This is a genomic window from Bacteroides xylanisolvens, from assembly GCF_018289135.1.
In the GTDB taxonomy this organism is placed as follows: domain Bacteria; phylum Bacteroidota; class Bacteroidia; order Bacteroidales; family Bacteroidaceae; genus Bacteroides; species Bacteroides xylanisolvens.
Genome location: NZ_CP072216.1, coordinates 5,824,819 through 5,882,489, shown reverse-complemented (window position 1 = coordinate 5,882,489; position 57,671 = coordinate 5,824,819). Strand labels below are relative to the sequence as shown.

Sequence of the window (57,671 nt, the reverse complement as noted above, 5' to 3'; positions counted from 1 at the left end):
ATCGCCAACAGCAGGCATCAACAAGATGTCTCCCAAGTCAGAATGTCCCGTACCACTAAGATGAGTGTGACTGAAGCCAACAATGGTCTTGTCCCTATATTGGTAACCAGCACAATACTCGTAGGCATTTTTCTGATAAGCTCCATTTATATTATGCGGAATTGTGTCTGTGTCCGGACTCAACTGTACCCATCCGAAAGGAGTGCAAGCACCGGGAAAAGTGTGCCCCATCCCATTGGTCCCGATAATCGGATTCACATAGTCTACCGGCTGTTGAGCTATGGCGGACAAAGTTACTGCCGCCATAGTCATCATCAATACTTTCTTTCTCAAATTATTCATATCAGCTTACTTTGCGTCACGAGAGAATGAATACGGGAAGTCTGATTCGTTGATACCTCTTCCCTTATTCGGTTTGTTATCCATATCAAACACCAGACGACCGCCTTTCAACAGATCGAAATGGTTCAGATAATTCTTTGTATAATTCTTGCCATTATAATTCAATGAACGAATATAACGATTATCATCGTTATTCTTCGGGGCGGAGATTTCCAATTTCTTGCCGTTCTCCAGTGTAATCGTTGCTTTCTTAAAGTAAGGAGCTCCCATCACATATTCATTGCTGCCCGGACATACCGGATAAAATCCCAATGCAGTAAATACATACCAAGCCGAAGTCTGACCGTTATCTTCATCTCCACAATAACCGTCCGGAGTAGGAAGATAGAGGCGGTTCATCGTCTCACGCAACCAATATTGGGCTTTCCACGGTTCGCCGGCATAGTTATACAAGTAGATCATGTGCTGGATAGGTTGGTTGCCATGTGCATAGTTACCCATGTTAGCAATTTCCATTTCACGAATCTCGTGAATCACTCCTCCATAATAGCTATCATCAAATACAGGAGGAAGATTGAATACAGAATCAAGCATACTGACAAACATCTTCTTGCCGCCCATCAGGTCAACCAGTCCTTGTACATCGTGGAATACCGACCATGTATAATGCCAACTATTTCCTTCCGTAAAGGCATCTCCCCATTTAAAAGGATTGAAAGGAGTCTGGAAAGTTCCGTCGGAATTCTTTCCCCGCATCAACTTAGTTTCCGGATCGAACAGATTACGGTAGTTCTGACTCCTTTTCTTATAAACATCCAGTTCTTCTGCCGGACGGCCTAATTTTTCACCCATACGGTAAATGCACCAGTCATCGTATGCATATTCCAATGTGCGTGCCGCATTCTCATTAATTTTCACATCGTATGGCACATAGCCCAGTTTGTTATAATATTCATATCCACGGCGTCCGGTAGTAGAAACTTTCGGATGTACGCTATTGGCCCCTTTCAGTAGGCCTTCGTACATTTTTTCTGCATCCGCTTTGGTTACATTCTTCATGAAGGCATCCGCCACTACAGAAGCTGAATTGTTCCCAACCATACAACCACGATGGCCCGGGCTTGCCCATTCAGGAAAGAATCCACTTTCAAGATAGGTATTCAACAGGCCTTCCTGCATCTTCTCACCCATTGAAGGATATATCAAATTAACAAATGGAAACAAGCAACGGAAAGTATCCCAGAATCCAGTGTCGGTAAACATATATCCCGGACGGATTTCACCATTATAGGGGCTGTAATGCACAGTTTCTCCCTTACCGTTTACTTCGTAAAACATACGGGGAAACAACACCGAACGATACAAACAAGAGTAGAACGTACGCATACGGTTCTCATCGCTGTCTTCAACCTTGATACGCCCCAAGACATTGTTCCATGCCTTACGACCGGCCTCTTTTGTCTGTTCAAAGGTCTTATTACCAATTTCTTTCAAGTTCAGTTCAGCCTGTTCAGGACTGATGAATGAGGATGCCACCTTTGCATGTACCAGTTCTCCTTTCTTCGTTGAAAATCCGATAGCAGCACCCACGTGATTGGATTGTAGTTCGAGATGTGTTTCAACCAAATGATAGTCTGCCCATACTTTATTGAAAGTAAAAGGCTTGTCGAACTCTATCACAAAGTAATTTTTAAAGTTTTGAGGAACACCGCCACTATTGCGTGTCGTATAACCAACTATTTTATTTTCTTCGGGAATCACCTTCACATACGAACCGCGGTCGAAAGCATCTACCACCACATAGGCATCGGAGGTTTCAGGGAAAGTGAAACGGAAATATGCGCAACGTTCTGTCGGAGCTATTTCAGTTGTCATGTCATACTCTGACAAATAAACACTGTAATAATAAGGAGTGGCTTTCTCTGCCTTATGAGAGAACCAGGAAGCACGACTGTCCTGATCGATCTTCAACTGTTTAGTCATCGGCATGATTGAAAACTGACCGTAGTCATTGATCCACGGACTGGGCTGATGGGTTTGCTTGAAACCTCTGATTTTGTCGGATGCATAAGTGTAAGCCCAACCGTCACCCATCTTTCCGGTTTGTGGCATCCAAAAATTCATTCCCCAAGGCAACGCGATGGCAGGATATGTATTCCCATTAGATAGTGATATTTTCGAATCAGTTCCCATTAAAGGATTCACATAGTCTACCGGTTGCTTTTGTGCAAAGGTAGAGGAAACTCCCAATAGCAGGGCTATTGCGAAAGATAGTAGTTTCTTTTTGTTCATGGTCTACGAATTAAACTATTAATACTAGATTATCAAGTCTTTTTTATTTATGTTACAAATTAAAGCATCTTTCAGCAATTATCAGTCCTCTGATACGCCAAAATAAGAAAAAATAGCAGTATAGTCAACCAAAGGAAACGAGTGTCAACGAGAGTACAAGTTAAACAACTGAGAATCAAAACATAATATTTATGTGTATACAATGAGAGTACAACCGAAAGACTAACCGTTTAAGCAATAGAGAGAGGATAATTAGCCTTTACCCTCTCTCCAATTCTATCAGAAACAAATATTTATTATTACCTAATTAATTCCATCCCGGGTTCTGATGTCCTTCCAACGCAGGATTAGCCTGAATTTCATCTAACGGGATAGGCCATAACAAAGCATATTCAGGAATGGCACCGGCTCTTGTGCTTCCATCTGGCTTGTTTTGGATTTGAGCCGATGCAAGAGCAGTCCATTTCAATTTTCCTGATTCTGTAGATGCTTCCGGATACAAACGAGTACGGCGAATGTCGTCCCAAATCTTAAATTCCAACGGTAACTCATGTAAACGTTCAGTCAAAATCGATTGTATTAAATCATTTCCTGTAGCCGTCTCATCTGCCAATCCAGCACGTTTACGCACTTGATTGAGATAATATTTAGCTCCACCGACAGCATTATCTTCATGATTTGTACGTGCCAGACCTTCGGCCGCAATCAGCAAGACTTCCGCAAAACGGAATACCGGCATATTATAATCACCGTCGTGACCGCTAATCAAAGCATTTTCATCAAACCACGCCCAGTTGCCTGCATTGTTCAAAGTATAAGTCTTTCCTGCAGCATCGGTATATTTCTTAAAGAAGAACTGTTTCTCATGTCCTCGAATATCATTAGAGGCATAGCTGTTAAGCAACATATCACAGGGAAGGTATGCATTATACAGCACGTCTCCTCCCGGATGGAACACTCCCCATTGGAAAGCATCTGTACCAATAGAACGACAAGCATAAGAGTTACCTACACTATAATCACTATAATTATATTCTTTAGCATAAATGATTTCTGCAGAACTTTTCGTAGTCTTGATTACATTATATGCCGAGCTCAAATCATCAGTCGTTCCATTTGGATGAATAAGTTCGTGAGGACTATCATTGATCACTTTCAAAGCCATCTGCGCTGCTTTTCCATAATAGTCTGTTCCACCGTTTAACGGTGCACCAGCCCATTGCAAATAAACTTGTGCCAGCAAAGTCTGCGCCATTGCCCTAGTGACATAACAGCCATTATCATAAAACGTTTTATTCGGCAATGCATCCCCGTTGACAATATCCAGCAAGTCGGCTTCAATTTTCTTATAAACCTCTTCAGCAGAAAGACGTTCTTTGTACATACCTTCTGTAGATGTGTAAGGTTCTGAAATATAAGGAACACCACCAAATTCTTTGACCAGCCAGAAATATCCATATGCACGGAAGAATTTACCTTGAGCCACATAATTATTAATAGTAGCTTCATCCAGCACACCGGTCATTGTCGGAATATTGGCAATAACAAAGTTGGCACGTGAAATACCTTTATAAAACTCATGCCAGTATTTCATTGCAATATCATCAAAAGATTCAATATTGAAATTACACCCTTCGGATGCCGTAGTAAATGTTCTATCCTTACGCTTATCAACGTACAATCCGGACACAATACCACCCCACATTGTCGCTTTAGGAGTCCAGCCACCGCCTACATCAGTGTTGTGTAAATAAGGTACACCACCGAAATACAATGCGTTCACACCCGACTCCGCATCAGCTTTCGTCTTCCAGAATTGGTCAGATGACTTCATATCCAATGGTTCTTCTTTCAGGAAATCGTCGCATGAATTCAGCAACACAGAAAGTGAACACATACAAAATGCAGATATATATACTTTTAATAGTTTCATAATTCTTATAGTTTTTATAACGGTGAATTAAAATGCTACATTAAGACCGAACGTAAACGTTCTCGGACGCGGATAGGTGAAGAATTGGCGGTTAGCCCCCCATTTGTTGTCACCTAAACGAGATGAGTTATCCGGATCATATCCGTTATAGTCCTTAGAAGTAATCAGGAATGCGTTATTCACATTCGCATACAAACGCAATGAAGACAGACCGATCTTCTTAATCAGTGTCGGATTGAAGGTATATCCGAGCTGAATCATGTTACAACGCAAATAAGAACCATTGCAAACCCAGTCATCATCTGCCTGGTTATTAGCTCCCTGACCAAAGTTATTCAGACGAATTGCCTGTTCTTTACCCGACGGATTGAGAGTTGGATGCCATGCTTCCTTATAAAGACGGTCTATACCGTTAGTTAGGAAACGGGCTACAGTAGAGTGATAATATTCTTGCATCACGTCCACCCCCCATGTAAACTGGAAGTCTAAAGTCAAATCAAATCCTTTATAATTGAAGGTATTGATGAATGAGCCCATCCAGTCAGGTAATCCGTTACCGATAATTTCGCGTTTCTTATAAGTTACCTTTTCACCAATAGTGGAAGGTATGTTCATTGTCTCCGGATCCCAGTTAGACGGAATACCATCGTAAATACCGGCACGCTTATAACCATAGAAAGAGGAAAGCTCTTCACCTTCACGAATCAACATATCGTAACCCACAAAACCGTCGGTCGTAATCTGACGCTTACCGGTGACAGGATCAACAGATGCACTTTCATCCAACTTCTCTACACGGTTTTTGTTGAAACCTAAATTAAGAGTGGAAGTCCACTGGAAATCATGTGTCTGAATAGGATATGCTGTAACCAGAATATCTACACCACGATTGGAAACGGCTCCAATATTATCCATAATGGAAGAGTAACCTGTTGATTCAGGAACCGGACGGTCGAGCAACAAATCCGAAGTATACTTATAATAATAGGAAATATCGAAATTCAGTCTGTTATTGAATAAACCCAACTCGAATCCTAAGTCCCACTGTCCTGTCTTTTCCCATTTCAGGTCCGGATTAGGCATATTGTCCAGATAAGACACTACATGCAGAGCATCACCAATGATCGTATTCGACTGGCTCACCGTAGCCAATGATTTATATGTACCAATTTCCGAATTACCTGTCAGACCGTAAGAAGTATGTAATTTCAGCTTGCTGATCAATGAGTTATCTTTCAAAAAGTCTTCATTAGAAATCATCCAACCCAAGCCGACTGACGGGAAAAATGCATATTTATTGTTCTGTCCGAATTTGGAAGAGCCATCATAACGACCGGTTACGGTAGCCATATACTTGTTGTCATAAGAATATGCCAGACGCAAGAAATAAGAGTTCATCGCCCACTTGTCGTAATCATTGCCTACAGAAGGACGGTTCGTTCCGGAACCTAAATTATAATATCCGTAGAAGTCATCAATATACTTACTGTCGGAAGCTTCGAATTTGGTATAATTATACTCTTGCCAAGACATACCCGCCATTGCATTAATGTGATGTTTGTTTATATCTTTCACATAAGTCAAATAGGTTTCTTCCTGCCAATACAAAGAGTTGGAGTTATTTGCAGAAGCTGCTCCCTCGGAACTTTGATTAATCATCGGACGCGGAGTGAACGGCGTATAGTTAGCATCACGATTATTGTGATAGTCGATACCGAACTGGGTCTTCAGATCCAATCCTTTCATGAGATGGAAAGTCAAAGCAGCATTACCAAAAATCTGCGTACGATATTGCATAGCCTGCATCCGTTCGAGCAACTCAACGGGATTACCTACACCTTCCGGGCTGAATCCTTGTTTTCCGCTATTAGGATCAGTCTGATTATTGAGAATAGAGCTTGTATTAATAATGTTCGTCTGCGTATATTCACCATCCAGCTTAACCGGTAAGAAAGGCAACTGTTCGATCATTGTACGCAATGCGCCTTGTCCGTAAGGGTTATCAGAAGTTCTATTACCCCAAGTATGATTTACTAATAAATTAACGGAAGTAGACAGCCAATCAGTCGGTTTGTCATCATATGCCAATTTTGCATTGATACGTTTGAAGTAAGAATTCAACAAAATACCCTGTTGATCGGTATAATTGATGAATGCTCCGATAGAAGATCCTTCTCCTGTACGTTGGATACTGATCTGATGGTTATGAGAGATGGCAGTGCGGGATGCTTCATCCTGCCAGTTGGTATTATATTTCGGAGAACCGTCTGCATTGAACAAACGTTCGTCTGTGAATATCTGTGACAGATCAGTTGTGAAGTTCTTGCCTTGAAATTCGTTGGCATTTTCCAATCCCTGCTTGAAGGTAGACATCCATTCGTTAGCATCCATTACGTCTATTTTTCTAGCCATCTTACCGATAGACAATGAACCATCATAGGAAACATGGACTCCTTTTCCTGCATTACCGCGCTTGGTAGTCACCATGATAACACCATTCGCACCACGGGCACCATAGATGGCAGCAGAGGAAGCATCTTTCAATACTTCGATAGATTCGATATCATTCGGATTAAGCAATTCGAAGTTTGACATCACCACTCCATCTACTACGTACAGCGGTGATGCCGACGCGTTGATAGTAGAAATACCACGAATGATGACACGCGATTCTCCACCCGGCTGACCGGTATTAGAGAAGATATTCACACCGGCCACTTTACCCTTCAATCCGTCAAGCGCATTGAATGATTGTGCTTTCAGCATGTCTTTACCTTTGGCTGTGGAAATGGAACCCGTCAAGTCTGATTTGCGCATGGTACCATAACCTACAACGACTACTTCGTCCAGTGCTTTCGTATCCGATTGCAGAACTACGTTCAGAACATTACTCTTTAATTCCGAGACTTTAAATTCTTGTGTGATATAACCAATATACGAAAACACCAAGGTGGCATTGGAAGGAACAGAGAGAGTGTATTTACCGTTAATGTCAGTGATTGTTCCTGTACTACCGTTTTTAACTTTCACCGTACCACTGATAACCGCCTCTCCCTGATCATCGGTTACCGTACCGGAGATTGATTTTACAGATTGAGCATTCATGCCCAAACTCAACATCATACCTATTACAAATAAGGTAAGATACTTTAGTTTTTCATTCATAATTCCTTTAAATTTGATTAGTAATAAGGTTAATTCCCTTTAAAAAGATTGTTGCAAATAAAGGCTATTCGAATAAAAGTCCAATGCTCTACCTTGCCAAAAAAACGGCAAAATAAAGACACATATCTAAAGCACAGAATGGTAAATTAGAGCACAGATTAACACACTAATAATCAATACAATAAATCGACAAAAGGAATTTAGAGCACAAGGTTGTGACAAACAAATAAATAATAATGTTTCCCAACTAATCACCTATACGAAAGAATTTAACCTGACAATCAGCATACCTTTCGCTGTTCCCGATAATCTTTCGGTGTCATCCCGAACCGACGGGTAAACTCTTTATAAAAATAAGACCGGCTGGAAATACCGACCTCCATAATAACATCTTGAATAGAAAGTTCTTCATCAAGTAACAGGCGGGCTGCCTTTTCCATACGGTAACTCTTTATTAAATCACCGGGAGCAGTATTGGAAATTTCCTTGAATTTACGATAGAACTGACGGGAACTCATTGCCATACGATCAGCGATCAACGTTGAGCCCAGTTCTTCCTTGTCCAGGTTTTCTTCAATCACCTTTAACAATTTACGAATAAAATCAGCTTGTTCGGTAGTTGTACAGACAATCTGTCCCGCCAAATCTCCCAGTTCCTCCATATATATCTGCTTCGCTTCCCGCTTTCCATAAATAGCATTATGGACAACTTCCCGCAAGAATAATATATCATAAGGAAGTACAATATAAGAATCAGACCACAAGATCAGTTCCCGCTGAATGGCCGAACCAACTTTCCAGGTTAACAATGGAATAAAAGCTGTCTTTGAAAGCAGAGTACGATTCCGGCTAACATACTCCATAAAAGTACTTTCAGCATTGGCATACATTGTCATATCCACTAATAATAGAGCCGGAGCCGACCGACGAATTTCGTCAAAAGCAAGCTGCACACTCTTTACTTGATGAACCACGTATTCATCAGCCAGGAAATTACTAATCAACCAAGTCATTTCATCTCTGTCTTCCAACAAAAGCACAGTTTTTTTCCCTTGTTCACCTGCTACTGTCAAGACCGCCGGTTCAAAGATAATCGTCAACCGACTACCACTCTCATCATCATCATAACGAAGAACGGCATGAATACGTTCCAAAGCTGACCGTACAAAACCTAAAAGTAAATGCACAACAAACACATGATCGGAATCTTTCTCCGTCACTGAAGAAGCTTTATCTGAAAGATATTCATACAACGCTTTCGCAGTAGCATCTTTAGAAGAAAAATGTAGCTGCATCTTACCATCCTGTTCTGACATTTCTACTATTACGCCATGAGTACCCTTCATTTCAGTAATCCGGAGATAGCAGCAATAAAGAATACTGTATAACGCATTCTTGTAAACTGGAAATGTTAAGTGTTCCGGAATCATTGACGATATAGAAGAATGATCAATCCCTTGTTCTTCCAACGTACGCAACACCTCTTGAGAAACTCCCTGTATACTCATACGCGCAGAAACAATAAACCGATCCGGAAAGAATTGTTTAAGTTCTTCCAAAAACAGAGCGTCAGGATTAAGAAGTGCGCTCATCACAGTTTCGCGTATCAGTGACACTTTCTCAAGACATTGCTCATAAGAAAGATTCTCTGCACGCAATTGGTCACAATAATTATAAATAAGAGTAAAATCTTCAAGCATCCTACGGTTTGTATATACAGTCTCGGATTTCCGGCAACTTTCTGTCCCCATCAGTGTTTTCATCATCCGTTCCTGAAGGTAGTTTTTACGTAGCAAATATATCACGTACCCTAACAACAACAAAAAAATGATCAAATAAACAAAATAAGCCGCCACCGATCGATACCAGGGAGAAAGGATATATACCGGAATAGAAAAATGCCGATATTCTGTATCAAATACATCCCTCTTATAGCGTACCTTAAAGATATAATCACCTGCCGGCACTCCTGTATATGAGGCTTCATTAATACTACTAAAAGAGGTCCAATCCTTATCATATCCTTCCAACTGGTAAGAATATTCTATATCTTCTCCTGATAAAAAATCCGGAACAACAAAAGAAAGTGCAAATGAAACCTCCGTCCCCTTCAACTGTAATGCCTTACCATCGTCTGTATAGTAATCTCCATCCCCCTGAACCACTTGCGTATGTCCAACAGTCAACTTACGTAACAAAATATCCGGATAAAATTCCGGAGCAGCCTGCACCTCTTTATCCAAATAAAGCAACCCGTCAATCCCACCGAAAAAAAGCTCCTGTGTATATGGACACATGTAATAAGCATCATCACTAAACTCACCGATTTGAACACCTGCACTGTAAAAGTAGGCATGTGATGAGCCATTTATCGGATTATATTTAATCAGCCCCCGATTCGTACCAAGCCATAAGAGTCCGTTCTCATCTTCAAGTACACCATGAATCATATCATTGAGCAAACCTTGCTCCCGTCCGATATAGGTAGCTTTCATCTGTTTGCCATTAGAATTCAAACATACCAATCCTGATGTTGTCCCTACATATAACAACCCTTCTTTGGTCCGATACAGGCTGAGCACATCGTCTACCGACTTATGAAGCATTTCTTTCAAAGAAATCACTTTATATTCTTCAGTCCGCTTATCAAACCGTACGAGTCCTTTCTCCCGACTGCCAAGCCACAAAATAGAATCCCCTTCGGGCAACATTGGATAGAACATCGTAATTTCTCGCTGACCGTGAAAAAAATGATAACTTTTCTGCGACTTGAAACGAATGGTACCTGCCTGCTTCTCAAGTATTAATTTATGAAAACCGGAACCGGCTGTCACCACATAAAGTACACTATCATTTTCCTCATAAATGCCATGTATCTCGGTGGGTTGTGCCGGCAGATTCTCCACAGAATGCAAAGCTTTGTCTTCAAAAGAATAGTAAAATAGTCCCGGATCTCCAGATCCTATCCAAAAGCCATCCATATAACGGCTTTGAACCAATTTATAAACGGGAAATTCTTTATTCCATCGTATATAAGACACAACATTTTGCTTTCCTTCAGGAGAGTAAACTGTAACGGCAGAAACCTCCTCATTCTCACGATAATCCGGTATATGCAACAGTCCATCACCTTTCGTCCCGAACCATAGTCCACCACTATCGTCTGTCATAACAGAACGTACCTGCCTGCTTAAGTTAGATGACAGTTGATTGAGCATCAAATTGGTGGCAATAGAATATTTCTTAGCATACATAATCGTCCCTTGTCCGTCTGAAGCAACCCATAAGACATTCTGATGAGGATCTCGATAAATACTATATATACGTACATTCCGGTCGACCACTTCTTCTTTATATTTTTGTGAAGTACGGAGACGGACTAACCCATTCGTTCGAAAACCAATAATAATATCTTCATAGAAAAGGGCTATTCCTGCAATAGTTCCATTCTTCTGCACTAATGAAGAAAGGTTACGAATATAAATTTTAGATTGTCGGGAAATATCATAAACATAAAGATCATGCTCACTATCGATAAAACAAAGAACGCCATTCTGATAAAAGACATCTTCAATAGGTTTCGCATGAAAATTAGTAGATAAAACAGTTGAATGAATTGATAATGTGTCACAATCAAAAGCATCCTGCGAAACCTGTAACAGCTCCCCTGTTTGTTGAGTGAAAATCCACAAAACACCATCATCCGTGACGAACGCCCGTTTATCCATATCTTCTACGGGTACTTTCAGATTCTTAATCTGTACAAATCGTTTATAAGATGTATTATAGTAGAAAATTCCACCATGACTCACCACCCATGTGTTTCCTTTTGAATTGGAATGTAGATAATAATCATCTGTAAAGTCATAATATCCGACAACTTGCCGTGAATTCTGTGAAAGACGATTAATCCCCAAATGAGTAGAAATCCACAAACAATTATTATCCGCCTGCTGAATAGAATGGATTACGTTGTTACTCAAAGCCTTGGGAGCTGAAAAATCGGAACGGAAAACTTCCATGCTTCTGCCGTCATAACAATTGACTCCATCGTAAGTACCGAACCACATCAACCCTGTATTGTCTTGAAAAAGACAAAGCACAGCGCTATTAGATAATCCTTGCTGATAATCTACTTTCCGGAAGATATATGAATCTTTACCACCATCTGCCTGACAGATCAATGAATAAATCAATAGAACAAAAGGAAAAATCAAGCGCATTTTCATTGTGTTAATCATTAATATCATCTATTAAATATCAGGCAATCGCTTATATGTTTTGTTTCGCAGTGCGAAAGAAAATAGCCATTAATAATCGATGTCTTTGATTCTCTTTACACAAAGATACGTTTTTATACGGAAAATGCAACTCTATTTTATCAAGTACCTCTATTTTTCAACAATTACTTCACTACTAAGTTCACACAATCTAAGAGTCTGCCTCTTCCATTTTTCAATGATCTCATCATTATAAATAATGCAATCAGTTTTATTTTCATGCCGTACGTTTATCAATATGCATATTTAAGCCATGTGTTTATCATTGATATAAGACCTATAAAGTTGTATACCAATTGATATTCTTGTGGTGTATCTATGCTAACGACGCAGAGAAGTAAGCTTTGTTGATTACTTCTCTCTCAACACTGCTTACTTCTCATGTAATCTATTAATAGAAAAGTTGCTCTTGATTAAGTCCAAACTTTCTTTTTATTAACAGTAAAGTTGCCTTTCATCCCTTCCAATCTATAAATGCAAGCTTCATTTATAAAAACAAAGGTTCCGTTTTTAAAAACAAAGCTTGCATTTATAAAAATGAAGCTTTCATTTTAAGTTTGTAAATAACAAAAGAGAAGTTTACTATTAGACGAAAGGAAGTTTAGACTTAATCAAAAGAAACTTTATTGTTAATACTCAAGGAGAAGAGTAACTATTATCATTCAGTGGATATCATCCTAATAAAAAGTCTCGTATATCAATGAGACAACTTATTCAGTTATCTTTATGATATACGAGACTCAAATGTTATAAATAAAATCCTATTTTGCAGGATATTATTTTGCTAATTCATTAATCACATCCATTATCTTCTGACCGATTTCCTCGGCAGCTTCCATAGTAGAAGCTTCACTATACACACGGATGATCGGTTCTGTATTACTCTTGCGCAAATGCACCCATTTGTCGGCAAAGTCTATTTTCACACCGTCGATATCATTGATTTCTTCGTTCTTATAGATTTCCTTTACTTTGGCAAGGATAGCATCTACATCAATTTCCGGAGTCAGGTCTACACGGTTTTTAGCAATGAAGTAAGGAGGATAAGTAGCACGGAGCTCGCTAACCTTCTTTCCTTCGTGAGCCAGATGGCTAAGGAATAATGCGATACCTACCAATGCATCACGTCCGTAGTGACTGGCAGGATAAATTACTCCACCATTTCCCTCACCGCCGATAACGGCATTGGTTGCTTTCATCTTCGTTACAACATTTACTTCGCCTACGGCAGAAGCGCTGTATTCCATTCCATACTTGCGAGTTACATCACGCAAAGCACGGGTAGAGCTCAAATTAGAAACAGTGTTACCGGGGGTATGTTTCAGTACATAGTCGGCAACAGTAACCAGTGTATATTCTTCACCGTACATTACGCCATTCTCGCAGATCATTGCCAGACGGTCAACGTCGGGGTCTACAACGAAGGCTACATCAGCTTTTCCACCCTTCATTAAGTTCATGATGTCACCGAGGTTCTTTTCAAGCGGTTCGGGGTTGTGCTGGAAGTTTCCGGTAGGTTCACAGTAGAGTTTTTCTACATGTTTCACACCTAAACGTTCAAGAAGTTCGGGAAGAATGATACCGCCTACCGAGTTTACACAGTCAATGGCTACACGGAAATCTGCTTTTTTGATAGCTTCTACATCTACCAAGTCAAGAGCCAATACACTGTCGATATGTTTCTGGTTATAAGTCAGGTCTTTGCGGTAAGAACCCAAGTGATCTACGTCGGCATAGTCAAATTCTTCTGCTTCAGCAATACGAAGCACTTCGTTGCCTTCGGCTGCATTCAGAAATTCGCCATGTTCATTCAGTAACTTCAGTGCGTTCCACTGCTTAGGGTTATGAGAAGCTGTCAGGATGATACCGCCACAAGCGCCTTCCATTGTCACAGCAAGTTCTGTGGTCGGAGTAGAAGCAAGATCAATATCTACTACATCCCAGCCCATTCCCATTAATGTGCCGACTACTACGTTTTTTACCATTTCACCCGAGATGCGGGCATCGCGTCCCACAACAATCTTGTTGCTCTTCGCTTTGCAGGTCTTACGAATTAAAGTAGCATAAGCCGAGGTGAATTTTACAATGTCAAGCGGGTTCAGTCCTTCTCCCGCTCCTCCGCCGATGGTTCCGCGGATTCCAGAGATAGATTTGATTAGAGTCATAGGTTTTTAACTAAAAGATTTATCTAATGTTAGTGCTTTAGCTTTTTGCTTTCTCAAACTTCCAGATATCATAGAAATAAGGATTGACATATTGTTGTGCAGTTGTATGCCCCATCTTAGAAGGTACAATCAAGCGTACATGTGCATTATTACGCAAATAAGGTAAGGCAATCAACCAGCCGGATGGAATTGCAGTTCCATAACCTTGATTAACCCATAATAAATCATATTCCAAACTACCGGATAAAACGATTCCATAAACAGTAGACGCGTTTTGTACATAACGGAATGTTAATGGAAACTTATAATAATCAGGAGCATCCATCCATTCTTCTAATGGTACATTGAAACAAGTAACCTCTCCTGTCATCATATCCTTTTCTACATAACGAGTACAAATGACATTATTATTAGCAAAAGTGTCTACTTCATTAATAAACTCAACCCCATTCTCACCTTCCTCTTTCCCGCCACGATCTACGATCTGCATATATACGCCGTTGGAAAAAGCAACATATTCGTCATATCCATCCCCAGCTTCTTTTGAAGCCGTAACAGTGTCTCTTTCGAACTCTTCCAGTGAAATGACACGAATATCATTATCTTTGATGAACTTATTCACCGCATTTTTCTCGTCTTCCAGCATTTCTGCATAAGTCTTCGAATTGTCGCATGCCTGGAACAGACTTCCGGCGGTTAACAAAGAGAGAAATAAAAATACAAGTTTCTTCATTATCTGTTATTTAGCTATATTCCGCACAAATGTATCTCAAAATCATTAAAAGTTGAAAGGGGGAAGTTGAAAGTTCGTATCTTTTAACCTTTCCATATTCACTTTTAACCTTCCATCTTTAGCTTTTTGCTGTTAACAAAGGTTTATACTTCTCAAGCGCTTTCTCAAAGACCGCTTTTGCCTCTTCCATCGTTCCGAAAAACTCACCGCCCGAAGCGTTCAAATGTCCGCCACCGTTGAAAAATTCAGCGGCTAACTGATTACATGGAAAGGTTCCTACCGAACGAAGGGAGATTTTAATCATCGGCTTCTCTGTATCTTCCCGCAAGAAGCAGGAGAAACAAACATTCTTGATGGAAAGGGGGATGTTTACGAAGCCTTCGCTATCACCTTTTATATAGTTAAACTTACTTTGCTCGGCTTTTGTCAATGTGATTAATGCCGAATTACAATCCGGATAAACAGTCATGTTCGACAGTACATAGCCCATCAAACGCAAACGGCTCTCGGAATAGGTATTGTACACCTTACGGTAAATATCATCCTTATCGATTCCTTTGGAAAGTAGTTCGCTAATGATAAAATAAATTTCCCGGTTATTCGAATTATAAGTGAATCCTCCTGTATCTGTCATCATGCCTGTGTAGATACATTCTGCGCCTTCCTTCGTGATATCACTGAAATATCCCATACGACAAATCAGCCGGAATATCAATTCGGAAGTAGAAGAAATCTTAGGATAGGACATTACAATCTTACAGAAATCTTCGGGATACAGGTGATGATCGATCATGATTTTACGCGCAGGAGATGCAGCCACAGCATCTGCCATATCGTCAATACGCTTCAATGCATTGAAGTCGAGACAACAGATTACGTCAGCTTCGGCTATCAACTTATCGGCAAAATCTTTGTAACGGTCATACAAAAGAATATCCTTACTGCCCGGCATCCATCGCAAGAAATCGGGAAAGGCATTCGGCACAATTACGTTTACTGTTTTTTCCTGTGAATCCAGAAAATGATATAATCCCAATGATGAACCAATAGCGTCGCCGTCAGGAGAAACATGGGATACAATTACTATTTTGTCAGCTCGTTCAAACCATTTGGTAAAATGGTCTATTTTGGCTTGTTCAATTACTTTCGTCAACATACTCTTAAACTTTATCAAGGTGCAAATGTACGATAAATCTTTGTACTTAGAGCAAAAAGCGGACAGAACCTTCGTCAGACAAAGAGATAAATCGCAGACCGGATTTCTTGCATTCGCTTTCAAGTAGGTGTTTGCGGTATTCCGAGAGGGACGCGTCCAATATGACGTAAGAGAAAGAAAAGACCTGGGCGAGTTCTTCCAGATGACCGTCATATCCTTTGCATAAGTAAAGATACTGAATATATAACGGAGAAACGGTAGATTTGTTTCGCCAACGGTTATCGTTTATGACACATACACGACAACCATGATAGGATATAATCTGCTGTTGACGGTTAAGTTCAGCGTGCCGGCAATCAGCCGTTATTTCTTGGGGAGGAAGAAGGTGATGACGCTTCCAATAGTTAGCTGTCATGTATTTCAGACGTTTTTCATTGGAGAGAGTATCCATATAGTTTATCCAGGATTGCCCGTCACTTTTTATGCAATGTACTGCCGGACAACCACGCACATTGTAAAAGACTAAACTCGTTTGAGGACGATCCAACCAATACAGCGTTGCATGATAAGTCCCCATCAACAAGATAGAAAAAAGACAGATTTGCAGATTCCGGTATCGGCGATTCATGAAATAATAGGTTAGCAGAGCGATGACAATATAGATACCTAGCACTTCTGACTGATAAAGCCAAATTCCATCTATAGAAGCGCAAGGAAGCTGCTCTACCCATCGGACAAAGAAATTAAGTCCTTCCAACAGCTTCTTAACACCTCCGGCCACTCCTATCTGAAGCCAGGAGAAAGGAGTCAGAAGAAGCATTGCGACAGCAGCATATAAGATAATCGTAATCAAAGGAATAACAACTAAATTCGTCAATAGAAAATGCACGGAGAATCGAGAGAAATAAAACAGAACAAGCGGAGCTGTTCCTATTTGTGCGGCAATAGACACGCTCATGAGTCCCCAAACATACTTTCCTATTCTACTTTTCACGGTAATCAAATGGTAGATCGGCTTTTGGATAAGCAAGATAGAAGCAACAGCAAGGAAAGAGAGCTGAAAACCAACATCGAACAGCCATGCAGGATTACAGAATAACATCAACCACGCAGCTACCGCCAATGTATTTAAAGATAAAGGTTCACGACCAGTCATATCCGCCATAGCTAAAATCGAAAACATACTGACCGAACGTACTACCGACGGAGAAAGCCCTGTAAAAAAAGCAAAGGTCCACAATAAGACAAGAAGAAAAACAGAACGCACACATCTACCTATATTTCCTCTTCGGGCAATAGGTTTCAGAATGAAAAAGATCATTGTATATAAAAGTCCGATATGCAAACCGGATAGAGCAAGAATATGGCTTGCACCGGCCACCGAATAACTTTCACGAACCGAATCACTTAATTCTGTCTTATCTCCTATTGTTAGTGCTGAAAGTACTGCCAGTTCATCCCCGTTGAATCCCAGTTCCTGATAAAGTGAAACCACGTTTCTTCTACAAGAGCTGGTTACACTTTTGAGGTCAAAGTTATTCATTCCGTCGCATTTTATCCATTTCCCGGATGCAACATATCCTGTTCCGCTAATGCCTTTCCGCATCAGAAAGCGGGCATAATCAAATTCATCAAAGTTTCGATTGTTGAGAGGAGGAGAAATGTGGGCAGAAATCAGCAGTTCATCTCCACTCTTCAAACGGGAGGCAGACGAATCTTGCTGTAGATAAAGAACCGCAGTATGTCCTATCGGATATATGCCCGCAGTATCACGACGTTCTTTTAATAATGCCTGACAGAGGTAAGTATGTTCTTTTGGTTGAGCTGCATCCGTTATCAAAACCCGGTACACAGTTTCTTCTTTCGGAAAAGAGCAGACAGCCTGTTGCAATTGTCCAGTCATCCCAAGCCATCCTCCCGTAAAACAAAGAGCGGAGATAGCTATCCCAAAACACCATCGCAGCGAATAGCGTTTCAGAAAATAAAGAGCAAAAGACAATACAGCAAAAAAGCCAAAGAAGAGAATACCACAAAGGGGATCCCATGAACGGTCAAAAAAATGATCTCCACAAAAAATGCCTGCTATCCAAGGGATAAGCAGGCGTATAAATGGATATCGATGGATATAAAAGGAATTCAATAGATTAGTTACAGTTCGTGCAACTGACGAATCATTTCTACCGGATCCTGTGCACCAAAGACAGCATTTCCAGCCACCAGCGCATCGGCTCCCGCCTCAACCAGACGGGCTCCTGTTTCCAGGTTCACGCCACCGTCTACTTCAATCAGGGCTTTCGAACCTGTCCGTTCAATCAGGGCACGCAGTTCACGAACTTTTTCTACCGAATGTTCGATAAACTTCTGCCCGCCAAATCCTGGATTCACGCTCATGATAAGCACCATATACACGTCCCGGATAATATCTTGCAGAAGAGCTACAGGAGTAGCAGGATTGATCGTTACAGCAGGCTGCATCCCGGCTTCTCTGATTTGTTGAATCACCCGATGCAGATGTGGACAAGCTTCATAATGCACATTCATCGTATGAGCACCCAATGCTTTTACTTCCGGAATGAATTTCTCCGGATTCACAATCATCAAATGCACATCCAACGGCTTCTTACTTAACTTCGCTACATATTTCAGTACCGGAAAGCCAAATGAAATATTCGGAACAAATACTCCGTCCATAATATCAATATGTACCCACTCCGCTTCACTGCGGTTTACCATTTCAATATCCTTTGCCAAATATCCAAAATCGGCAGAAAGAATAGAAGGAGCGATAATCGGTTTCATAATTCTTTTATTTTAGGTTCTAATTGTCTCGTGTTCGGGACGGTTTTTATTCTATCTTATTGTCAGATCACTTCATCTTACACCCATCTTCCAGGTGATAACCACGAAGCAACTCATCTGTTTTCAGTCGTTTCTTACCGGGTAATTGTAAAGAAAGAATAGATACAAATCCATCCGGTACAGCTACTTTCATAAATTTCTTGCCATCAGTCACGATTGTTCCGGCAGCCAATTGATGTGATTCATAAACTTTCTCACTTTCAAATATTTTCACGACCACACTTTCTGCTTTTTCGGAAGCAATCAGTTCACTCCAGGCAGCGGGGTAAGGTGATAGTCCACGGATAAAATCGTAGATCTTCTTCACCGGCTGGTTCCAGTCAATCCGGCAAGTTTCTTTAAATATCTTCGGAGCAGGACGGAGTTCACCGACAACTGCCATTTCTTCTTGAGAAATTGGTTTGACCGTTCCATTCAGTATAGCATCTACTGTTTCAAGAACCAGCTTTCCTCCCAACATCATCAATTTATCATGTACCACTTCTACATTATCCGTATCTGCAATAGGCACACGTACCTGTTGAATGACCTCTCCGGTATCTATCTCATGCTTCAAAAAGAAAGTCGTAATCCCGGTTTCCGTATCACCGTTGATAACCGCCCAGTTGATAGGAGCAGCTCCACGATATTGAGGAAGTAAAGAAGCATGAAGATTAAATGTACCCAGTCGCGGCATATTCCATACCACTTCCGGCAACATACGGAAAGCAACTACAATCTGCAAATCCGCTTTCCATTCACGCAACGCTTCCACAAAAGCTTCATCTTTCAACTTTTCCGGTTGAAGCAACGGTAAATTCTGTTCGAGCGCATATTGTTTGACAGGAGAATATTGAATCTTATGTCCGCGTCCGGCAGGTTTATCGGGCATCGTAATCACACCCACTACATTATAACCGCCTTCTACCAATTGACGCAGGGCCTCTACTGCAAAATCGGGAGTCCCCATATATACTATTCTTAAGTCCTCTTTCTTCATCATTTTAAATATGTTATCATTACTTAGGCACGGATTAGTCTTCAGAAAAATGTACCAGCACTTGCCGATACGAATTAAATATCTTTGATTTAGAGACAAATCCCTGATAGCGGCCTTCCTCATCTACGACCGGAAGATTCCAGGCTTTCGTATCGTCAAATGTTTGCATAACCTGCTCCATTCCATCCGTATCGAAGATTTTGGCAGGAGCAGATATCATCAATTTATTAACAGTGAAACGATGATAAAGTTCTTGTCGGAACATGATGTTGCGAATATCGTCGAGCAATACAATTCCCAACAATTCACCCGTTTTCTTATCTGTCACCGGAAAGACATTTCTATGGGAAGCTGCAATTGCTTTCACCAGTTCGCCCAAGTCCATTTCCGGGTGTACGACAACGAAATCTTTCTCCACCACGTTTTCCATTTTCATCAGCGTCAACACAGCTTTATCCTTGTGATGTGTCAGCAATTGGCCCTTCTTAGCCAAACGCATCGAATAGATACTATGAGGTTCGAAAGCAATAATTGTCAGATATGAACTTACAGATACAATCATCAACGGAAGAAATAAATCATATCCACCTGTCAGCTCGGCTATCAGGAACACCCCTGTCAATGGAGCATGCATGACACCACTCATTACTCCCGCCATTCCCATCAATGCGAAATTCTTCTCCGGCAAATAAGCGGAGAAAGCAAAGTCATTGCTAAAATGAGAGAAAACAAAACCGGCAATACATCCCAGATAAAGCGAAGGAGCAAAGATACCACCACAACCACCTCCACCGTTTGTTGCACTGGAAGCAAATACTTTCAATAAGATAATCAGCATCAGATAAACCAGCAACAAATTACCATAGCCATAAAACATAGAGTTGTTCATGACCGTATCCCACTCTTCGGCAGACGTTCCATTCAACAAAAGATTAATCGTATCATATCCTTCACCATAAAGAGGTGGGAAAAGGAAAATCAATACACTCAACATCACACCACCAAAAGCCAGTTTCTTGTAAGGGTTATTGAGTTTGCCAAATACACCTTCTACCGAATTCATGGCACGTGTGAAGTACAACGAAATCAGCCCACAAAAAATTCCCAGCAAGATAACGAAAGGAATACGTTCCAGTTCAAATGCCTGATCGAGGTGGAACTTAAACATAGCCTCCGTACCAGTGACTATGTACGAAACAGTTGCTGCTGTCACGGCAGAAATCAGCAGGGGAAGCAAAGAAGACATGGTTAAGTCAATCATCAGCACTTCCAAGGTAAATACCAGTCCCGCAATCGGAGCTTTAAAAATACCGGCAATGGCACCTGCCGCACCACAACCTACGAGCAGCATCAACGTGCGATGCTCCATCTTAAACACGCTCCCGAGATTGGAACCGATTGCCGAACCTGTCAGTACAATTGGTGCCTCTGCTCCGACTGATCCACCAAATCCGATGGTTATGGCACTGGCGATAGTAGACGACCAGATATTGTGTCGCTTGATACGTCCCTGCCTACGGGAGATGGCATATAGAATTTTGGTGACCCCATGACTGATATCATCCTTTACAATATTACGCACAAACCAACCTGCAAGGAAAATACCGACTACCGGATATACCAAATACAAATAGTTAGCTTCTGTTGCATTGAAATTATTAGTCAGGAAATTCTGTATCTGATGGATAAAAAATTTCAATATTAACGCAGCAAACGCAGTGAAGATTCCGACCAGAAAACTTAATATCAGGATAAATTGCTTCTCCTTTATGTTCGCTTCCCGCCATTTGATACAACGCTGCAATAAACTAAGTTTTTCTCCTTTCATTTATTCGCGAATTATCTTTATCACTCCACCTTTTTCCAACTTAATAATACTTGAGGGTTTCGGCTTATTCATATCATCCTGACGAAAGCCAACGATATAATCTACCGCCGATTTGATTTCATCACTAATTTCACTAAAATTAGCAGCACCCGGCTGCCCGCTGACATTAGCCGAAGTAGAAACAATTGCTTTACGGAACTGCTGACAGAGTCTTCTGGAAAAATCTTCATTCGTCACACGAATCCCTACACTGCCATCTTCGGCCAGCAGATTAGGTGCTAAATTTCGTGCTCCGGAATAAATAATCGTCAACGGCTTGTCGGCAACTTCAATCAAATCCCATGCTACATCAGGTACATCCTGTACATAAAAATCCACTTTAACCGGAGAATCCACCAACACCAACATAGCTTTGCTATCAGCACGTTTCTTAATCTCATACACCCGGCGTACAGCCTCCTCATTAGTCGCGTCACAGCCTATACCCCATACGGTATCAGTGGGATAAAGGATCACTCCTCCTTCATTCATCACCTGACAGGCTTTTTTAATATCTTCTATCATTTCTTGATTAATTTCCGTTAAGAACAAGACGCAAAAATAACACATTTATTCCATTTAGTGAAATCTATCCTGACGTTTTTAAATCACCCTTTAAAATCAACTATTGGCAGACAACAATTTAACTATTACATTATTACAAGCGTGTTTCCCTAACAGAACAAACATCCCAAAACTTCGTTTTAAACGATTATTAACGAAAATCTTCCTTATCTCCGAAAGCAGAATCATTAGAAATCTCTATCTTTGCCTCAATTTCAAGCAAGAAAGCAAAAGTGCCATTTTTGTGTCGAATTTAAAACGTTTAAGAGAAAACAATGGAAGAAATCGTATTTCATCACACATTACCTATCCAATTGCGATTCAATGATGTAGACAAATTTGGTCACGTCAACAACACAGTTTACTTCTCCTTTTACGACTTAGGAAAGACTGAATACTTCGCTTCAGTATGCCCCGGAGTAGATTGGGAAAAGATCGGGATTGTCGTTGTCCACATCGAAGCGGATTTCGTCAAACAGATATTCGCATCCGATCATATCGCCGTACAGACTGCTGTTTCTAAGATAGGCACCAAAAGCTTTCACCTGATCCAGCGGGTTATCGACACAGAAACGAATGAAGTAAAATGTATCTGCAAGTCTGTTATGGTTACTTTCGATCTTGAAAGACATGAATCCATGCCACTGACAGAAGAATGGATAGAGGCGATCTGCAAATATGAAGAACGGGACTTGCAAAAAGCATAGATAGTTTTTTTTTGAAAAAGCCCCCTCACGAATGAGAAACAAAACAAGCAAAACCAATTCTCCGGAAAAAGTTTTATTCTGATTCATGTCCGCTATATAACAGAAATTGCCTATTTTTGTACCTTAATTAATAAGGCATAAAATATCTAGTACAGAAAATGATAGCTGACAAAAGTATAAATTTAGATACCCTTTATAATAAAAGTGGTTCTTCGTCAAATTTGGTGGTACTTCTTCTATTGTGAATAAAGAATCTTGGCTCTCAGTAGTTTGCTTCCTGCCCTATTGTACATCTGCCTTTTTACCGCTTTAATTTTATTCACTGTCCCCTCCAGTAATCCGTTACTGAAGGGGATATCAATAGCTGCCTGTACTGCCTCCCAGTCTTTTTCAATACCATATGCAAAGTTCGTCAGTGCCATATTCCGTGTTGCCTTCGCTTTTTCAATCCACTTTCTAATATCCTTATCATAAGTGTTCCCATTAATCATATCTCTGAAATTCTGACACACGCTTAAGAGTTCTTTAATCTGTGGTGAGGACTTATATAGTTCCGCTAGTTTAGGATTATCCGATTCTCCCTTTAGAATGTATTTGCGTATCTGATTCTGTGAAACTCTCTGTGTTTTACTTCCGTTTTCAATGCTCTCATTATGCTCCTTGACTTCCTTCCTCTTTTGTTGATACATTTTTCGCAAGCTGGATGTTATCCTTCCAATAAGTGCGCCACTGATTTTACTCCCCATTTTTTGTGCCAATATTTTTCGGGTAATACAGCCCGCACTAATGATTGTAGCCAGTTCGGATACATATTTAAGAGCTGTCTTCTGTTGCTCATTCAAGTATGCCCCTATTCTCCTGTTGTGAATGAGCTTATAAATGTAGCGACTTTTCTTGCCCAAATGCGCGGCTGTCTGCTCAATGGTCATCCCCTGCATTTTTAAGTTCAGGCTTTCCCTGTATATCTTCAATTTTTCTCTGTGTCGGACATCTCCCATGTTAAATATGTCCTGAAGAATTAACGAAGAAGCCGTGTCTCTGTCAGGATATTCGTATTTGAGCTTTTGCTTGGTCTGACGAATCATTTTCTCTATTTCCGGTATCATCGTGTCCGTCATATTCTTGGTTAGATGGAACCGGTCGCAGATTTGTGTAACACCAGGGGTTATTCTGTTTATAGCCTCTGTGAAACATCTTCCACGGTCTCTCGTTATATATTGTATTTGAGGATTCCGGGTGAGCCAGTTATCAAGCGCTTCTCCGTTTCTATCCTCTAACAAAGCAATAGGCATGTGTGTCATCTGGTCTACGACCACACTCATATAATCCTTACCTTTTTTATAGGCAAAATCATCAATACCTACATAAATACTTTTATTATGCATAGGATTATGTTGCCCGCACTGTTGTAGGATGCGTAAGCAGGAAGAGCTACTGGCCGTTATATGGAACAGCTGCAAAAGAGAAGAGGCCTTTCGGGAAGTAAGTTCCAAGCTTATCGATCTGATGCGTTCCTCAACAAGATAGCTCCGTCTACCATACCGACGAGCCAGAAAAGACAACGGTTCGCAGAATATTTTTCGCGGACAAGAAACATTTTCGCAATAATATTTGCCAACCTTTATGACTAACTCCAAAGTATGACCGTAAACTTCAAGATCCTGAATATGACGGGAGTAATAACTGTGTAATCGGTGACTGAAATGTCCGCAATAAGGACAGGAAGCCCCCTTGCCAGCCGTATGTAAAAAGACCGTCAATGAACCAACAGCTTCAGAGATACCATCTTGTTGCAGATTATCGTAGCCAGGACTGAATCTGAAATCATGGAATAATCCCCTATTTGTAGGAGGATTTTCTTTTTTTGATGTATATTTGTACGTTGTAGATATGGCTTGTTGCATTGTAACTCTTAATGATGTGGTGTCTTTAAAGTTACTAAAAAGCAAACATATCTACAACTTTTTATAGGATTAAGAAAGAAGAAGAGGAAAACCATCGAAATAAAAAAGAGATTACCACCAAATTTGACGAAGAACCATAAAAGTTCATCTTTTATCTTTCACGCTTTTCACAGTCTCATAAACTGTAGAATAACAGATGTTTGCTGTGATTTCACAACCCCATTTTAAACTCCTCACATCCTTCACACTGTTCACACTTTTAAGAAAAGAAGCTCTAGTTCAAACAAAAACTCAGGTGTTTTCTTATGTGGAAGAACGTAAGAAGAATATGACCGGATACCGGATTGAAACAGCCGACATCGTATCAGTCGACTAAAGTCGGCTATATAGCCGACTCCAGTTGACTAAGCAGCCGACTTCAGTCAGCTAAGTGGCCGACTCCAGTTGTCGATTAATAAATCAACGTCAAAATCGCCATATAGAGCCGACATTATGTAGTATCCAGCCATATATTTATGTTCAGTATTGGCTTAGTTCATTTTCATACGGGATTCCTCTAACTCAAATACTGACTCACATTCTTGATTGATAAACCTCTCCCTATTTGATAAGGAATAATTTCCGCAAAACATTAGCCATATCCGTATTGTCTCTCCTGCCCGAATAAAGAACAGCCTGCTTGCCTATCGCATACAATGGCACGGGTGCTCCCGTATGCGTTTTAGTTGTCCATCCCAATGACGCCTTCTTATCCAACAAGGCAATAGCAGCCACCGCTAAAGGTTCATCTTTCGCGTAAAGGCTGACCACATCTTTCGACTTCTTCTTCAAGAAAGACTCTTCGTAGCAAACCAATAATTCAAGTTCTTCACGCGGAGTAATCTTAATTTGTTCCCAAAAGCCCAGGTTCTTTTTCAGAAACGCTTTCATGTCTTTCCACGAAGGAATCATCTTTCCGCTTTTCATTTCACGCATAGCAGCAGTCAAGGCTTCTTGTGAACACTTCTGATATTGAAGCAAGTCGATATTCAGGTTCATATCGGAGTTGCCCAGTCCAAGACCGCCCGTTTCGTGGTCGGCAGTCACTAATATCAATGTCTCGTTCGGATGCTTTTTGTAGAAATCATAAGCCAAGCGGATACATTGGTCGAAGTCAATGGTTTCTTTCACAACAGCGCCACCGTCGTGGGCATGGGCCGCCCAATCTATTTTTCCGCCTTCTACCATCATAAAGAAACCCTTCTTCGCGGTTTCCTGAAAATTAGCAAGGCAGGCTTTTGTCAAGTCAGGCAAACTCAAGTCTTTGGCGGAACGGTCCATCGCATATTTCAGGCTTTTGCTCACTGTATCGGTTGGGAAGAGGAGAATTTTATCCTTTGCAGCAGCACGGTTATAAGCGTCCATTCCACGAAACATCGTATAGCCTTTCTGATTGAACAGGTCATAAAGGCAAGGCGCCGAAAGGTTACGCTTGCTGCGAGGTTCGAGCAATCCCGCCCCACCGAAGAAATCGAAACCGGAATTGGCGGCATCCACTCCTATTTCGTAATACATAGAACGGTCGGGTTGTGAAGCATAAAATCCACCGGGGGTAGCGTGGTCGATAGAAGCAGAAGTGATTATTCCTATTTTATAACCTTTATCTTTCAGTTGGCGTGCCAGGGATTTTAACCCGTGATTCTTTTCCGCATCCATTCCGATTACATAGTCGTCCCTTAAAAAGTACTCATCTGCGGGATATTGCAAGAAAACAGTGTCCCGCAGATTTTTTCAACAAGTAGCCAAAGAACCCTCATGGCTCTTTTGAAGTTGTACGCTGCTGCGGCTAAGAGCAGATTGACAACATCCCCGAACACACCTTTATAAAAGTTGCGTCCTAAACGAAAGTCTGATTTCAAATGCCCGATAGTCGGCTCTATTCCTGCACGCTTGCAGAATAGCTTATGTTTCTTCTTGCGTGTGTAATAACTGTCTTTCCTGTTTGGAACATCGGGTATCAGTATCCCGGTGCCGCCCACCTCTTTCTTTCCTCTGTACCCCCTGTCCCCGGCCAACTTCCTGATCTTCTTTCCGGTAATGCGTTCCACCTGCCTGAGGGATTCTTCAATGGTATGCCCGTCATATTCATTCCGGAAAGACTTGGCACCCAGTATGACACCGGTAATTGAGCGGACGATTGAAACCTTGTTGCCGAACTCGTATTTCTTATGTTCTTTCCCCTTGCTGATACACTGCACCTCCGGTTCATGCAGGGAATAGATTTTCCCGGGAGAATTGCGCTTCTGTGAAAGCACCCGCTCAAAGAGGTCGAGCAGGGAGTCGTAGCCGTGGTTTTCTTTCAGGTTGCGCCTCAGTTCCCTGACAAGCCTTCCCGCAATGGTGCGCAGCCGCTTGTCCGCTTTCAGGGCCTTGCCACGGTTCTTGGGGTGGTTACGGAAACGCTGGTCACGGTAGATCTTCTTGAGGACAAAGGTATAGCTCTGGCGCAAAGGAAGCCCTAAGGATTTTACGACAGACAACACTTTGCGGACTATCTTTTTATGCAACTTCGCATCCGTGGGATAAGTCACGTTCTTTTCCTGTACCGTGGAATCGATGAAGGCCGTGCAGTGATGGTCCGGGCCGTCGTCCTCCTGATTGACGCGGATACTTTCTGACAGAATCAGTTCCATGCCATTTTCTCCGACACGCTTACGGAAGTGTACCAGTTCGCTTGCATTGCAGGGATAGGAAGGCGTGAATTCCAACATACCGCAAAAGTACTGGTAATAAGCATTCTCGCTCCATTGTTCAACAACCGATTCATCGGACAGGTTACGCACGTGCTTAAGAATCAGAAGTCCGCACATCAGGCGGATGGGTTTGGCCGGACGACCGTTGACGGCACAGTATAGCGGGGAGAAAGCTTCTTCAAAACGGCGCCAGTCTATCTTATTGGCAAGCAGGTATAAGGGATGCCTGGGATTCAGCTGGTCTGTCAAAGAGCTGAACAAGGAGGGCTGAGGGGGGGTCTTGTTTATCATAATAATCTGCAAGTTTTCAACCATAAAGATACAAAAACTTGCAGATATATCAAAGCAATTTATATATTAATATGTTGATTATTAGGCGTAAAAGCACATTCTAAGGGGCGACTACATAGTTCGTCGTTTTTTCTCCGGTAGCCAAAGCGGTAGCTGCGGCGGATGAACACGTAATCAAGTGAGAAGCCGAGCGCGTGCATACTTGAGTCATCACAGGGAAAGTGGGGAATAACAGTGAACATTCGCCCGTATCTGTTCCTACTTTCTCCGCATAAATTTGGGTTGCTTCCACATGGTTGAATCCCATGCCGTCACCGATAAACAAGAAGATATATTTGGGGACTTGCGCTCCGTTTACAACGACACTGCACAATAATAATAGCCCCAACAGGGAGCATCTTAAAAGTTTCTTCATTTCATTTTCCATTTTATTCGCAACTTCAAGTCGTGCGATAGCTGATAAACAATAAGGTTATTCATAAACATAAATGATGTTGGGCACTCCGCGTTCTCCGGCATGGTCGAAACGTTTATTATCACAAGGATAATTGACGACACCATTCTCCGGTGCCCCCGACAGCCATAATGTTGTGGAACCGCCACCGTCCAGGTTCAACGCATCCTTACCGCCTAATATCCGAAGCAAGTGTGCCAGTTCGGGGATATTCACCCCTTCGGCACGCCCCGGAAAACGTCCGTTCACCGTGACAAGCAGTATTTTTCCATCCTTCGTCATGCAAACAGCACTACGGGGATGCTTATTCTGGACAAAGTCCTTTCCACACAAGCTCCAGTCGCATACCCGACCGTCTTTTAATAATAACGGTCCGGATGCCAATATTGTACCCACCTTTCGCTTATATTTTTTTTCTATCTGTCTGTTCCAGGGAATCAGCTTCATCTTTCCTTTCCGTTCGTAAACGGCTCCCGTGACACGTAGTTTAAACTCGTTTATCGTTGTCGTATCAATCACTTGCCTGTCTGTTTTCAGGAAACAGACAGAATTCCCATGCTTCATATCAAAATAAGAACCATTGATTGCCGCAAGCGCATGATGTTCGGAAGCTATCCGGCTTGTCTTTTTCATACCGTCCGATATGGCAATACCCGCTTTCATCCCTTTGCCGGGGTCAATCTCTATCAGGTTGATAACTTGGGGGCACTGATAAAGCTGAGGTATAGACGCACTCTTGTGGATAATTCCCTTTTGAGCATGTATTATCTCCCATTGTGCAGAAACGATTGCCAAAGAATCTGATGCGGTCTGCCCTTTCAATGTTCCGACGGAACAGAGAGCTAAGACAAGGATAACGAAGTATTTTCTCATTGTAAACAGACAGATAAATGTGTTAAGTTAATAAATTAATTAAGTTATCTTATTCAGTAAGACTATTCCCTTGCAATATCCACGCAGCTTTCCGGGTTGCATATTGCGACCATGCCTTGATATCCGCAGGTATCTGTCCACTCAACTGATTATCATTCACTCTGAATATACCACTCGAACCACTCTTCTCGATTACCGTTCCATATCCGTAAGGGATACTTCCACTGAATCCGTTGGTATAAATCATAAACTCTTTCAGGCTCTTCCAAGTGGTCGGTTTATTGTTTCCGTCTAACGGAATAACCGGAAGCGGCCCGCTCAAATTATTACAATATGCCTTTATTGTCACCATACCGGGGATATTTATCAACATATCCAGATTACCAGTAAACGTGTTGTTAAATCCGGCCGGAGTGGAAGTTGGATGATTTGAGATGTTAAAGCTAGTCAATAATTCACATTCTCCCAAAGATTCCGGCAAGTTTCCGCTTGCAGCAGATTCTATTATCCATAAAGTGGTCAATTGGGACAGTTGTCCTATTTCCTCGGGAATACCTGCTAACTTCTGATGTTTGAACTTTATGCTTCTCAGTTCCGACAAGTTGCATAAGGGGATAATATCTCCTTCGATATTATTCGGGGACTGAATATCAATCTCAACCACCCTCTTATTCTCAAACTTCAATCCGAACCAGTTTGTCGGGTTAGTTTCCAGTGGAGCGTCAAAGTTCCATTTCTTCGTCCAGTTATCTCCGTTCGCACTTTCGTAGAACATTCTCAGGTAATCGATGTCTCCCAAAGGTTTCTTATCCTGCGTTATTGTCAGTACGTCGGTAATCCCATTCGAACCTTTCAGGTACAATGAGGCGGTACGTCCCTCGTCTATATCCGTATAAGGGTCAATCGCCAATTTCAGTTCCGATTCATTGATGACGCCCGGAGTAATTGCCGCCCCGTCGGTAACGTGTATCCAGTCGCATCCTTCGGATAGTTCGTATGTGTAAGTAACCATTGTCGAAAAAGGTATCACCTCTTCCGCACTGCCTTCCGCACCTACTTTCACCGCACGTTTTTTTAAAGCGATGCCCACTCCTTCCTGTACCACTTTCAGCTTTGTTTCGGCACCTTCGATAATCCAGCCTGCAATTTCCGCTTCGCGGGGAGCTACATTCGCATTCTTGGATACCGATATTCTGAAACTTCCCGTACCCATCCCGTTCGATGAAAGCAAGTCAATCCAAGTGGCGGAAGTCTTCACACGCCAAGGCAGATTGGATTCGATATCCACCGTATATTCCTTTTCTTCCAACGGAAGATTCAGCGTTCCGTCCGCAAACTTCAAATCCGGTTCGGGCATTGTGCGTCCCGTATCATCCGTAAAGTCCTGACAGCTTGCCATACCCAGCAGCAAGGACAGACAACAGATGATTCCCCATAGACCTTGCCAGCAACTATACATTCTATTATTTCGTATCATAATGATTCAACTATTAAGATTCAAACTATTAATTATCGGTCACCACCAACAGTCCGTTGGCAACTGCTCTTTCGACACCGCCATTATCATAAGGCCAATTGCGGATAGCAAAACGGTTCTCTTCAAATCCCGCCTTCGAGCGGATAATGAACGTAGACGAACCACCGCCATCCAGATTGATAGCATCCTTCGCTCCCAACGCTTTCATGACAGCTCCCATTTCAGCATACCTCATGCCATTGGAGTACCAAAAGTTACGTCCGTCGGCAACCAAAATATAAACGACATTATTGTCCGTCACGCCGATAGCCGTCCGGGGTTCCAGTGCTGTCGATGTCTGAGGAAGCACATTCCCGTTCGTCATCAAACGCACGCGACCGCCCACCGCTTCCTGAATCTCATCCTTATAAGTATCATATTCGTCATACGAGCCAATCACCGCCTTCTTACCCTTCGTGACGGCAAAGAAAGTACATACATTATCGGTCATCGTATTCTTCAAGCATACCCCGTTCCGGTAGTAAATGCCTTGCGGTGTTCCGTCCGTAGCAAAGAAATCACCATTCACGGCAGCCAGAACACGGCTGCCCTGTTTGTCGTGTGCCAATGCCTGCAACGTCATTTGTTGTTTCGTCTTGAGCTTGCCTTCGTCTTTGGGAGACGAAGCCTTCATCGTCAGATGCGTGTCTTTCAAATCGACTTCCAGGACAAACATCTTTACCGCCATACCTGTGGCAGAAAGGATTTCCATCTCCAAAGCCTTTACACCCGGAGCCAACGTGTAAGTAGTGTCCGAGAAATATTGTCCGACGTATCCGTCACTTCCGACAATTATCTTCTGTCCCAACTCCGTTTTCGCGCCCTCGGTGGAATAGACGGTCAGGTCTTCATCATTATTGCATCCCGTCCATAGCAGACACCCTAAAAGAAGAAGAGCGGAATCATATATCAGTTTTTTCATCATTTTGTCTCTTTAATAAGTATAAATACAATCATTATCAATATCCGGGATTCGGCTCCAGGTTCGGATTCGAAATCATTTCCTTGCCCGGTATAGGCAATACCAACTGGTAATCTTTCAGTCCAAGCATTGTCTTTGCCTTATTCGTACGTATGAGGTCATAATATCTGAAACCTTCGGCGAGCAGTTCCTTCCGGCGTTCGTCCAGGATATATTCTATAAATTCGTCTTCATCCTTCGGATTTACGGCATCCAGCCCGCGTTCTTTCCGCAAGTCGTTCAGCCGTCCCAGACCTTTGGAGAGTCCTTGCGCTTCCGCACTTATCAGGTACATTTCAGCCAGACGGCTCATCACTACCGGGTCGGTACCGGTTTGTCCGCTCGGATATTTATTGATACAAGGTTCGGCACCTACATTGATAATGGAAACTTCTTTCCGTTTATCCTTGTCGTCATACATATTCATCACGTCGTTCGTGGGACGATACACATAGCTGCCGTGATTGGGATGAGCATATGTATAGAATAAGGTGGAAATGGTGATATTCGATTCTTCCGCCAGACATTGGAAGGAAAAGATAACTTCCGTGTTGGTCTTTCCACGGAATATCTTGTCGAAGCTATCCAGTTTGTATTTTCCATCCTTTATCAGACCTTCCGCCAGTGCAGCCGCTTCCGTCTTTTTGCCACGTTCGAGCATCACACGGGCTTTCAGTGCAAGGGCGGCATCGCGGGATACATAGTAACAACTGGAAGAAGTCCCCAAGAAAGCAAGGGCTGTTTCGAGTTCTTCCTCAATAAATGCCCACACTGCTTCTTCCGAATCACGGAAAGGCTTGTCCATCGTATTCACTCTTTGGATAGGCACACCACCCCAGCGTGTCACCAGTGAATGATAGATATATGCCCTGAAATAATGCGCTTCTCCGATAATCAGATTCCGCAGGTCGGATTCGGGAAGGTCTTCTACAATGGAGATAACATTATTTACTTGATATAAAGCATTGTAATAGCCGTTCCAACTGTTGGCTACGATCGAATTCAGTGAGGAAAGTACAGAGTTTATCAAGTCCCTTGCATTCCCTGTACTTTGAGTCAAGTCTCCGCCCAATATATCGAATGTAATATATGACTCACGCGCCGGAGAGTTCTGTACCTTATTGTACATTCCCATGCGTAAAGCCGATAAGTCTTTGGGCGTCACACTTCCCGGCGATACGGCGGAGTGGGATTCGATATCAAGCATGCCACTGCATGAAGCCAGCAACAGGCATCCCAGAAATATAGTAATAATCTTTTTCATCATTGTGAGCGTTTATGATTAGAAACTAAGGTTTATTCCGAAATTGACCGAACGGGAAGGCGGCACTCCATACAAATCGACGCCAAAGTACTGCGGGTCCATGTTCTTACTCACTTCAGGGTCCCAGCCGGAGTATTTGGAGAACAGCAACAGGTTGTCCCCTTGCACATAGAGACGCAGACCTTTCAAACAAATCTTTTGTAACATTACTTGCGGGAATGTATAACTGAATGTAAGAGAACGCAAGCGAATGAAAGAGCCGTCTTCAAGGAAACGGGTGGAGTTCTTGCTGTTATGCCCACACAGCGTATTGACCGCACGCGGATATTTATCAGAACTTCCCGGAGCCGTCCAACGATTCTTGGCGACATCTTCCGTAATGGCCATGCGGTATCCGGGACGGGTAGCGGTCACCGCCCATTCGGCATACACATCATTTCCGTACATATACGTAAAGAACACATCCAGTTGGAAACCTTTGTATTTGAAAGTATTGTTCCATCCACCGAAGAAATCGGGATTGGAAGAACCGGTCAGTACACGGTCGTTATCATTGATAATGCCATTATTATCCGCGTCATGATATTTCACGTCACCGGCACGTACACCCAGGTCGTACAATGGTTGCGGCACTTCACCGTCATATTGGTAGAGCCCGTCCATCTGGAACAGGTAGAAAGCTCCCAGTTCCTCACCTACTTTCAAGGCGCGGTTAGAACCTATCGGAAGCAAGTCGTCTCCCAGCAGTTTAGTCAATTTGTTTTTGTTGTGGGAGATGTTGAAAGAGGAAGTCCAGTTGACTTTCCCTATATTCAAATGGCCGTTGATGGAGAATTCCACACCGTAGTTCCGCATGGAACCGATGTTGCTGGTGATACTGGTGAAACCACTTGTTCCATGCAAGGGCATTGAATAAAGCAGGTTGTTCGTATTCTTCAGATAAATATCGGCTATCATATTCAGTTTGCCGTTCCAAAAGCCCAGGTCGAAGCCGAAGTCATACTGGTCGGCAGTTTCCCATGTCAGTTTGTTGTTTCCCATGCTGGTGACAGCCATACCGCTATTATTGCCGTAGTTAATGCCGCCGGACATTAACGGTTGCCAGGCATAATTGCCGATTCCATCCTGATTTCCGGTCTTACCATAACTCAGGCGGAACTTCAAGTCTGTCTGAGGGAATTTCCAGAAAGATTCTTTCGAAACATTCCAACCTAAAGAGACAGAGGGGAAATATCCGTAGCGGTCGGAAGGGGCAAAACGGGATGAACCGTCCGAACGCATAGTCACATTCAGAATGTAACGGTCTAAATAAGACAGGTTGATACGTCCGAAGTAGGACTCCATGGCAAACTCGGAGATGCCGCCCGAAGCATTATAAATTTCGGAAGCCGTGCCGACCGTATCGAATACCGGAGACGGAAAACCGCGTCCGTCGATAGAAGATGTACGGGTGGACATCTTCTGGAAAGAATGTCCTAGCATCAAACCCGCTTCAAAATCACCGAACTTATCATTATAGTTGAATACATTCTCTATCAATAAGTTCTTCACCAGGCGGTTGTACTCCACAATACGTCCGCCGCCTGCTCCATAAGGATGATTCTCATTGTAGTACACATAGTCATACGTATATCCGATGTCGGTGCTGACAGAGTTTTTCAGACTGAACTTCTTGTATTTTAAGTCTGCATTGAACGTTCCTAAATAACGGTAGGTATCAATATAGGATACTTCTTCATTCAGAATCTGAAGTGGATTATGACGTGCCAACTCGTCGGTTCCACCTAAATAATAGTCACCGTTCGGTTTGTACGGACGGTCGAAAGGACGTTGTTCAACGGCACGGGCTACGATGGTAGAACCGATATTGGCTCCCGGAACACGGTTGTTTTTCAGATAATTACCGCTGACATTGGCGCCGACTTCCAACCAGGAAGTCATTTCGTGGCTAATCTTGGCTTTCAGATTGATTTTGGTTATGTCATTGGTCTTGATTATACCTTCCTGATAATTGTAGTTGGCTCCCACATAGAATTTTGTTTTCTTGCTTCCGCCGGAGAAGGAGAGGTCTACATTGTAAGAATGTCCCACTTGAGTAATCAAATCCAGCCAATCCGTATCGGGTAATCCCTGGAATGGGTTGGAGATAGGCACTACATACCCTGCAGAACCTACGGTATAGCCATTCTGACGGTTATAACGTTCGACTCCGTCGTTATAAGTTTCCACATACAAGTCAGAATCCGCATATTTAATGCGTCCTTTATTGGCGAATTTGGAGATTCCCGTACTGACATTCAAACGAATATCCGAACGGCCTTCCTTACCGGATTTGGTTGTAATCACCACCACGCCATTCGTTGCCCGCGAACCGTAGATAGCTGCCGAAGCGGCATCTTTCAATACTTCAATAGATTCGATGTCCGTCAGATTCAATACTGCCATCGAGCTCAAATCTTCCCCCATATTGAATAAGGAAGCGTTACTGTTAAGGATGGGAATTCCGTCCACCACGTACAGAGGTTCGTTACTGGCACTCAAAGAAGCCGCACCGCGGATACTCATTCGTTCGGAACTTCCCAAATTGCCGGAGCCGGTCGATACCGTAACACCCGCCACTCGTCCTTGTAGTAATTCGCTCGGAGTCAACACCGGACGCATATTCGATTCGCTGGGCTTAAAAGAACTGATTGCATTAGTCACCAACGCCTTACGTTGTGTGCCGTATCCTACAACCACCACTTCATTAAGTGCTTTTGAATCTTCGCCCAAGGTCACATTGATAGTCTGCTGTGCTTTCACCGGATATTCCATACTCTTATATCCGAGGAATGAAAAGACCAAGGTTGCATTATCGGGAACTTCAAGGCTATACTTGCCATTTATATCAGTGATTGTACCGATGGTAGTGCCCTTAACCGACACATTGCATCCTACGATGGCTTCGCCCGAATATTCCTTCACCAGACCGGTTATTCTTTTCTTGTGTTGCACAGGACTTAGCGCTTCAGCTTGTTTTTTCGTAAGGATGATGTGTTTCCCTTCCATTGTATAGGAGAACTCCGTACCCTTCAGTGCATCCAGCAGCAGACTTGCCACTGTCCCATTCTGAGTGAAAATAGATACTTTCCGTTTCAGACTAACCTCACGTTCATTGTAAATAAACAAATAGTCTGTTTGCTTTTCAATCTGCCTGATGATTTCAGCCAATGTTGCGGTTCCTTTATTCATCGAAACTTTCTGATTTTGCGAATAGCCGTTCAGGGCATATGTCTCAAGAATAATGAATAACAGGAAAAAGACAGTTAACCTCATAATTCTTAAAATTTGAGTACAGTGTGTTTTTCTATGGACAATACGCCCACACCAAAGATTATTTTTCATATCTTTGCCTAGAGTTATTAAGTTAATACATAAAGATTTGTAACAGATGTCGAGTCTTTTTTATTGACTTCTCACATATCGGTAAGTGTTGCAGCATTTACCGATATTTCTGTTTTGAAAGGGCTGGTTCTCTTGCTCTCATTCCGGGTGTTTCTTTTTTAGATTAAATACTAGGGTTGATTTAATAGATAATTATCTGATTTTTCTCATCGTCCTGTATATAGTTGAATTTGACGTACTTCTGCAATACCTTCATCACGTGCTCGATTCCTTCTTTCTGACGGAACTTACCGGTACACGGGCGGGAAGCGATTTCCTCGTTCTTATTAATAATCTTCACTTCATAATATTGCTCCAATTTCCTGAAGACAGTTTCCAGCGGTTCATCCTTGAAAGAATAGATACCCATTCTCCACAAGAAATCATTGTCCGATGAGAAAGTCTCCTTATAGAGTTTGCCATCTTTAACTTCTACCTTTTCATGAGGTTTCAAGGTCATTTCATGTTGTGTATCGGGCTGATACACGGTAACTTTACCTTCAATCAAAGATGTCTCGAATAAACCGGAGTTTGGGTAGGCAGAGACATTGAAGGTGGTTCCCAATACTCTGATATCGTATTTCTCCGTTTCTACAATGAAAGGATGCTTCTCGTTATGTGCCACTTCGAAATATCCCTCTCCTTCCAGAATCACTTTCCTCTCTTTGGAATGAAATCCGGTTGCCGGATATTTCAAGGTAGAGTTGGAGTTCAGCCAAACAATTGTTCCGTCAGCCAAGACCAGACTAGCCCTTTGTCCTGCCGGGACGGTCATAATTTGCATTTCGGCAGAATGTTCTATCCGGTATTCCTGATATTCCTTATGGATAATAAAAGCAACCATGGCAACGACCGCCGCTATCTTTATAGACGCCCAAAGGTAACGCATCACAGGTTTCTTGTTCTCTGTTTTTTCTGCCTGTAAGTTTCCATTCCATATAGTGGCATTGTAAACACGGTGCAACTGCATCAACTGTTCCCGATTTTCTTCGCTCTCCTTCATCCAGCGTATCACTTCCTTTTTTTCTTCGGGAAGTGCGTCACCTGCAATATATTTATTCAATAGTTTCGCGTCCATACCTTTTCTTAGGTTTATATATAAACTCTTTGTGGGCTTACATATATAAGACACGCCACTTGCAAAGTTCACTAGTGGAAAAAATAAAAAAAGTGCGTTATTAACCGTTTATTTGTTCCCCGGTACCGGAAGGTGTGTTCCTCGGTGCCGAAGGAGTACTTCACCGGTGGATAACTTTATTAGAAAAATAATAAGGTATAAAGATAATCTTTCAGGTTCTTTCTCAATTGTTGCAGCGCTTTACTGATATGATAATCGGCTCCTTTCACTGTGACATTCAGCGCTTCGGCAATCTCCTTCACCGATTTGTTCTCATACCGGCTCATCATAAATGCTTTTCTTGTCTTTTCCGGTAATCCGTTCAAAGTACGGTTCACAATATCGGTTATTTCTTCAGAGAAAAGTCGGTTCGGGGCGGAAGAGTCCAAAGAAGCGATGCGGAAATCAAGTTCGTAGAGTTCATCAGCCAATATACTTTCACGGGCTTCCATTCGCAGATGTTCATTTCGCATATGATTCAATGCCTGGTTCTTTACTACGGTCATCAGGAAAGCATGGATATTTTTCACATCTTCGGTTTTCATCGTAGTCCATAAAGTTATCATGGCTTCGGAAGCTATATCTTTGGATAACATTTCGTCATGAAGATAAGACTTAGCAAATAAGAAGCAGCGTTGATAATACTCCATATAGATATTATCAAATGTCATTCCAGTGTTTATAGTATCATCCAGTCTTCCCATTTTTGTGGATTTCTCTCCTAGTTTTTATATTGGTTGGTGAAGCAAAGATAACCAAAAGAAGTTAGCTGCCAAAAAGCAGTATAGAAAAGTAAAACCATAAAGAAAAAAAAGTCCGGATGCCACTACATTTCTATTGCAAAAAAGTCCTCATCCATACTTCACTGAAATATTTTCGTAATATCTGCCTTTCACTTCCGCTTTTTTTCGTACTTTTACCCCTTGTTGGGAAGAAGTTCCTTTCCAACCCTTGAGAACAGAAAAAGAAAAAACAATATATAAAATGAATCACAAATGGAATTATCGACCCATTACACCCGAACAGGCAGAGACAAGCCAGACATTGGCCCAGGAATTAGGGATTAGCCCGATTCTTGGACAACTTTTGGTACAGCGGGGAATTACGAAGGCAGCAGATGCCAAGAAGTTTTTCCGCCCGCAGTTGCCCGACCTGCACGATCCGTTCCTGATGAAGGATATGGATATTGCAGTAGAACGTCTGAACAGGGCGATGGGAAAGAAAGAACGTATTCTAATTTATGGAGATTATGACGTAGACGGTACTACTGCCGTGGCATTGGTCTACAAGTTTATTCAACAGTTCTATTCGAACCTTGATTATTACATACCCGACCGCTACAACGAAGGGTATGGCATTTCTAAAAAAGGAGTGGACTACGCCGCTGAAACCGGTGTGGGACTGATTATTGTACTCGATTGCGGAATAAAAGCAGTAGAGGAAATCACGTATGCCAAAGAAAAAGGGATTGACTTTATCATCTGCGACCATCACGTACCGGATGATATTCTCCCGCCTGCCGTAGCTATATTGAACGCCAAACGCCTGGACAACACGTACCCGTACACCCACCTTTCCGGTTGTGGAGTCGGTTTCAAGTTTATGCAGGCGTTCGCCATTAGTAACGGTATCGAATTCCATCATCTGATTCCGTTGCTCGACATCGTAGCCGTGAGTATCGCATCGGACATCGTTCCGATTATGGGTGAAAACCGTATTCTCGCCTACCACGGTCTGAAACAACTGAACAGTAACCCGAGTATCGGCATGAAGGCCATTATCGATGTATGCGGACTTTCTGAAAAAGAAATTACTGTCAGCGATATTGTGTTTAAAATCGGACCGCGCATCAATGCATCGGGACGTATTCAGAATGGGAAAGAAGCTGTAGACTTGCTAACGGAAAAAGATTTCTCGGCGGCACTTGAGAAAGCCGGACAAATCAACCAGTACAACGAAACCCGGAAAGACCTCGACAAGAGTATGACGGAGGAAGCAAACAACATCGTTGCCAATCTGGAAGGATTAGCCGACCGCCGCTCTATTGTGCTCTACAACGAAGAATGGCACAAAGGAGTGATCGGTATCGTAGCTTCCCGTCTGACGGAAGTGTATTACCGCCCTGCCGTGGTACTGACACGAACGGATGACATGGCGACAGGCTCCGCACGTTCTGTTTCCGGCTTCGATGTATATAAAGCAATCGAGCATTGCCGCGACCTGCTGGAAAACTTCGGAGGACATACATACGCCGCCGGACTATCAATGAAAGTGGAGAATGTGGATGCTTTTACCAAACGGTTCGAAGACTACGTTTCACGGCATATCCTACCGGAACAAACCAGTGCCGTCATCGAGATTGATGCTGAAATCGACTTCAGGGATATTTCGTCCAAGTTCTTCAACGACCTGAAGAAATTTAATCCTTTCGGCCCCGACAACACGAAACCCATTTTCTGCACTCATCACGTCTATGATTATGGAACGAGTAAAGTAGTGGGACGCGACCAGGAACATATCAAGCTCGAACTGGTTGATAATAAATCGAATAATGTAATGAACGGTATCGCGTTCGGACAGAGTTCGCACGTGCGCTATATCAAAACAAAACGTTCGTTCGACATCTGTTACACCATTGAAGAAAACACGCATAAGCGTGGCGAAGTTCAACTTCAAATCGAGGATATAAAGCCGATTGAATAAGTATCAGGAGATATTAAAACAATATTGGGGATATGACTCCTTCCGCGACTTGCAGGAGGAGATCATCACCAGTATCGGCGAAGGCAAAGATACACTGGGGCTCATGCCTACCGGAGGCGGTAAGTCCATCACCTTTCAAGTGCCTGCTCTCGCCCAGGAAGGGATTTGCATTGTCATTACTCCGCTCATCGCCCTGATGAAAGACCAGGTGCAGAATCTCCGCAAACGTGGCATCAAAGCCCTTGCCGTATACTCCGGCATGACGCGGCAGGAAATTCTCACTGCACTTGAAAACTGCATCTTCGGTGATTACAAATTCCTCTATATTTCTCCGGAACGTCTGGACACGGACATATTCCGCACCAAACTGCGGTCAATGAAAGTCTCTATGATTACGGTTGACGAAAGTCACTGTATCTCACAATGGGGATATGACTTCCGCCCCGCTTACCTGAAAATTGCCGAGATACGGGCGCTGTTACCGGGAATTCCGGTACTGGCACTGACCGCTACCGCCACTCCGGAAGTGGTGAAAGATATTCAAGCTCGCTTGGATTTCCGTGAAGAGAATGTTTTCCGCATGAGTTTCGAGCGGAAAAACCTGGCGTATATGGTACGGCAAACAGATAACAAGACTCAAGAACTGTTACATATCTTACGAAAGGTACCGGGCAGCGCCATTATCTATGTCCGCAACAGACGACGGACCAAAGAAATCACCGAATTACTGGTAAATGAAGATATCACCGCCGACTTTTATCACGCCGGACTGGATAATGCCGTAAAGGACCTACGTCAAAAACGTTGGCAAAGCGGTGAAGTTCGCGTGATGGTAGCTACCAATGCCTTTGGCATGGGGATCGATAAGCCCGATGTGCGTATCGTATTGCATCTCGACCTCCCCGATTCTCCTGAAGCCTATTTTCAGGAAGCCGGACGTGCAGGAAGAGACGGTAAGAAAGCGTATGCCGTAATCTTATATACTAAAACGGACAGAACGACGTTACACAGGCGTGTAGTGGATACTTTTCCCGATAAAGAATATATCCTCAATGTGTACGAGCATCTGCAATATTACTATCAGATGGCAATGGGCGACGGTTTCCAATGTGTACGTGAATTTAACCTGGAAGAGTTTTGCCGGAAGTTCAAATACTTCCCGGTTCCGGTAGACAGTGCGCTGAAGATACTGACTCAAGCCGGTTATCTGGAATATACGGACGAACAGGACAACGCCTCACGCATCCTTTTTACGATTCGCCGGGACGAACTGTACAAACTGCGGGAAATGGGAACGGAAGCGGAAGCTCTGATACAGATGATTCTCCGTTCGTACACCGGAGTGTTTACCGATTATGCCTATATCAGCGAAGCCACCCTGTCCGTACGTACCGGACTGACCCGTGAACAGATTTATAACATATTGGTCACGCTTACCAAACGTCGCATCGTGGATTATATTCCGCACAAAAAGACTCCTTATATTATATATACGCGCGAACGGCAGGAACTTCGTTTTGTGCACATCCCCCCTGCTGTCTACGAAGAGCGTAAAGCTCGGTATGAAGCTCGCATCAAGGCGATGGAAGAATATGTCATTTCGGAGAATGTGTGCCGAAGCCGGATGCTGCTCCGCTACTTCGGAGAGAAAAACGAGCATAACTGCGGACAATGTGATGTTTGCCTTAGTCACCGTGCAACAGATACGCTGACCGGGAAGTCTCTTGAAGAGCTGAAAAAGAAAATAACAGAATTACTTGCCCAAAAACCGCATACGCCGGCAGAAATAGCCGAGAAAATAGAAGCGGAGAAAGAGAGAGTCAGTGAAGTCATCCAGTATTTATTGGAGGAAGGTGAATGGAAGATGCAGGATGGAATGATACATATTTCAAAATAAGTTACTACCTTTGCAAGGTAACTCAAAAATAACACAGTCATGCCGAACTTTTTTAAATCTTTCTTCTCCGGTAAGTCGGAAACTCCGGAAAGTGAAAAACAGAAAAACGATCAGAAAAATTTCGAGATTTTCAAATACGACGGTTTACGTGCGCAACGCATGGGACGTCCGGATTATGCAGTAAAATGTTTTACAGAAGCTCTTGCCATCCAGGAAGAGTTTGAAACAATGGGCTATCTTAGCCAACTCTACATTCAGATGGGAGAAACGGCAAAAGCCCGCGAACTGTTGGAAAAAATGGCTGCCATGGAACCTCATCTCACGAGTACTTTCCTGACACTGGCAAATGTATGCTTTATCCAGGAAGATTATCAGGCCATGGAAGAGGCTGCCAATAAAGCAATTGCCATTGAGGAAGGAAATGCCGTAGCTCATTATCTGCTAGGAAAAGCCCGTAAGGGACAAAACGACGACCTAATGACCATTGCCCATCTCACCAAAGCGATCACTTTGAAAGACGATTTCATCGAAGCCCGTCTGTTACGTGCAGAAGCTTTACTGAACCTGAAACAGTATAAAGAAATGATGGAGGATATAGACGCTGTACTTGCTCAAAATCCGGAGGAAGAAACTGCCATGCTCTTGCGTGGAAAAGTGAAAGAATCCAACGGTCAGGACGAGGAAGCGGAAGAGGATTACAAACTGGTGACGGAAATAAATCCCTTCAACGAACAGGCTTACCTTTACTTAGGACAACTTTATATCAATCAGAAGAAGCTGACGGAAGCCATCGGACTGTTTGATGAAGCCATCGAACTGAATCCGAACTTTGCAGAGGCCTACAAAGAACGCGGACGTGCTAAATTGCTGAATGGTGATAAGGATGGTTCTGTAGAGGACATGAAGAAGTCTTTGGAACTGAATCCGAAGGAGGAAGCTGGTCTGAATGGAGAATTCAAAAACTTGGGACCGAAACCGGAGGCACTGCCGGGAATCTTTTAAAATAAGACCGAAAGCCTATCATTATATAGTGTAGGAACTATCAGAAACGACGGATTGATATCAGCTTGATAAGCTGAAAGTCTTCCATTATATAGTGTAGAAACTATCAGGACGGATTGACATCAACATTGATAAGGCTGAAAGCCTTCCATTATATAGCGTAGAAACTATCAGGACGGATTGACATCAACATTGATAAGGCTGAAAGCCTTCCATTATATAGCGTAGAAACTATCAGGACGGATTGATATCAGCTTGATAAGGCTGAAAGCCTTCCATTATATAGCGTAGAAACTATCAGGACGGATTGACATCAACATTGATAAGGCTGAAAGCCTTCCATTATATAGCGTAGAAACTATCAGGACAGATTGACATCAACATTGATAAGGCTGAAAGCCTTCCATTATATAGCGTAGGGCATCGCCCTACGTATTTATAAAACCCAAATACAAGCCCTGAAAGGGCGGAACATGAACTAACTATATGCCACAATCCCTATCAAAGAACTATATTCATCTGACTTTCAGCACTAAATACAGGAAGGACAGTATAAACGAGGATAAATTATCAGAAATATCCAAATACATCTCCGGCATTCTGAAAAACATAGACTGCCCACCTATCATAGTAGGCGGATTTACCAATCATATACATATCCTATGTATTCTCAACAAAAACATCGCATTATCCAAAATGGTAGAAGAAGTAAAACGTAGTTCGTCAAAATGGATAAAAAGTTTAGGACCCTCATATCATGATTTCTCCTGGCAAGAAGGATATGGAGCTTTCTCAGTCAGTCAATCAAAAGTTGAGACTGTAACTCGATATATTCTGGGACAAAAAGAGCATCACAAAAAAATGACCTTCCAAGATGAACTGAAAATGTTTCTAAAAGAATATCAGGTTGAATATAATGAAGAGTTTATATAGAATCATACTATGAAAGACGTAAACGTCCAAGTAGTCCCGCCCTTTCAGGGCTTATGTTAGGTGTATGCTTTTACGTAGGGCGATGCCCTACGCTATATAATAGAAGGCTTTCAGCCTTAATGAAAGAAAAGGCTACACGCAAACCAGAGAAAGACGACATGTAAAGCTCAAAACAGAATGACCTTTTCATTTGTTTTTGATGAAAAAACAAAAAAAATATCGTTTTTTGTTTGCATCTAACAGAAAATTATTACTTTTGCCCCAGAATTAGAAACCAAAGCAAAAAACAAAGATTCGAATGAAATCATTTACTTATGCATATTACTTCTTTTTTTACTTTTACTTTAGCAACAAAGTAGAGCGGGAGTTTGTATGTATCAAGTGACAGTGATGCTTAAGGACTGAATAGAGAAATCAATCATATGAATCCCGCTCCAATATGGACGCGGGATTTTTTTATATAATACATTAGAACAATGAAAAAGATAGCAATTCAAGGAACACTCGGCTCATATCATGATATCGCCGCACACAAGTACTTCGAGGGAGAAGAAATAGAGTTAATCTGTTGTGCCAACTTCGAAGACGTGTTTACTTCGATACGAAAAGACAGCCAGGTTATCGGAATGCTAGCCATCGAGAATACGATTGCAGGAAGCTTGCTGCACAACAATGAGTTGCTGCGACAAAGCGGCACACAGATCATTGGTGAATACAAACTGCGTATCTCGCACAGCTTCGTCTGTCTCCCTGATGAGAGTTGGGAAGATCTGACTGAAGTCAACTCCCACCCTATCGCCCTGATGCAGTGTCGCGAATTTCTGAACCAACATCCACAGTTGAAAGTAGTGGAAGGTGAAGATACCGCCCGTAGCGCGGAAATCATCAAGAATGAAAACCTGAAAGGCCATGCCGCTATCTGCTCCAAAGCAGCAGCCGAACGTTATGGCATGAAAATCCTTCAGGAAGGCATTGAAACAAACAAACACAACTTCACCCGTTTTCTGGTAGTTGCCGATCCCTGGCAAGTGGACGAACTCCGCCAACATCATGTCAACGCAACCAACAAGGCAAGTATGGTATTCACTCTTCCGCACACGGAAGGCAGTCTGTCGCAGGTTTTGTCTATTCTATCGTTCTATAATATCAATCTGACAAAAATCCAATCGTTGCCAATCATCGGACGGGAATGGGAATACCAATTTTACGTAGATGTGGCTTTCAACGATTATCTAAGATACAAGCAATCTATTGCCGCAATCACTCCATTAACCAAAGAACTTAAATTATTAGGCGAATATGCAGAAGGAAAGTCAAACGTATAAAATCGCTCCTGCCGACAGATTGGCAAGTGTTAGCGAATACTACTTCTCAAAGAAACTTAAAGAGGTAGCACAGATGAATGCTGAAGGAAAAGATGTCATCAGCCTCGGTATCGGAAGCCCCGATATGCCTCCTTCAAGGGAAACCATCGAAACATTGTGCAACAATGCTCATGATCCTAACGGACACGGTTATCAACCGTATGTAGGTATCCCCGAACTGCGCAAAGGTTTCGCCAATTGGTATCAACGCTGGTACGGAGTGGAACTGAATCCGAATACGGAAATACAACCATTGATCGGTTCGAAAGAAGGAATCCTCCATGTTACGCTGGCATTTGTCAATCCGGGTGAGCAGGTGTTAGTCCCAAATCCGGGATACCCCACCTATACTTCTTTAAGTAAAATACTTGGCGCGGAAGTTATCAACTATGACCTGAAAGAAGAAGACGGTTGGATGCCCGACTTTGAGGCACTGGAAAAGATGGATCTTAGTCGTGTAAAACTGATGTGGACCAACTACCCGAATATGCCGACAGGAGCCAATGCTACTCCGGAAATCTATGAGCGTCTTGTTGATTTTGCCCGCCGAAAGAATATCGTGATTGTGAACGACAATCCGTACAGCTTTATCCTGAACGATAAGCCTATCAGTATTCTAAGTGTGCCGGGAGCCAAAGACTGTTGCATCGAGTTCAACTCTATGAGCAAGAGTCACAATATGCCCGGCTGGCGTATCGGTATGTTGGCATCGAACGCAGAATTCGTACAATGGATATTGAAAGTGAAAAGTAATATCGACAGCGGTATGTTCCGTGCCATGCAACTGGCTGCAGCAACTGCTCTTGAAGCAGAAGCAGACTGGTATGAAGGCAATAACGAAAACTATCGCAACCGTCGTCACCTCGCCGGTGAAATTATGAAAACATTGGGATGCACCTACGACGAAAAACAAGTAGGAATGTTCCTTTGGGGAAAGATTCCCGCTTCCTGCAAGGATGTAGAGGAACTGACGGAAAAGGTATTGCATGAAGCAAGAGTGTTTATCACTCCGGGATTTATTTTCGGCAGTAACGGAGCAAGATATATTCGTATCTCTCTTTGTTGTAAAGACAATAAACTGGCGGAAGCACTGGAAAGAATAAAAAGAATATAGGTTTCTGTTGTTCTCTCTTCAAAGAAAAAGAGAAGAAAACAGCAGCATAATGAGACAGAATAATTTCAACGAAAACAAGTTATTAAAAGAATAAAAACAAATAAGAATATGGAACTCGAATCAATTTTATTACCGGGCATTGAAGCTAAAAGACCGATTGTCATTGCCGGCCCTTGTAGCGCAGAAACTGAAGAACAAGTAATGGATACAGCCAAACAACTGGCTGCAAAAGGACAGAAAATATATCGTGCCGGCATTTGGAAACCACGTACCAAACCGGGAGGTTTCGAAGGTATCGGCGTAGAAGGTCTTGCCTGGTTGAAAGAGGTAAAGAAAGAAACAGGAATGTATGTTTCTACGGAAGTAGCAACAGCCAAACATGTTTACGAATGTCTGAAAGCGGGTATCGATATTCTTTGGGTAGGTGCACGTACCACTGCCAATCCTTTCGCCGTACAGGAAATCGCTGATGCGCTGAAAGGTGTTGATATCCCCGTATTGGTTAAGAACCCGGTGAACCCGGATCTCGAATTATGGATCGGAGCACTGGAACGTATCAACAACGCTGGTTTGAAACGTCTGGGTGCTATCCATCGTGGTTTCAGCAGCTATGACAAGAAAATCTACCGTAATCTTCCCCAATGGCATATTCCTATCGAACTGCGCCGCCGTATCCCTAATCTTCCGATTTTCTGTGATCCGAGCCATATCGGTGGAAAACGTGAATTAGTAGCTCCGCTTTGCCAACAGGCGATGGACTTGAACTTCGACGGTCTGATCGTAGAAAGCCACTGTAACCCTGACTGCGCTTGGAGCGATGCTTCCCAACAAGTTACTCCGGACGTACTCGACTATATCCTCAATCTGCTGGTGATCCGTACTGAAACGCAATCTACCGAAAGTCTGGCACAACTCCGTAAACAAATTGACGAATGTGACGACAATATCATTCAGGAACTATCAAAAAGAATGCGCGTAGCCCGCGAAATCGGTACTTACAAAAAAGAGCATGGAATCACCGTTCTTCAAGCCGGACGTTACAATGAAATCTTGGAAAAACGTGGCGCGCAGGGCGAACAGTGTGGTATGGACAGCGAGTTTATGAAGAAAATTTTCGAAGCCATCCACGAAGAATCGGTTCGTCAACAGATGGAAATTATTAATAAATAAAAAGCAGCCTCTCCACTAACCCTCTTCCAAAGAAAGGAAAGAAAGTAACCTCCTGTTCATATTGATAAGAGTAACTTTCAGTCTGTTCTCCTTGGGAGAGGGCTAGGGAAAGTTTTTTTAAATAAACATTATGAGAATATTAATCCTTGGAGCCGGAAAAATGGGCTCTTTCTTTACTGATATATTAAGCTTTCAACATGAAACGGCCGTGTTTGACGTCAACCCGCACCAGTTGCGTTTTGTCTATAACACGTATCGTTTCACCACATTGGAGGAGATTAAGGACTTTGAACCGGAACTGGTTATTAATGCCGTTACAGTGAAGTACACGCTGGATGCCTTTCATAAAGTATTGCCTGTGTTACCGAAAGACTGTATCATTAGTGACATTGCCTCTGTAAAAACAGGACTGAAGAAGTTTTATGAAGAAAGCGGTTTCCGTTATGTCTCCAGCCACCCGATGTTTGGCCCTACTTTTGCTAGTCTTAGTAATCTAAGCAGCGAGAATGCCATCATCATCAGTGAAGGCGACCACCTGGGAAAAATATTCTTCAAAGACCTCTATCAGACATTGCGTTTGAACATCTTCGAATATACGTTCGACGAACACGACGAAACAGTAGCCTACTCGCTTTCTATTCCGTTCGTATCGACTTTTGTATTTGCTGCCGTAATGAAACATCAGGAAGCTCCGGGAACTACGTTCAAAAAGCACATGGCAATTGCCAAAGGCCTATTAAGCGAAGACGACTACCTGCTTCAGGAAATTCTATTCAACCCACGCACTCCGGGACAGGTAGCCAATATCCGCACGGAGTTGAAGAATCTTCTCGAAATTATCGAGAACAAAGATGCGGAAGGAATGAAAAAGTATCTGACTAAGATTCGGGAGAAGATTAAATAATCCATTATATAGAGAGGGATCAGGGGAAATAATAATCTTCCGTGTGCCTCTCCGGTTACAGAACCATCCCTTATATAGGCAAGATTTAACGATCCTCTGCATACTTTTTTGTTTGCAGGGGATTTTTTTATGTGTACCTTTGTATTCGCAAAAACGGATTCACAGGAGAAAGAATGATAGATCAAATTACCATAGACCGGATATTGGACGCGGCACAAATTATGGATGTCGTTTCAGATTTTGTCACCCTGCGCAAACGTGGTGTCAATTACGTCGGTTTGTGTCCGTTCCATAGTGATAAAACCCCTTCTTTTTATGTCTCTCCCGCCAAGGGATTATGCAAATGTTTTGCTTGTGGAAAAGGTGGAAACGCAGTGCATTTCATTATGGAGCACGAGCAGATGTCATATCCGGAAGCGCTGAAGTACCTTGCCAAGAAATACAATATTGAAATCAAGGAGCGGGAATTAAGCGATGAAGAGAAGTTTGTGCAAAGCGAACGTGAAAGTCTGTTTATCGTCAATAACTTTGCGCGCGATTATTTCCAAAACATACTAAAAAATCATATAGACGGGCGTAGCATCGGTATGGCTTATTTCCGCAACCGTGGTTTTCGCGATGACATTATTGAGAAATTCCAACTAGGCTACTGTACTGAAAGTCACGATGCATTCGCCAAAGAGGCAATCCAAAAAGGATATAAAAAAGAGTATCTGGTAAAAACCGGACTTTGCTACGAAACGGACGACCACCGATTGCGAGATCGTTTTTGGGGACGTGTAATTTTCCCTGTCCATACGCTTTCCGGTAAAGTGGTGGCTTTTGGCGGACGTGTACTTGCCAGTGCAACGAAAGGGGTTAAAGTAAAATACGTCAATTCACCCGAATCGGAAATCTATCATAAAAGTAACGAATTATACGGTATATATTTTGCCAAACAGGCTATTGTAAAACAAGACCGTTGCTTTTTGGTTGAAGGCTACACGGACGTAATCTCCATGCATCAATCCGGCATAGAGAATGTGGTTGCTTCCTCGGGAACAGCCCTTACACCGGGACAAATCCGTATGATTCACCGGTTCACCAACAACATGACTGTGCTTTACGACGGCGACGCAGCAGGTATCAAGGCTTCTATCCGGGGAATTGACATGTTATTGGAGGAAGGTATGAATATCAAAGTCTGTCTTCTTCCCGATGGGGACGACCCGGACTCTTTTGCCCACAAGCACAACTCAACGGAATTTCAGACTTTTATCTCGGAACATGAAACGGACTTTATCCGCTTCAAAACGAACTTGCTACTGGAGGATGCAGGAAAAGATCCCATCAAGCGTGCGGAACTGATTGGTAATCTGGTGCAAAGTATTTCTGTCATCCCTGAAGCAATTGTCAGAGACGTCTATATCAAAGAATGCGCGCAGCTACTTCATGTAGAAGATAAGCTGCTAGTATCAGAAGTTGCCAAAAGACGGGAAACTCAAGCAGAGAAACGGGCTGAACAGACGGAACGGGAACGCCGGATGGCTGAAAGAACAGCTACAATGTCTCAAGGGACACCGCCTGAAAATGCTCCGATGCCCAACGGAGATATTCCGTTGCCCCCTGAAATAGATAACGGATATACAGAGGTTCCTCCCGCTCTGCAGGAAGACAACTATGCATCTTTTATCCCCCAGGAAGGAAAGGAAGGACAAGAATTCTACAAATTCGAACGGCTGATATTACAGGCAGTAGTTCGTTATGGAGAAAAAATCATGTGTAACCTGACTGATGAAGAAGGAAACGAGATTCCGGTAACCGTTATAGAATATGTGATTAATGATTTAAAAGAAGATGAGTTAGCTTTTCATAATCCGTTGCACCGCCAAATGTTATCGGAAGCTGCTGCACACATGCATGATTCCAATTTCATTGCTGAACGTTATTTTCTGGCACATCCTGATCCGGTAATCAGTAAATTGAGTGTGGATTTGATTAATGTGCGGTATCAGCTTAGTAAATACCACTCCAAATCCCAAAAGATCGTAACAGATGAAGAGCGTCTCTATGAAATGGTTCCGATGTTAATGATTAACTTCAAATATGCAATTGTAACAGAGGAATTGAAGCACATGCTTTATGCCCTGCAAGATCCTGCTCTCGCCCATGATAATGAAAAATGTGACTCGCTTATGAAACGATTTAATGAGTTGAAGACCGTACAAAGCATCATGGCAAAACGATTGGGTGACAGGGTTGTTCTGCGATGATTCCTCATCGGTGCGGAGAGATGTCTTCATCGGTGCAGCCCCCTCTTCATCGGTACCGAAGCCTGCCTTCCCCGATACCGAAACCCAATAGCGTTTCTTACCAGATTCTCTCTACAAAGTCCCGTGTTGAATTAGATTCATAAACTCTTCACGAGTTTTTGCCTGATTGAAAGCCCCGGTAAAATCCGAAGTAGTAGTAATAGAGTTTTGTTTTTCTACACCACGCATCTGCATACACATGTGTTTGGCTTCCACTACCACCATTACACCCAATGGATTCAGTGTTTCCTGAATACACTCTTTGATTTGCAGTGTCATGCGTTCCTGCACTTGCAGGCGATGAGAGAATATATCGACTACACGGGCTATCTTGCTCAACCCGGTGATATAGCCGTTAGGAATATAAGCCACGTGTGCCTTCCCGTAGAACGGCAACATGTGATGTTCGCAAAGGGAGAAGAAATCGATATCTTTCACAATCACCATCTGACTGTATTCTTCCTGGAATTTAGCAGAGCGAAGCACTTCATGAGGATCCATGTGATACCCTTTCGTCAAGCTTAACATTGCTTTAGCCACCCGTTCCGGAGTTTTCAGCAACCCTTCCCGTTCGGCATCTTCACCCAACAAAGTTATAATACTACGATAATGACTCTTCAACTCCTCCAGATTCGGAGAAATAATTTCTTCTTTTTCTAACATGATACGATTATAAAGGAATATTGATCTGGTCTCTTACAATAGAAACCTCTTTGAACACACCGGTAGACTTCAACCGACGCATCATTGCGTCCGCCTCTTCAATGCTCCGGAAATCACCTACACGACAAAGCCAACGAGGTGGATTGAACGAAGTATATACTGTCAATTCAGGGAAATACTCTTTAACGCGTGATGCTACATGATAAGCATCATTCTTAGCCTGACGAGTATTATTACCGGCATACGCCTGTATTCTGAATCCGGAAGTCTTTATTACTTTCTGTTCACCTGTTGCAGGACGTTCCATCCCTATCAGAGCCTCAATACGGGGATCTTGATGAATAGTCACCTTTCCTTGTCCCGGAACGTTACGTTCCAGACTTTTGACAATGCCCTGTGCCTGTACACCGACAACTGCCAATACCAACAACAAAGTAAGTAAAGCTAGTTTTCTCATTCTATAAATAATATTTAGGCACGGATTACGCGGGTTACACAGTTTTCGAAATCTCTTGGACTAAACTATACCGTGTAATCCGTGAAATCCGTGCCTGAAAGAAGTTTTAATTATGCGTTAAAAGCATCAATGATACCTTTGAAATCAGATACTTTCAGAGCAGCACCACCAATCAAACCACCATCAACGTCCGGGTTAGCGAACAGTTCTTTAGCGTTAGAAGGTTTGCAGCTACCACCGTAAAGGATAGAAGTATTGTCTGCGATTTCTTTGCCATACTTGTCAGCTACGATAGAACGGATGAAGGCATGGATTTCCTGTGCTTGTTCAGGAGAAGCAGTTTTACCTGTACCGATAGCCCAAACCGGTTCGTAAGCCAATACAATCTTAGAGAAGTCTTCAGCCGACAGAGAGAATACAGATTCCATTTGTGCAGCTACCACTTCGTTTTGCTTGTTAGCTTCGCGTTCTTCCAACACTTCACCGATACAGAAAATCGGAGTCAGACCGTTAGCCAAAGCCAATTTTACTTTTTCTTCAAGGATAGCAACTGTTTCACCGTAGTATGCACGACGTTCAGAGTGTCCCAGAATTACATATTTTGCACCAGTAGAAGCAACCATTTCAGCAGAAACTTCACCTGTATAAGCACCTGATGCTTTGTCTGCACAGTTTTCAGCACCTACACCAATCTTAGCAGCGTCTACCAACGGAGTAACAGAAGCCAGGTGGATGAACGGAGTACAGATGATTACATCACAGTTAGGCTTTTCGTTAGCCAATGCTTCGTTCAGTTCTTTAGCCAAAGCGATACCCTCTTGAAGGGTTTTGTTCATTTTCCAGTTTCCTGCAACAATGTTCTTTCTCATTTTGTTTTTTTATTTTAAAGGGTTAATAAATTTACGATCGGACGATTGACGATTGCACGATTCAGGTTAGTGTTCGTTACAGAGGGTCGCTCGTTATCATTTTTTCTTATTCTTGTTCTTCTATTCCTTGATTCTTTGTTTCCGGTTCTTTGCTTTTTATCTCTTCTTCTTGTTGCTTCCGCTTCGCGGTTTTCCGTTCCCGGCGGCGAACGACCAACACATCCACCCCAAGCACTAACAACAACGGAATAACAAACCACAGAAAAACATATCCTACCGTATGAGCGTCACTGCTCACTTTCTGCTTTCCTAGCGGCAGATTCTCCAGCTTGTCCGTCAGTACGTATTCATCCGGTATATCCTCATCGCTCCATTTATTCAGAATGGTTCCGTTCTTAATCAACATCAACCCCGGGTTAGAGCGAACCATCGTCTTCAAAGTAATATCATCCATTTGGCAGAAAGGATATTCGGCTCCTGTTTTGTCCTTCCACAGTTCTATCTGTTCCTCCGGTGAAGAAGTGAGGCAATAAAATTTGTAGCCATGCTCCACCGAATAGTCATATATCTCATTAATCAAATCAATGTTACTATCATCCGCCTCTTCAATGCGATGAGCAACCAATAGGAAAGTATATCCTATATCTGTCAATACATCGTCTGTTATATCTTCCCCCGTATTCAGATCTATCATAGAAAAATCATGAATAGCCGGTTCATATCCTTTTTCCTTAAGGATGGTACGCGTATCGACAAATGTCCAGGTACTATCCGGATAGTTATCCAACGTAAATTCTTTCTGCTCTCCGTTCTTCTCCAGGATAAAGATGCTTTCATATACGCTTGGTTTGGCTCCTTCGGGCATTGTCATACCTTCCAGGATATTCTTTCCGATCTTGTAAGGGCGAAAGTCTAAAACAGGCAAACGGTCCAGGCAATAGAACGATAAAGTAAACACAAAAAACAGCGTATAGAGAGAAACCAGCCACTCCATCTTCACACTGATAAAACGAATCAGCATCCTCCTGTGACGGAAAGCCATTATTGCCGCAAACAGCAGAATGATATTCTTTCCAAATGTTTCCCAATTCGTCAATACCCAGGCATCACCAAAACAACCGCAGTCTGAAACCGGATCAAAGATGGCAAGATACAAGGTCAGTGGCGTCATGAAAATCATCAGCATCAAAGCCAATGAAGTAGCCAATGTTCTTCTTGTTGCAAAGAACAAAGAGATACCTATAAAAAACTCAACGGCGGATAAAACGATACCTCCCAATAAAGGGAAGAATGAAGGGAACCAGGAAGCCATTCCGAATGCAGTCAGATAATCCTGTATCTTATACTGGAAACCCAGCGGATCAACTGCCTTTACAAATCCGGAAAAGATGAACGATGCCGCCAAAAGAAAGCGACACATATTCGCCACTACCTCCTGAATGATATGTAAGTTCTTATCCTTCAAATTCTATCTTAATCAGTCCGAAAACAGAGTAATTAATCATATCCATATAATTGGCATCAATTCCTTCTGACACCAATGTATTGCCGGCCAGGCTCTCAATCTGCTTGGTACGGTAAATTTTCATCAGGATCAAGTCCGTGTAAGAGCTGACACGCATGCTCCGCCAAGCTTCATCATAATCATGATTCTTGGCAAGCATCAGTTCTAATGCCTCTTTTGCATACTTATCGTACAAAGCCATCGCTTCTTCATTGCTGATGTCGGCAGACTCGGCATACCCCAGTTCCAACTGGATAAGTCCGATGATGCCATAATTGACAATCGCAATAAACTCGGCACGGATTCCCTCGTCAATCAGGGTTACTCCTTTGGTTTCAATACTACGAATCCGATTGGCTTTAATAAAAATCTGGTCAGTCACCGAAGCCGGACGCAGGATACGCCATGCAGGTCCGTAATCGTGCAGCTTCTTGGAAAATAAGTCACGGCACAAAGCGATGACATGTTCAAATTGTTGCTTGGTATCTTTCATCTTCTTCCAAATAGTGCGCAAAGGTAACAATAATTAAGTAAAAACAGAAAGAGGGCACTCTAAATTATATTAAAGTGCCCTCTTCTAAAGATATTGTATTACTGTTTTATAAGCTATATTTTTTATGAACAACGCAAAACCTGTCCGATACGCAAAGTAGTAGTCGGTTTGATACGGTTCAGTTTGCAAAGTGTACTGACTGATACGCCACGCAATTTAGCAATGCGGGACAATGTATCGCCACTCTTCACCTTGTGATAACGGATGGTACCGTCAGCCACTTGAGTATCATGAGAACCAGCACGCTTCACGCCTTTTGCTTTGCGGAACGTATAAGTATCGGCAACGATATCTTGTTTCGGAAAGTCGAACATATAAATCGGATTAATTGCAATCCCCAGGAAGCGGGTTTCGAAATGAAGATGCGAACCAGTAGAACGTCCGGTGTTACCACCCAAACCGATTACTTCTCCGGCTTTCACTAATTGGTTTTCTTCAACCAATTGTTTTGATAAATGGCCATACACAGTTTCCAATCCATTATCATGACGGATAACGACATATTTTCCATATCCTCTACGCTCATATTTTACGATACGTACTTTACCGTCAAAAGCAGCTACGATAGTATCACCTATATTCACTTTCAAGTCCAACCCATTATGCATTCTTCTCCAACGAGGACCGAAAGGCGAAGTAATTTTTGTACTTGGAGTTGGCATATGGAAACCTGTCAGGTCGATTGTATACGTATCAGGGATAATAGCATTTCCGTAAGCATGCACATACTGGTTGTTCCAGTTTGGATAAAGACTTAGGGCGGGATATTCGGACTGTTCGGCACGGATTTGCTTCTGCAAGGCCAAAGAGTCTACTGATTTTAATTTCTTGTCTATCGGTGCTTGGCGGGCAATCAGGTCTTGTGAGAAAGAGCTCAGACTGACCATAGCCGCAACAGCGACCAATCCTGTTTTAATAATGCTAAAATTCATTCCTTCTTTGTCAATTCAATTAATATTCGTCGTTTGCGTACAGGTAATCGAATGTAGCCTGCTTGTAATCGAATATTTCTTCCGGTTTAAAAAATCTCGTTAATTCAATAGCTGCAGTCTCCGGAGAATCGGATGTATGAACGATATTCTCTTGAAAGCTCATACTGTAATCCCCGCGAATGGTGCCTGGGGCAGCTAAACGTCCATTAGTCGGTCCCGCCAACGTACGGACTGTTTGAATAGCATCCACACCTTCGAAACAACAAACAATGACAGGAGTTGTCATCATCGAATCTTTCACACGCTGAAAGAAAGGTTTGCCGCTAAGGTGGGCATAATGTTCGCTTAACAATTCATCAGTCAGTTGCATCATCTTCATGCCGGCCAACCGTAATCCTTTACGTTCAAAGAGATGAGTAATCTCACCAACCAATCCCCGTTGAAGGGTACATGGTTTTAAAATGACCAGCGTTTTTTCAAGCATAATACTCGACTTTGCAAATGGTTAAACAATACATTTACTAAAAAAATTCCCCCAAAGGTAGTATTTTCCTATGAAAAGGCAAGAGAGTTATTAACTATTTTTCAGATGCTTAGTACAAAAAGAGGGAGCAATTGAGCCGTTAAACTCCTATAAATAGGGAGAATAGGGACAAAATATGTTTTGCAACACATTTACGCAAATAAACTGCATGTTTAACCGTTTTTCAACTTATGGCAGCCCAGTTAACATTCGTTTTCCGCAAGGCTTTAAGCTGCCGCCACAAGATTTCATTCTCGGGATTCTGTGCCGCAGGGTCTTGTTCCACAATACTTTCAGCTATGGCACGCACGTATTGCAACAGTTGCCCGTCGCGTACAATATCCGCAATCTTCAAATCGAAAGCGATGCCGCTTTGCTGCGTACCTTCAAGATCACCGGGGCCACGCAATTTCAAATCGGCCTCGGCTATTTCGAAACCATCATTAGTGCGTACCATGATTTCCAATCGTTTCCGGGTGTCCTCCGTCAACTTATAATTCGTCACCAGAATACAATAAGACTGTTCCGCTCCACGTCCTACCCGGCCACGCAACTGATGCAACTGCGAAAGCCCGAAACGTTCTGCATTTTCAATAATCATCACCGAAGCATTCGGGACGTTCACTCCGACTTCAATGACGGTAGTAGCCACCATGATCTGCGCTTTGCCCGAAACAAAAAGCTGCATTTGCTCATCCTTCTCGGCTGGTTTCATTTTGCCATGCACTTTACAAACCGTACATTTGGGAAACTCTTCCAGAACATGTTGATATCCTTCTTCAAGGTTCTTCAAATCAATCTTTTCGCTTTCTTTAATCAGCGGATAGACAATGTAGACCTGACGTCCTTCTTCAATTTGTTTGCGCACCGAACGGTACATACTTTCCCGACGGTTATCAAATTGGTGAATGGTAGTAATCGGTTTCCTTCCGGGTGGAAGCTCGTCGATAACAGACACGTCCAAATCACCATACAATGTCATTGCCAAAGTGCGTGGGATCGGGGTAGCAGTCATCACGAGCACATGTGGAGGTTGAACATTCTTACTCCAAAGGCGGGCGCGTTGTGCCACGCCAAAGCGATGCTGTTCGTCGATAACAACGAAACCTAAAGAAGAGAAATTGACAGTATCTTCAATAACGGCATGCGTTCCTATTAATATCTTCACATCTCCGGTCAGCAATCCGGTCAGAATCGCTTCCCGCCTTTTGCCTT

At 42.6% G+C, this 57,671-nt stretch carries 42 protein-coding genes (2 of these 42 only partly in view); 10 read left to right on the top strand and 32 right to left on the bottom strand.

Features of this window, described 5'->3' with window-relative positions:
* The 13 genes from INE92_RS24125 to INE92_RS24065 form a co-directional block, all read right to left on the bottom strand.
* Window positions 1-342, bottom strand: the start of a protein-coding gene (locus INE92_RS24125; RefSeq protein ID WP_195436587.1) for a GH92 family glycosyl hydrolase. Its footprint begins 2,001 nt before the window's first position; the window shows 342 of its 2,343 coding nt (coding positions 1-342); its start codon is at window positions 340-342; its stop codon lies beyond the left edge, outside the window.
* 6 nt (window positions 343-348) lie between these two features.
* Window positions 349-2,634, bottom strand: a complete 2,286-nt coding sequence (locus INE92_RS24120; protein ID WP_015532323.1) for a GH92 family glycosyl hydrolase — start codon at window positions 2,632-2,634, stop codon at window positions 349-351.
* Between the two features lie 307 nt (window positions 2,635-2,941).
* On the bottom strand, window positions 2,942-4,567 hold the full coding sequence (locus INE92_RS24115) for a RagB/SusD family nutrient uptake outer membrane protein (RefSeq protein WP_004311031.1): 1,626 nt from the start codon (window positions 4,565-4,567) through the stop codon (window positions 2,942-2,944).
* Between the two features lie 27 nt (window positions 4,568-4,594).
* Window positions 4,595-7,732 carry a SusC/RagA family TonB-linked outer membrane protein gene (locus INE92_RS24110; RefSeq protein WP_004305436.1) on the bottom strand — a complete coding sequence of 1,046 codons (3,138 nt, stop codon included), beginning with the start codon at window positions 7,730-7,732 and terminating at the stop codon, window positions 4,595-4,597.
* A gap of 281 nt (window positions 7,733-8,013) precedes the next feature.
* Window positions 8,014-11,973, bottom strand: coding sequence for a helix-turn-helix domain-containing protein (locus INE92_RS24105; RefSeq protein ID WP_015532321.1), 3,960 nt, complete (start codon window positions 11,971-11,973; stop codon window positions 8,014-8,016).
* A gap of 815 nt (window positions 11,974-12,788) precedes the next feature.
* On the bottom strand, window positions 12,789-14,177 hold the full coding sequence (gene glmM, locus INE92_RS24100; protein ID WP_004313060.1) for a phosphoglucosamine mutase: 1,389 nt from the start codon (window positions 14,175-14,177) through the stop codon (window positions 12,789-12,791).
* Window positions 14,178-14,214: 37 nt separating this feature from the next.
* Window positions 14,215-14,910 (bottom strand): DUF4827 domain-containing protein, encoded by a 696-nt coding sequence (locus INE92_RS24095; RefSeq protein ID WP_015532320.1) that lies wholly within the window; start codon window positions 14,908-14,910, stop codon window positions 14,215-14,217.
* Window positions 14,911-15,028: 118 nt separating this feature from the next.
* Complete coding sequence (locus INE92_RS24090) at window positions 15,029-16,066, bottom strand: DHH family phosphoesterase (protein ID WP_004313064.1); 1,038 nt, start codon at window positions 16,064-16,066, stop codon at window positions 15,029-15,031.
* A 46-nt stretch (window positions 16,067-16,112) separates the two neighbouring features.
* Window positions 16,113-18,206 (bottom strand): ComEC/Rec2 family competence protein, encoded by a 2,094-nt coding sequence (locus tag INE92_RS24085; RefSeq protein WP_134992988.1) that lies wholly within the window; start codon window positions 18,204-18,206, stop codon window positions 16,113-16,115.
* 8 nt (window positions 18,207-18,214) lie between these two features.
* Window positions 18,215-18,865, bottom strand: coding sequence for a ribulose-phosphate 3-epimerase (gene rpe, locus INE92_RS24080; protein WP_004313068.1), 651 nt, complete (start codon window positions 18,863-18,865; stop codon window positions 18,215-18,217).
* Between the two features lie 67 nt (window positions 18,866-18,932).
* Window positions 18,933-19,904, bottom strand: a complete 972-nt coding sequence (gene fmt / locus INE92_RS24075; protein ID WP_195436588.1) for a methionyl-tRNA formyltransferase — start codon at window positions 19,902-19,904, stop codon at window positions 18,933-18,935.
* A 34-nt stretch (window positions 19,905-19,938) separates the two neighbouring features.
* Window positions 19,939-21,732: a chloride channel protein gene (locus tag INE92_RS24070; protein ID WP_004313072.1), complete on the bottom strand. Its 1,794-nt coding sequence runs from the start codon at window positions 21,730-21,732 to the stop codon at window positions 19,939-19,941.
* Window positions 21,733-22,296 (bottom strand): L-threonylcarbamoyladenylate synthase, encoded by a 564-nt coding sequence (locus tag INE92_RS24065; RefSeq protein ID WP_004313073.1) that lies wholly within the window; start codon window positions 22,294-22,296, stop codon window positions 21,733-21,735.
* 314 nt (window positions 22,297-22,610) lie between these two features.
* On the opposite strand from INE92_RS24065, the gene INE92_RS24060 reads away from it, so the two are divergent.
* Entirely contained in the window at window positions 22,611-23,042 is a 432-nt protein-coding gene (locus tag INE92_RS24060; RefSeq protein WP_004313074.1) for an acyl-CoA thioesterase, read from the top strand.
* A gap of 236 nt (window positions 23,043-23,278) precedes the next feature.
* On the opposite strand, the gene INE92_RS24055 is transcribed toward INE92_RS24060, so the two are convergent.
* From INE92_RS24055 to INE92_RS24005, 11 genes are all read right to left on the bottom strand, one after another.
* The gene (locus INE92_RS24055; RefSeq protein ID WP_203462761.1) at window positions 23,279-24,946 is read right to left on the bottom strand and encodes an ISL3 family transposase; all 1,668 of its coding nucleotides are present in this window, start codon (window positions 24,944-24,946) and stop codon (window positions 23,279-23,281) included.
* A gap of 600 nt (window positions 24,947-25,546) precedes the next feature.
* Window positions 25,547-26,641 (bottom strand): alkaline phosphatase, encoded by a 1,095-nt coding sequence (locus INE92_RS24050; RefSeq protein WP_195436589.1) that lies wholly within the window; start codon window positions 26,639-26,641, stop codon window positions 25,547-25,549.
* Window positions 26,642-26,661: 20 nt separating this feature from the next.
* A complete protein-coding gene (locus INE92_RS24045) occupies window positions 26,662-27,969 on the bottom strand; it encodes an IS5 family transposase (protein WP_203462471.1) in 1,308 nt (435 codons plus the stop codon).
* Between the two features lie 100 nt (window positions 27,970-28,069).
* Window positions 28,070-28,384 (bottom strand): alkaline phosphatase, encoded by a 315-nt coding sequence (locus tag INE92_RS24040; RefSeq protein ID WP_229097048.1) that lies wholly within the window; start codon window positions 28,382-28,384, stop codon window positions 28,070-28,072.
* Between the two features lie 57 nt (window positions 28,385-28,441).
* Window positions 28,442-29,296 carry a phosphodiester glycosidase family protein gene (locus INE92_RS24035; RefSeq protein WP_004314609.1) on the bottom strand — a complete coding sequence of 285 codons (855 nt, stop codon included), beginning with the start codon at window positions 29,294-29,296 and terminating at the stop codon, window positions 28,442-28,444.
* 49 nt (window positions 29,297-29,345) lie between these two features.
* Window positions 29,346-30,773, bottom strand: coding sequence for a BACON domain-containing protein (locus INE92_RS24030; RefSeq protein ID WP_004314610.1), 1,428 nt, complete (start codon window positions 30,771-30,773; stop codon window positions 29,346-29,348).
* Window positions 30,774-30,801: 28 nt separating this feature from the next.
* On the bottom strand, window positions 30,802-31,737 hold the full coding sequence (locus INE92_RS24025; RefSeq protein ID WP_009038997.1) for a phosphodiester glycosidase family protein: 936 nt from the start codon (window positions 31,735-31,737) through the stop codon (window positions 30,802-30,804).
* A gap of 34 nt (window positions 31,738-31,771) precedes the next feature.
* On the bottom strand, window positions 31,772-33,040 hold the full coding sequence (locus tag INE92_RS24020) for a RagB/SusD family nutrient uptake outer membrane protein (RefSeq protein ID WP_004314613.1): 1,269 nt from the start codon (window positions 33,038-33,040) through the stop codon (window positions 31,772-31,774).
* A gap of 15 nt (window positions 33,041-33,055) precedes the next feature.
* Window positions 33,056-36,268, bottom strand: coding sequence for a TonB-dependent receptor (locus tag INE92_RS24015; RefSeq protein WP_004314614.1), 3,213 nt, complete (start codon window positions 36,266-36,268; stop codon window positions 33,056-33,058).
* A gap of 334 nt (window positions 36,269-36,602) precedes the next feature.
* Window positions 36,603-37,538 carry a FecR family protein gene (locus INE92_RS24010; protein ID WP_004314615.1) on the bottom strand — a complete coding sequence of 312 codons (936 nt, stop codon included), beginning with the start codon at window positions 37,536-37,538 and terminating at the stop codon, window positions 36,603-36,605.
* Between the two features lie 179 nt (window positions 37,539-37,717).
* Window positions 37,718-38,248 carry an RNA polymerase sigma-70 factor gene (locus tag INE92_RS24005; protein WP_212702076.1) on the bottom strand — a complete coding sequence of 177 codons (531 nt, stop codon included), beginning with the start codon at window positions 38,246-38,248 and terminating at the stop codon, window positions 37,718-37,720.
* Between the two features lie 313 nt (window positions 38,249-38,561).
* On the opposite strand from INE92_RS24005, the gene recJ reads away from it, so the two are divergent.
* The 9 genes from recJ (at window position 38,562) to dnaG (ending at window position 50,916) form a co-directional block, all read left to right on the top strand.
* Entirely contained in the window at window positions 38,562-40,280 is a 1,719-nt protein-coding gene (gene recJ, locus INE92_RS24000; protein ID WP_008016000.1) for a single-stranded-DNA-specific exonuclease RecJ, read from the top strand.
* Window positions 40,273-42,177: a RecQ family ATP-dependent DNA helicase gene (locus tag INE92_RS23995; RefSeq protein ID WP_134992991.1), complete on the top strand. Its 1,905-nt coding sequence runs from the start codon at window positions 40,273-40,275 to the stop codon at window positions 42,175-42,177. Before recJ ends, INE92_RS23995 begins: the two co-directional genes overlap by 8 nt.
* Window positions 42,178-42,216: 39 nt before the next feature.
* Window positions 42,217-43,179 (top strand): tetratricopeptide repeat protein, encoded by a 963-nt coding sequence (locus tag INE92_RS23990; protein WP_015532313.1) that lies wholly within the window; start codon window positions 42,217-42,219, stop codon window positions 43,177-43,179.
* A 486-nt stretch (window positions 43,180-43,665) separates the two neighbouring features.
* Complete coding sequence (locus INE92_RS23985; protein WP_004307855.1) at window positions 43,666-44,112, top strand: transposase; 447 nt, start codon at window positions 43,666-43,668, stop codon at window positions 44,110-44,112.
* Window positions 44,113-44,588: 476 nt separating this feature from the next.
* Complete coding sequence (locus INE92_RS23980; RefSeq protein ID WP_004315471.1) at window positions 44,589-45,437, top strand: prephenate dehydratase; 849 nt, start codon at window positions 44,589-44,591, stop codon at window positions 45,435-45,437.
* Window positions 45,412-46,590 (top strand): pyridoxal phosphate-dependent aminotransferase, encoded by a 1,179-nt coding sequence (locus tag INE92_RS23975; RefSeq protein ID WP_004307853.1) that lies wholly within the window; start codon window positions 45,412-45,414, stop codon window positions 46,588-46,590. Before INE92_RS23980 ends, INE92_RS23975 begins: the two co-directional genes overlap by 26 nt.
* A 108-nt stretch (window positions 46,591-46,698) precedes the next feature.
* Window positions 46,699-47,760: a bifunctional 3-deoxy-7-phosphoheptulonate synthase/chorismate mutase type II gene (locus INE92_RS23970; RefSeq protein WP_004307852.1), complete on the top strand. Its 1,062-nt coding sequence runs from the start codon at window positions 46,699-46,701 to the stop codon at window positions 47,758-47,760.
* 130 nt (window positions 47,761-47,890) lie between these two features.
* Entirely contained in the window at window positions 47,891-48,664 is a 774-nt protein-coding gene (locus INE92_RS23965) for a prephenate dehydrogenase (protein ID WP_004307851.1), read from the top strand.
* A 173-nt stretch (window positions 48,665-48,837) separates the two neighbouring features.
* Window positions 48,838-50,916, top strand: a complete 2,079-nt coding sequence (dnaG, locus tag INE92_RS23960; protein ID WP_134992992.1) for a DNA primase — start codon at window positions 48,838-48,840, stop codon at window positions 50,914-50,916.
* 111 nt (window positions 50,917-51,027) lie between these two features.
* Here dnaG and folE read toward each other — a convergent pair whose 3' ends face one another.
* The 8 genes from folE to recG all read right to left on the bottom strand — a co-directional run.
* Complete coding sequence (gene folE / locus INE92_RS23955; protein WP_004307849.1) at window positions 51,028-51,618, bottom strand: GTP cyclohydrolase I FolE; 591 nt, start codon at window positions 51,616-51,618, stop codon at window positions 51,028-51,030.
* A 7-nt stretch (window positions 51,619-51,625) separates the two neighbouring features.
* Entirely contained in the window at window positions 51,626-52,075 is a 450-nt protein-coding gene (locus tag INE92_RS23950; RefSeq protein ID WP_004307848.1) for an SPOR domain-containing protein, read from the bottom strand.
* A gap of 110 nt (window positions 52,076-52,185) precedes the next feature.
* Complete coding sequence (tpiA, locus tag INE92_RS23945; protein WP_004307847.1) at window positions 52,186-52,944, bottom strand: triose-phosphate isomerase; 759 nt, start codon at window positions 52,942-52,944, stop codon at window positions 52,186-52,188.
* Window positions 52,945-53,050: 106 nt separating this feature from the next.
* A complete protein-coding gene (locus INE92_RS23940; protein WP_117810290.1) occupies window positions 53,051-54,409 on the bottom strand; it encodes a BT_3928 family protein in 1,359 nt (452 codons plus the stop codon).
* Window positions 54,399-54,941: a DUF1599 domain-containing protein gene (locus INE92_RS23935; protein ID WP_004307845.1), complete on the bottom strand. Its 543-nt coding sequence runs from the start codon at window positions 54,939-54,941 to the stop codon at window positions 54,399-54,401. Before INE92_RS23935 ends, INE92_RS23940 begins: the two co-directional genes overlap by 11 nt.
* A 122-nt stretch (window positions 54,942-55,063) precedes the next feature.
* Window positions 55,064-55,933, bottom strand: coding sequence for a peptidoglycan DD-metalloendopeptidase family protein (locus INE92_RS23930; RefSeq protein ID WP_004307844.1), 870 nt, complete (start codon window positions 55,931-55,933; stop codon window positions 55,064-55,066).
* Between the two features lie 19 nt (window positions 55,934-55,952).
* Window positions 55,953-56,417, bottom strand: coding sequence for a nucleoside-diphosphate kinase (ndk, locus tag INE92_RS23925; RefSeq protein ID WP_004307843.1), 465 nt, complete (start codon window positions 56,415-56,417; stop codon window positions 55,953-55,955).
* A gap of 223 nt (window positions 56,418-56,640) precedes the next feature.
* Window positions 56,641-57,671, bottom strand: the 3' end of a protein-coding gene (recG, locus tag INE92_RS23920; protein ID WP_195436649.1) for an ATP-dependent DNA helicase RecG. 1,066 nt of this gene lie beyond the right edge of the window; 1,031 of the gene's 2,097 nt are visible here — the last part of the coding sequence; its start codon lies beyond the right edge, outside the window; the stop codon is at window positions 56,641-56,643.

What these genes read in the sequence shown, in the direction of transcription:
- INE92_RS24065 (WP_004313073.1), bottom strand. Translation starts at nt 22,296, where the DNA reads ATGATAGAAGATATTAAAAAAGCCTGTCAGGTGATGAATGAAGGAGGA.
- dnaG (WP_134992992.1), top strand. Translation starts at nt 48,838, where the DNA reads ATGATAGATCAAATTACCATAGACCGGATATTGGACGCGGCACAAATT.
- INE92_RS23970 (WP_004307852.1), top strand. Translation starts at nt 46,699, where the DNA reads ATGGAACTCGAATCAATTTTATTACCGGGCATTGAAGCTAAAAGACCG.
- INE92_RS24115 (WP_004311031.1), bottom strand. Translation starts at nt 4,567, where the DNA reads ATGAAACTATTAAAAGTATATATATCTGCATTTTGTATGTGTTCACTT.
- ndk (WP_004307843.1), bottom strand. Translation starts at nt 56,417, where the DNA reads ATGCTTGAAAAAACGCTGGTCATTTTAAAACCATGTACCCTTCAACGG.
- INE92_RS24055 (WP_203462761.1), bottom strand. Translation starts at nt 24,946, where the DNA reads ATGCAACAAGCCATATCTACAACGTACAAATATACATCAAAAAAAGAA.
- INE92_RS24015 (WP_004314614.1), bottom strand. Translation starts at nt 36,268, where the DNA reads ATGAATAAAGGAACCGCAACATTGGCTGAAATCATCAGGCAGATTGAA.
- tpiA (WP_004307847.1), bottom strand. Translation starts at nt 52,944, where the DNA reads ATGAGAAAGAACATTGTTGCAGGAAACTGGAAAATGAACAAAACCCTT.
- INE92_RS24045 (WP_203462471.1), bottom strand. Translation starts at nt 27,969, where the DNA reads ATGATAAACAAGACCCCCCCTCAGCCCTCCTTGTTCAGCTCTTTGACA.
- INE92_RS23965 (WP_004307851.1), top strand. Translation starts at nt 47,891, where the DNA reads ATGAGAATATTAATCCTTGGAGCCGGAAAAATGGGCTCTTTCTTTACT.
- INE92_RS24035 (WP_004314609.1), bottom strand. Translation starts at nt 29,296, where the DNA reads ATGAGAAAATACTTCGTTATCCTTGTCTTAGCTCTCTGTTCCGTCGGA.
- INE92_RS24005 (WP_212702076.1), bottom strand. Translation starts at nt 38,248, where the DNA reads ATGACATTTGATAATATCTATATGGAGTATTATCAACGCTGCTTCTTA.
- INE92_RS23985 (WP_004307855.1), top strand. Translation starts at nt 43,666, where the DNA reads ATGCCACAATCCCTATCAAAGAACTATATTCATCTGACTTTCAGCACT.
- INE92_RS24070 (WP_004313072.1), bottom strand. Translation starts at nt 21,732, where the DNA reads ATGAAAGGAGAAAAACTTAGTTTATTGCAGCGTTGTATCAAATGGCGG.
- INE92_RS24060 (WP_004313074.1), top strand. Translation starts at nt 22,611, where the DNA reads ATGGAAGAAATCGTATTTCATCACACATTACCTATCCAATTGCGATTC.
- INE92_RS24105 (WP_015532321.1), bottom strand. Translation starts at nt 11,973, where the DNA reads ATGATTAACACAATGAAAATGCGCTTGATTTTTCCTTTTGTTCTATTG.
- INE92_RS24030 (WP_004314610.1), bottom strand. Translation starts at nt 30,773, where the DNA reads ATGATACGAAATAATAGAATGTATAGTTGCTGGCAAGGTCTATGGGGA.
- INE92_RS24095 (WP_015532320.1), bottom strand. Translation starts at nt 14,910, where the DNA reads ATGAAGAAACTTGTATTTTTATTTCTCTCTTTGTTAACCGCCGGAAGT.
- INE92_RS23980 (WP_004315471.1), top strand. Translation starts at nt 44,589, where the DNA reads ATGAAAAAGATAGCAATTCAAGGAACACTCGGCTCATATCATGATATC.
- rpe (WP_004313068.1), bottom strand. Translation starts at nt 18,865, where the DNA reads ATGAAACCGATTATCGCTCCTTCTATTCTTTCTGCCGATTTTGGATAT.
- INE92_RS24120 (WP_015532323.1), bottom strand. Translation starts at nt 2,634, where the DNA reads ATGAACAAAAAGAAACTACTATCTTTCGCAATAGCCCTGCTATTGGGA.
- INE92_RS23930 (WP_004307844.1), bottom strand. Translation starts at nt 55,933, where the DNA reads ATGAATTTTAGCATTATTAAAACAGGATTGGTCGCTGTTGCGGCTATG.
- INE92_RS23950 (WP_004307848.1), bottom strand. Translation starts at nt 52,075, where the DNA reads ATGAGAAAACTAGCTTTACTTACTTTGTTGTTGGTATTGGCAGTTGTC.
- fmt (WP_195436588.1), bottom strand. Translation starts at nt 19,904, where the DNA reads ATGAAGAAAGAGGACTTAAGAATAGTATATATGGGGACTCCCGATTTT.
- INE92_RS24040 (WP_229097048.1), bottom strand. Translation starts at nt 28,384, where the DNA reads ATGAAGAAACTTTTAAGATGCTCCCTGTTGGGGCTATTATTATTGTGC.
- INE92_RS24110 (WP_004305436.1), bottom strand. Translation starts at nt 7,732, where the DNA reads ATGAATGAAAAACTAAAGTATCTTACCTTATTTGTAATAGGTATGATG.
- recJ (WP_008016000.1), top strand. Translation starts at nt 38,562, where the DNA reads ATGAATCACAAATGGAATTATCGACCCATTACACCCGAACAGGCAGAG.
- INE92_RS24025 (WP_009038997.1), bottom strand. Translation starts at nt 31,737, where the DNA reads ATGATGAAAAAACTGATATATGATTCCGCTCTTCTTCTTTTAGGGTGT.
- INE92_RS24020 (WP_004314613.1), bottom strand. Translation starts at nt 33,040, where the DNA reads ATGATGAAAAAGATTATTACTATATTTCTGGGATGCCTGTTGCTGGCT.
- INE92_RS24090 (WP_004313064.1), bottom strand. Translation starts at nt 16,066, where the DNA reads ATGTTGACGAAAGTAATTGAACAAGCCAAAATAGACCATTTTACCAAA.
- INE92_RS23935 (WP_004307845.1), bottom strand. Translation starts at nt 54,941, where the DNA reads ATGAAAGATACCAAGCAACAATTTGAACATGTCATCGCTTTGTGCCGT.
- folE (WP_004307849.1), bottom strand. Translation starts at nt 51,618, where the DNA reads ATGTTAGAAAAAGAAGAAATTATTTCTCCGAATCTGGAGGAGTTGAAG.
- INE92_RS24050 (WP_195436589.1), bottom strand. Translation starts at nt 26,641, where the DNA reads ATGGATGCGGAAAAGAATCACGGGTTAAAATCCCTGGCACGCCAACTG.
- INE92_RS24010 (WP_004314615.1), bottom strand. Translation starts at nt 37,538, where the DNA reads ATGGACGCGAAACTATTGAATAAATATATTGCAGGTGACGCACTTCCC.
- glmM (WP_004313060.1), bottom strand. Translation starts at nt 14,177, where the DNA reads ATGACTCTAATCAAATCTATCTCTGGAATCCGCGGAACCATCGGCGGA.
- INE92_RS23990 (WP_015532313.1), top strand. Translation starts at nt 42,217, where the DNA reads ATGCCGAACTTTTTTAAATCTTTCTTCTCCGGTAAGTCGGAAACTCCG.
- INE92_RS23975 (WP_004307853.1), top strand. Translation starts at nt 45,412, where the DNA reads ATGCAGAAGGAAAGTCAAACGTATAAAATCGCTCCTGCCGACAGATTG.